General features: G+C 42.7%; 54 protein-coding genes and 1 riboswitch (2 of these 55 cut by a window edge). Of the genes, 17 read left to right on the plus strand and 37 right to left on the minus strand.

All coding sequences use genetic code 11. The features are described from left to right. Both EV207_RS07710 and EV207_RS07715 read right to left on the minus strand, forming a co-directional pair. Positions 1 to 30, minus strand: partial view of a sigma-70 family RNA polymerase sigma factor gene (locus EV207_RS07710; protein WP_132745355.1) — the start only. Its footprint begins 474 nt before the window's first position; 30 of the gene's 504 nt are visible here — the first part of the coding sequence; its start codon is at positions 28 to 30; its stop codon lies off the left edge, out of view. Between the two features lie 275 nt (positions 31 to 305). Beyond that, a complete protein-coding gene (locus EV207_RS07715; RefSeq protein ID WP_132745357.1) occupies positions 306 to 1,448 on the minus strand; it encodes a histidine kinase N-terminal domain-containing protein in 1,143 nt (380 codons plus the stop codon). A 338-nt stretch (positions 1,449 to 1,786) separates the two neighbouring features. On the opposite strand from EV207_RS07715, the gene ku reads away from it, so the two are divergent. Next, complete coding sequence (gene ku, locus EV207_RS07720; RefSeq protein ID WP_132745359.1) at positions 1,787 to 2,641, plus strand: non-homologous end joining protein Ku; 855 nt, start codon at positions 1,787 to 1,789, stop codon at positions 2,639 to 2,641. Between the two features lie 35 nt (positions 2,642 to 2,676). Here ku and EV207_RS07725 read toward each other — a convergent pair whose 3' ends face one another. Then, positions 2,677 to 3,627: an ATP-dependent DNA ligase gene (locus tag EV207_RS07725; protein WP_132745361.1), complete on the minus strand. Its 951-nt coding sequence runs from the start codon at positions 3,625 to 3,627 to the stop codon at positions 2,677 to 2,679. A gap of 86 nt (positions 3,628 to 3,713) precedes the next feature. Between EV207_RS07725 and ligD the strand changes: the two genes are divergently transcribed. Further along, positions 3,714 to 4,640 carry a non-homologous end-joining DNA ligase gene (ligD, locus tag EV207_RS07730; protein WP_424511356.1) on the plus strand — a complete coding sequence of 309 codons (927 nt, stop codon included), beginning with the start codon at positions 3,714 to 3,716 and terminating at the stop codon, positions 4,638 to 4,640. A gap of 6 nt (positions 4,641 to 4,646) precedes the next feature. Beyond that, positions 4,647 to 5,006: a DUF2512 family protein gene (locus EV207_RS07735; protein ID WP_132745365.1), complete on the plus strand. Its 360-nt coding sequence runs from the start codon at positions 4,647 to 4,649 to the stop codon at positions 5,004 to 5,006. 24 nt (positions 5,007 to 5,030) lie between these two features. Here EV207_RS07735 and EV207_RS07740 read toward each other — a convergent pair whose 3' ends face one another. From EV207_RS07740 to EV207_RS07755, 4 genes are all read right to left on the minus strand, one after another. Next, on the minus strand, positions 5,031 to 6,230 hold the full coding sequence (locus tag EV207_RS07740) for an aminotransferase-like domain-containing protein (protein WP_132745367.1): 1,200 nt from the start codon (positions 6,228 to 6,230) through the stop codon (positions 5,031 to 5,033). Between the two features lie 92 nt (positions 6,231 to 6,322). Then, a complete protein-coding gene (asnB, locus tag EV207_RS07745; protein ID WP_132745369.1) occupies positions 6,323 to 8,173 on the minus strand; it encodes an asparagine synthase (glutamine-hydrolyzing) in 1,851 nt (616 codons plus the stop codon). A 92-nt stretch (positions 8,174 to 8,265) separates the two neighbouring features. Continuing rightward, entirely contained in the window at positions 8,266 to 9,072 is an 807-nt protein-coding gene (locus tag EV207_RS07750; RefSeq protein ID WP_132745371.1) for an ABC transporter permease subunit, read from the minus strand. Then, positions 9,069 to 9,956 (minus strand): ABC transporter ATP-binding protein, encoded by an 888-nt coding sequence (locus EV207_RS07755; RefSeq protein ID WP_132745373.1) that lies wholly within the window; start codon positions 9,954 to 9,956, stop codon positions 9,069 to 9,071. Before EV207_RS07755 ends, EV207_RS07750 begins: the two co-directional genes overlap by 4 nt. A gap of 146 nt (positions 9,957 to 10,102) precedes the next feature. Between EV207_RS07755 and EV207_RS07760 the strand changes: the two genes are divergently transcribed. Next, positions 10,103 to 10,696 carry a TetR/AcrR family transcriptional regulator gene (locus EV207_RS07760; RefSeq protein ID WP_132745375.1) on the plus strand — a complete coding sequence of 198 codons (594 nt, stop codon included), beginning with the start codon at positions 10,103 to 10,105 and terminating at the stop codon, positions 10,694 to 10,696. Between the two features lie 256 nt (positions 10,697 to 10,952). Here EV207_RS07760 and EV207_RS07765 read toward each other — a convergent pair whose 3' ends face one another. Then, a complete protein-coding gene (locus tag EV207_RS07765; protein WP_132745377.1) occupies positions 10,953 to 12,023 on the minus strand; it encodes a lactonase family protein in 1,071 nt (356 codons plus the stop codon). A gap of 112 nt (positions 12,024 to 12,135) precedes the next feature. Next, a complete protein-coding gene (locus tag EV207_RS07770; protein WP_132745379.1) occupies positions 12,136 to 12,489 on the minus strand; it encodes a DUF1516 family protein in 354 nt (117 codons plus the stop codon). 211 nt (positions 12,490 to 12,700) lie between these two features. Here EV207_RS07770 and EV207_RS07775 point away from each other — a divergent pair, with 211 nt between their 5' ends. After that, entirely contained in the window at positions 12,701 to 13,897 is a 1,197-nt protein-coding gene (locus tag EV207_RS07775; RefSeq protein ID WP_132745381.1) for an ornithine--oxo-acid transaminase, read from the plus strand. 39 nt (positions 13,898 to 13,936) lie between these two features. On the opposite strand, the gene EV207_RS07780 is transcribed toward EV207_RS07775, so the two are convergent. The 6 genes from EV207_RS07780 to EV207_RS07800 form a co-directional block, all read right to left on the minus strand. Continuing rightward, complete coding sequence (locus tag EV207_RS07780; RefSeq protein ID WP_132745383.1) at positions 13,937 to 14,194, minus strand: hypothetical protein; 258 nt, start codon at positions 14,192 to 14,194, stop codon at positions 13,937 to 13,939. A gap of 135 nt (positions 14,195 to 14,329) precedes the next feature. Beyond that, on the minus strand, positions 14,330 to 17,053 hold the full coding sequence (locus tag EV207_RS07785; protein WP_132745385.1) for an OmpL47-type beta-barrel domain-containing protein: 2,724 nt from the start codon (positions 17,051 to 17,053) through the stop codon (positions 14,330 to 14,332). A 111-nt stretch (positions 17,054 to 17,164) separates the two neighbouring features. Beyond that, positions 17,165 to 17,461, minus strand: coding sequence for an antibiotic biosynthesis monooxygenase family protein (locus EV207_RS07790; protein WP_132745387.1), 297 nt, complete (start codon positions 17,459 to 17,461; stop codon positions 17,165 to 17,167). After that, entirely contained in the window at positions 17,451 to 17,966 is a 516-nt protein-coding gene (locus tag EV207_RS07795) for a GNAT family N-acetyltransferase (RefSeq protein ID WP_132745389.1), read from the minus strand. The genes EV207_RS07790 and EV207_RS07795 overlap by 11 nt, the downstream gene beginning before the upstream one ends. A gap of 228 nt (positions 17,967 to 18,194) precedes the next feature. After that, complete coding sequence (locus tag EV207_RS22980) at positions 18,195 to 18,365, minus strand: hypothetical protein (RefSeq protein WP_165886867.1); 171 nt, start codon at positions 18,363 to 18,365, stop codon at positions 18,195 to 18,197. A gap of 31 nt (positions 18,366 to 18,396) precedes the next feature. Further along, the gene (locus EV207_RS07800; RefSeq protein WP_132745496.1) at positions 18,397 to 18,729 is read right to left on the minus strand and encodes a CHY zinc finger protein; all 333 of its coding nucleotides are present in this window, start codon (positions 18,727 to 18,729) and stop codon (positions 18,397 to 18,399) included. A gap of 251 nt (positions 18,730 to 18,980) precedes the next feature. On the opposite strand from EV207_RS07800, the gene EV207_RS07805 reads away from it, so the two are divergent. Next, entirely contained in the window at positions 18,981 to 19,175 is a 195-nt protein-coding gene (locus tag EV207_RS07805; RefSeq protein WP_132745391.1) for a hypothetical protein, read from the plus strand. Between the two features lie 490 nt (positions 19,176 to 19,665). Then, positions 19,666 to 20,094, plus strand: coding sequence for a cell wall hydrolase (locus tag EV207_RS07810; protein ID WP_132745393.1), 429 nt, complete (start codon positions 19,666 to 19,668; stop codon positions 20,092 to 20,094). 94 nt (positions 20,095 to 20,188) lie between these two features. Here EV207_RS07810 and EV207_RS07815 read toward each other — a convergent pair whose 3' ends face one another. The 17 genes from EV207_RS07815 to EV207_RS07895 form a co-directional block, all read right to left on the minus strand. Then, a complete protein-coding gene (locus tag EV207_RS07815; RefSeq protein ID WP_132745395.1) occupies positions 20,189 to 20,371 on the minus strand; it encodes a hypothetical protein in 183 nt (60 codons plus the stop codon). A gap of 741 nt (positions 20,372 to 21,112) precedes the next feature. Beyond that, on the minus strand, positions 21,113 to 21,304 hold the full coding sequence (locus EV207_RS07825) for a hypothetical protein (protein ID WP_132745397.1): 192 nt from the start codon (positions 21,302 to 21,304) through the stop codon (positions 21,113 to 21,115). A 129-nt stretch (positions 21,305 to 21,433) separates the two neighbouring features. Next, complete coding sequence (locus EV207_RS07830) at positions 21,434 to 22,858, minus strand: NAD-dependent succinate-semialdehyde dehydrogenase (protein ID WP_279389179.1); 1,425 nt, start codon at positions 22,856 to 22,858, stop codon at positions 21,434 to 21,436. 160 nt (positions 22,859 to 23,018) lie between these two features. After that, complete coding sequence (gene abc-f / locus EV207_RS07835) at positions 23,019 to 24,674, minus strand: ribosomal protection-like ABC-F family protein (RefSeq protein ID WP_132745399.1); 1,656 nt, start codon at positions 24,672 to 24,674, stop codon at positions 23,019 to 23,021. Positions 24,675 to 24,874: 200 nt separating this feature from the next. After that, complete coding sequence (locus EV207_RS23700; protein WP_279389178.1) at positions 24,875 to 25,003, minus strand: RAxF-45 family protein; 129 nt, start codon at positions 25,001 to 25,003, stop codon at positions 24,875 to 24,877. Between the two features lie 87 nt (positions 25,004 to 25,090). After that, positions 25,091 to 25,987, minus strand: a complete 897-nt coding sequence (pheA, locus tag EV207_RS07840) for a prephenate dehydratase (protein WP_132745401.1) — start codon at positions 25,985 to 25,987, stop codon at positions 25,091 to 25,093. A gap of 124 nt (positions 25,988 to 26,111) precedes the next feature. Continuing rightward, positions 26,112 to 29,522 carry an AAA family ATPase gene (locus tag EV207_RS07845; RefSeq protein ID WP_132745403.1) on the minus strand — a complete coding sequence of 1,137 codons (3,411 nt, stop codon included), beginning with the start codon at positions 29,520 to 29,522 and terminating at the stop codon, positions 26,112 to 26,114. Beyond that, positions 29,504 to 30,718: an exonuclease SbcCD subunit D gene (locus tag EV207_RS07850; protein ID WP_132745500.1), complete on the minus strand. Its 1,215-nt coding sequence runs from the start codon at positions 30,716 to 30,718 to the stop codon at positions 29,504 to 29,506. The genes EV207_RS07845 and EV207_RS07850 overlap by 19 nt, the downstream gene beginning before the upstream one ends. A gap of 48 nt (positions 30,719 to 30,766) precedes the next feature. Further along, complete coding sequence (addA, locus tag EV207_RS07855) at positions 30,767 to 34,501, minus strand: helicase-exonuclease AddAB subunit AddA (protein WP_132745405.1); 3,735 nt, start codon at positions 34,499 to 34,501, stop codon at positions 30,767 to 30,769. Beyond that, entirely contained in the window at positions 34,482 to 37,994 is a 3,513-nt protein-coding gene (gene addB / locus EV207_RS07860) for a helicase-exonuclease AddAB subunit AddB (RefSeq protein WP_132745407.1), read from the minus strand. The genes addA and addB overlap by 20 nt, the downstream gene beginning before the upstream one ends. Positions 37,995 to 38,156: 162 nt before the next feature. Then, entirely contained in the window at positions 38,157 to 38,276 is a 120-nt protein-coding gene (locus EV207_RS07865; protein WP_132745409.1) for a MetS family NSS transporter small subunit, read from the minus strand. Continuing rightward, positions 38,277 to 39,782: a sodium-dependent transporter gene (locus EV207_RS07870; RefSeq protein ID WP_132745411.1), complete on the minus strand. Its 1,506-nt coding sequence runs from the start codon at positions 39,780 to 39,782 to the stop codon at positions 38,277 to 38,279. A gap of 276 nt (positions 39,783 to 40,058) precedes the next feature. Further along, positions 40,059 to 40,910, minus strand: a complete 852-nt coding sequence (locus EV207_RS07875) for a sulfurtransferase (protein WP_132745413.1) — start codon at positions 40,908 to 40,910, stop codon at positions 40,059 to 40,061. A 131-nt stretch (positions 40,911 to 41,041) separates the two neighbouring features. Continuing rightward, positions 41,042 to 41,476, minus strand: a complete 435-nt coding sequence (locus tag EV207_RS07880; RefSeq protein ID WP_132745414.1) for a peptidylprolyl isomerase — start codon at positions 41,474 to 41,476, stop codon at positions 41,042 to 41,044. Between the two features lie 109 nt (positions 41,477 to 41,585). Next, positions 41,586 to 42,035 (minus strand): Dps family protein, encoded by a 450-nt coding sequence (locus tag EV207_RS07885; protein WP_132745415.1) that lies wholly within the window; start codon positions 42,033 to 42,035, stop codon positions 41,586 to 41,588. 62 nt (positions 42,036 to 42,097) lie between these two features. After that, on the minus strand, positions 42,098 to 42,757 hold the full coding sequence (locus EV207_RS07890) for a phosphatase PAP2 family protein (RefSeq protein WP_132745417.1): 660 nt from the start codon (positions 42,755 to 42,757) through the stop codon (positions 42,098 to 42,100). 21 nt (positions 42,758 to 42,778) lie between these two features. After that, positions 42,779 to 44,194 (minus strand): Na+/H+ antiporter NhaC family protein, encoded by a 1,416-nt coding sequence (locus EV207_RS07895; RefSeq protein ID WP_132745419.1) that lies wholly within the window; start codon positions 44,192 to 44,194, stop codon positions 42,779 to 42,781. A gap of 78 nt (positions 44,195 to 44,272) precedes the next feature. On the opposite strand from EV207_RS07895, the gene EV207_RS07900 reads away from it, so the two are divergent. Then, positions 44,273 to 45,592 (plus strand): TrkH family potassium uptake protein, encoded by a 1,320-nt coding sequence (locus tag EV207_RS07900; RefSeq protein ID WP_132745421.1) that lies wholly within the window; start codon positions 44,273 to 44,275, stop codon positions 45,590 to 45,592. Here the strand turns inward: EV207_RS07900 and EV207_RS07905 are convergent. Next, a complete protein-coding gene (locus EV207_RS07905; RefSeq protein WP_132745423.1) occupies positions 45,585 to 46,232 on the minus strand; it encodes a TVP38/TMEM64 family protein in 648 nt (215 codons plus the stop codon). The genes EV207_RS07900 and EV207_RS07905 overlap by 8 nt on opposite strands. Before the next feature lie 234 nt (positions 46,233 to 46,466). Between EV207_RS07905 and EV207_RS07910 the strand changes: the two genes are divergently transcribed. Next, on the plus strand, positions 46,467 to 46,952 hold the full coding sequence (locus EV207_RS07910) for an OsmC family protein (protein WP_165886868.1): 486 nt from the start codon (positions 46,467 to 46,469) through the stop codon (positions 46,950 to 46,952). A 160-nt stretch (positions 46,953 to 47,112) separates the two neighbouring features. Here EV207_RS07910 and EV207_RS07915 read toward each other — a convergent pair whose 3' ends face one another. The 3 genes from EV207_RS07915 to EV207_RS07925 all read right to left on the minus strand — a co-directional run bounded on the left by EV207_RS07915 (position 47,113) and on the right by EV207_RS07925 (position 49,404). Then, positions 47,113 to 47,427 (minus strand): DUF948 domain-containing protein, encoded by a 315-nt coding sequence (locus EV207_RS07915; protein ID WP_165886869.1) that lies wholly within the window; start codon positions 47,425 to 47,427, stop codon positions 47,113 to 47,115. A gap of 69 nt (positions 47,428 to 47,496) precedes the next feature. Beyond that, positions 47,497 to 48,756 (minus strand): purine/pyrimidine permease, encoded by a 1,260-nt coding sequence (locus tag EV207_RS07920; protein WP_132745429.1) that lies wholly within the window; start codon positions 48,754 to 48,756, stop codon positions 47,497 to 47,499. Between the two features lie 3 nt (positions 48,757 to 48,759). Then, positions 48,760 to 49,404, minus strand: coding sequence for an MOSC domain-containing protein (locus tag EV207_RS07925; protein WP_132745431.1), 645 nt, complete (start codon positions 49,402 to 49,404; stop codon positions 48,760 to 48,762). 257 nt (positions 49,405 to 49,661) lie between these two features. On the opposite strand from EV207_RS07925, the gene EV207_RS07930 reads away from it, so the two are divergent. From EV207_RS07930 to gcvH, 8 genes are all read left to right on the plus strand, one after another. Beyond that, on the plus strand, positions 49,662 to 50,987 hold the full coding sequence (locus EV207_RS07930) for a helix-turn-helix domain-containing protein (RefSeq protein WP_165886870.1): 1,326 nt from the start codon (positions 49,662 to 49,664) through the stop codon (positions 50,985 to 50,987). 235 nt (positions 50,988 to 51,222) lie between these two features. Continuing rightward, entirely contained in the window at positions 51,223 to 51,765 is a 543-nt protein-coding gene (locus EV207_RS07935) for a copper resistance CopC family protein (RefSeq protein ID WP_165886871.1), read from the plus strand. A gap of 19 nt (positions 51,766 to 51,784) precedes the next feature. Further along, the gene (locus EV207_RS07940; RefSeq protein ID WP_132745437.1) at positions 51,785 to 52,909 is read left to right on the plus strand and encodes a copper resistance D family protein; all 1,125 of its coding nucleotides are present in this window, start codon (positions 51,785 to 51,787) and stop codon (positions 52,907 to 52,909) included. Positions 52,910 to 52,956: 47 nt separating this feature from the next. Next, the gene (gene fabL / locus EV207_RS07945; protein WP_132745439.1) at positions 52,957 to 53,712 is read left to right on the plus strand and encodes an enoyl-[acyl-carrier-protein] reductase FabL; all 756 of its coding nucleotides are present in this window, start codon (positions 52,957 to 52,959) and stop codon (positions 53,710 to 53,712) included. A 307-nt stretch (positions 53,713 to 54,019) separates the two neighbouring features. Next, positions 54,020 to 54,127: riboswitch (glycine riboswitch) on the plus strand. Between the two features lie 180 nt (positions 54,128 to 54,307). Continuing rightward, on the plus strand, positions 54,308 to 55,561 hold the full coding sequence (gene glyA, locus EV207_RS07950; protein WP_132745441.1) for a serine hydroxymethyltransferase: 1,254 nt from the start codon (positions 54,308 to 54,310) through the stop codon (positions 55,559 to 55,561). Between the two features lie 12 nt (positions 55,562 to 55,573). After that, positions 55,574 to 56,098: a serine dehydratase beta chain gene (locus EV207_RS07955; RefSeq protein ID WP_132745443.1), complete on the plus strand. Its 525-nt coding sequence runs from the start codon at positions 55,574 to 55,576 to the stop codon at positions 56,096 to 56,098. Continuing rightward, the gene (sdaAA, locus tag EV207_RS07960; protein ID WP_132745445.1) at positions 56,095 to 56,982 is read left to right on the plus strand and encodes an L-serine ammonia-lyase, iron-sulfur-dependent, subunit alpha; all 888 of its coding nucleotides are present in this window, start codon (positions 56,095 to 56,097) and stop codon (positions 56,980 to 56,982) included. Before EV207_RS07955 ends, sdaAA begins: the two co-directional genes overlap by 4 nt. Then, positions 56,979 to 57,374 (plus strand): glycine cleavage system protein GcvH, encoded by a 396-nt coding sequence (gcvH, locus tag EV207_RS07965; RefSeq protein ID WP_132745447.1) that lies wholly within the window; start codon positions 56,979 to 56,981, stop codon positions 57,372 to 57,374. Before sdaAA ends, gcvH begins: the two co-directional genes overlap by 4 nt. Before the next feature lie 95 nt (positions 57,375 to 57,469). Here gcvH and EV207_RS07970 read toward each other — a convergent pair whose 3' ends face one another. Next, positions 57,470 to 57,671, minus strand: partial view of a hypothetical protein gene (locus tag EV207_RS07970; RefSeq protein ID WP_132745449.1) — the 3' portion only. It continues 50 nt past the right edge of the window; 202 of the gene's 252 nt are visible here — the last part of the coding sequence; its start codon lies beyond the right edge, outside the window; it ends in the stop codon at positions 57,470 to 57,472.

Raw genomic sequence — 57,671 nt, forward strand, 5'->3', positions numbered from 1 at the left:
CTCAAACTCATTGTTTTGATACCCAGCCATTTTATATCTTCCCTAGGAAGACGCGCCTTCAATATTCCGCGGTAAAATTATTTTAATGGCTGTTCTGTATGTGTTTCACGTTGACATTTTTGATAAAAAGGGCATCGCAGAACCGGGAAAGCATTAAATCCTTAAGAAATATTTCAAAAATAAAGAGGGGTTCATATTTTATTATCAGAAAAAGTATTCATTTATTCTTTTCCCCTCATGCACATCAAACTTACCCAAAATAAAAAGCATCCAATCTGATGATTAGACGCTTTTTTGGTATATGATTATTTAACATCAGCTATCGGCAAAGTAAATTCAAAGGCCGTCTTATCTTCTCTTGAGAAAACCCTAATCTCGCCATGGTGCTCTTCAATAATATCTTTACAGACGGCTAAGCCTAGTCCCGTCCCTAATTCCTTGGTACTAATAAAGGGATGGAAGATATTTTCCAATATATGTGACGGGATTTTTCTGCCATTATTTATAATCGTAACCCGTGCAGCATTCTCAATACGATGGACATTTACAATAATCTCACGATGACCGCAAATTTCGCTCAATTCCTCAACAGCATTGTTCATAATGTTCAGGATCACTTGCTTGATTTGCTCCACGACACCGCTGACATTGATATCAGATTCAATGCTGTTCTCAACTTTAATTGCTTCTACAACAAACCTTGGATACATGAAGTGGATCATCTCTTTAACCAACGTCGTTAAGTCAAATACTGCAATGTCGTCCCCTAATCCCTTCATTTTCGATAAATAAAGAAATTGGCTGACCTTATCCTCAAGACTATCCATTTCCTTATCGATAATTGAAACATAATATTTTGATTGAGCATCTAGTTCAGGGTTCTTCGCTAGCAATGAAATAAACCCTTTTATCGCCGTTAATGGGTTGCGGAATTCATGGGCAAAACTCGCAGATATTTGACCAAGAATTGACAGACGGTCACTATGCATATCCTGTATGAACTCCGTTTTCTCGCGAATAATCTGATCCTTCATCTTGGTAAAATGGGTTATCGCATAGTATATGTATGAATCGATAAAACGATTTATACTGACAATGCCTATATAAGCGGTCTTTTGATCAAAGTTTTCGTCAACTATGAGGTCTAGGATAATTTTTCTGCCTGCATTGATGTTTCTAATAAAATGGCCTAGATCAGCCTTTGCCTCGATTCTCTCTATTGCAATTTTTTCCGTTAGTGCGCTGACAAGCTCTTTATTTGGCTTGCGAAAAAAGATTTTCATTAAGCGTATACTGTTTTTAACATTGCTGATAATATCCTCATAAAATGGATCAGACTCATTCAGCTTAATCGCTTTCTGCCAACGATCTACGATAAGATCCGAACGTCGGTCAAGCAGGTCCATTATCCTCTCCTTATGTTCAATGCTAAAGTTCGCTCCATCCATAATCTTAGTCCTCTCTCTTTATCCTGTCCCTATTTTAACATGTCCAATTTCATTTTTTTAGTATCCATAGGAAAAAGGTGCCATTATACAGCAATTTTATTAGGTTAAGCTATAAAGAAAAGCGTAAGCGACTTGGTCAGCCACGAAAATCACTGGAGGACCTGCGAGGAGGCTGTCGCCGCCGCAGCGGGGCCGAAGTGATCGAGAGGCTAGGCGCTGGAGCTAGACAGAGAAAAGCGTAAGCGACTTGTTAGCCGCGCAATTTGCCGACTAAACGCCGCTTCCTGCGGCATCGTCGACACTTGGACGTCCATGTCCTTCGAAAGGAGCACAACAATATGCATACGATGTGGAAAGGTTCGATCAGCTTTGGACTGGTCCATATTCCAATTAAGCTTTATGCAGCAACAGAGGAAAAAGATATCAAACTCAGATTTCTCCACGAAGAATGCGGGACACCGATCCGTTATTCAAGAACGTGCCCCACATGCGAAAAGGAAGTGCCTAATGAAGAGATAATTAAGGGTTATGAATATGAACCAGGGCAATTTGTGCCTATCAACAAGGAAGAAATTGAAGAGATTAAGGGACAGGCGACCCGTTCCGTTGAAATTTTAGATTTTGTCAATTTAGAAGATATTGACCCGATTTATTTTAATAAATCCTATTTTGTCGGGCCGAACGATAATGGTGAAAAAGCCTACTCACTCCTTAAGCAAGCACTGCAGGATACGAAAAAAATCGGGTTAGCTAAATTGACACTTCATTCCAAACAACATCTAGCCGTTGTGAGGGTCTACGATAAAGGATTATTGCTTGAAACCATATATTATCCTGATGAAGTTAGAAATGCCGGGAATGTCCCTGGCATTGACAAGATCGGCGATGTTAATGAGAAGGAGCTGCAGACTGCCATCCAGCTGGTCGATCAATTAACAACACCTTTTGAACCTGAACAATATGAAAATGAGTATCGCCGGCAATTGCATGATCTTATCCAAGCTAAAATCGCTGGAGATCAGGTCAAAAAGCCCAAGAAGGCGCCAAAACAGGAAAATGTCGTCGACCTTTTATCTGCTCTGCAGGCAAGCATAGATGAAACAAAGCCGCCAACGAAAAAAGAAGCTGCTAAAAAACCTGCAGCTAAAAAGACCAGTCCTAAGACCAAAAAGACTAAAAAAGCAAGCTCTTAGGGGAATCCGATATTTATGCGGCGGCATCTGTCCCCTTATGTTTCACCATCTTCCGGCATTTTACAGTCTTTTGGGGGCACGTCCACAAAACTTTGAATACTCGGTTGCCTTAATGAATGCCCAGGACGCCATTCAGCATATTGGATTTTAACCGTTAAGGCCGGGCGGACCCAATGGGCGGTGTCATTCCGCTCCGGCTTATTTATAAAAGGACGGTCATCCATTTCCTTTTTCTTCAGAATATCTGTCAGTTGCCGCCATTCCTGATTTGACAGTTTTCCCGTTCCCGTATGGCCAATGTAATAGAGCTCTCCCTTTTGATTATACAAGCCAAGCAGTACAGCATTTACGACCCCGCCACGCAACGTAAAGCCGCCAACAACCGCAATGACATCCAAGTAATTCTTTACCTTTTGCCAATGATCGGTCTTTTGGCCAATCTGGTAAGGTGAATCTTCTTTTTTAAGAACAATCCCTTCCATCCCATTTTCTTTAATAACATGAAATAGGTGATTACCGTCACGATGGGATGAGACGAGTTGGATCTGCTCATTCGGCTCGATTATATCCGAAAGTAACCTGGTTCTTTCATTAAGCGGACGTTTGTTTAGCCATTCTCTATTCAAATAAATCACATCGAAAATCATATAGGCCACTGGGACAATACTAACCATTTGTGCAAGCTTTTCCTTACGTCTTATTCCATCACGCCGCATAACCTCATAGAAGCTTGGTTTGCCATCTTCTCCCATAGCAATAACTTCTCCATCTAAAATAACGGATTCTGCCGAACAATAAGATGATAAGTTAGTCAATTCCGGATAATTCCATGTCCGCTCATTTAATTTTCGATTATAAAGGCGAACTTTAGTACCATCGAAATACGTTAAAATTCGTACACCATCCCATTTAATTTGAGCAAGCCACCCGTTCCCCTCAGGTACAGCCTCACTTTTTTTTGGTTCCATCGGTAAAATCGGTTCCATTTCTTTGTCACTCCATAAATGTCAATTTTACATAGTTTGAACAAGCCTGGCTAAAATAATTATAATCACCGATGGGGGGATTTCCGATGGGATCTAAGGAAGAACAACGGACGGTTTTAATTAACGATAAGAAAGTCAACCTTACCAGCCTTGATAAACCGCTTTGGCCTGATAAGAAAATTAGCAAGGCCAATTACCTTCAATACCTTAATGATGTGGCGCCGAATATGCTGCCATTTCTGAAAGACAGGGCATTGACGGTCATCCGTTTTCCTCATGGCGCAGGCAAAAGCGAGTCTTTTTTTCAAAAAAATTGCCCTGATTATGCACCTGATTTTATTCAGACGGCAACGATCGGTGACATTCATTACATCGTGTGTTCTGATATGGCTACATTTATTTGGCTTGGTAATCAATTGGCCTTTGAATTTCACGTTCCTTTTCAGACAATTAATATCGACGGTCCATCGGAAATTGTCTTTGATCTCGACCCTCCTTCAAGAGATGAGTTTTCACTTGCAATTAAAGCCGCATTATTCATAAAAGAGGTCCTTGATAAGCTTCATCTCGTCTCATTTATCAAAACATCAGGAAATAAAGGCCTGCAGATCTATATCCCGCTTCCGGACAATCAGTTTTCTTTTGAGGAAACAAGAGTGTTTACCTCATTCGTTGCGGAATACCTTATTGAAAAAGAACCAACGCTATTTACTACAGAGCGCTTAAAAAAGAACAGGGGAAACAAACTCTATCTTGATGTTGTTCAGCACGCTGAGGGAAAAACAATCATCGCGCCATATTCTGTTAGAGGAAATGTGGAAGCCTTAGTTGCGACGCCGCTTTTTTGGAATGAGGTTCAGCCCTCGCTTCGGCCAGAGCAGTTCCCGCTTGAGACGATTATCCCGCGGATTGAGTCTAGAGGCTGCCCCTTCTCCACCTTTTTTGAAACCAAAAAGATACAGCCCTTTGTTCCCGTACTAAAAGGACTAATGCAACAAAAGAAAGGAAGTTAATGCTACATGACGAATCTTATTTTGAAAATTGTTGTAACACCTGTGATCATCCTTATTGCCGATATGTTCAGCAACAATCAGATAAATTATGGCGCCATTTATGAAGGGATTGTGATTGGAGTTATTATCGGGATTGTGAATTGTGCTGTTGAAATGCTCATGCTTAGGAAAGGGACAGTTTGGATGACAACCGTTGCCGACTTTGTCATTTCCTTGTGCATTGTCTTCTTTGGTTCAAGGCTGTACAATGATGCCTTTGTCGGCGGTCAAGGGGCACTGGTTCTTGGAGTGGTTATTGCGGCCTTCGAATACACCCTCCATGTCTGGCTGCTCCGTAACAATTATCGAGCAGCTGCAAGGGTCTGACCCCTAGGGGTCAGACCCTCAGTTTTACACCCTCTGCTCTTCATATTTGATGGCATTTTTAAATACATCCACCAAAATCCTCATGCCTTTTTCAAGCTTGTCTGGTGTCGAATGCGTGAAATTTAAGCGGATTGTATTATACTTTGGATCGGTAACATAAAAAGGTGCACCAGGAACATAAGCCGCACCTTTTTCAACAGCTTCAGCCAAAATTCTTGTTGAATCAATGACTTCAGGAAGGCGGACCCAGAAAAACATCCCACCTTTTGGCTCAATATATGACAGACCAGGTAATTGAGCCTGATCTAACAAATATTGCATAATCCTCATTCGTTTATGATAAGCACTTCTAAGATTTTGAATATGTTCATCAAGATCAAAATCACAACAAAGGTGATATAAAGCGTGATGTGAAAGCGAATTGGAATGCAGATCAGCTGCTTGCTTTGCCTGTGCCATCATTCGGATGATTTGATGCGGCCCTTTAATCCATCCCGTTCTTAGTGCCGGAACTACTGTTTTCGAAAACGTACTTGTGTAAAGAACATGTTCCCCGTCATCTAAAGCCGCAATCGGTATATAGGTTTCTTCCTCATTAAATTTGATATCACCATAAGGATCGTCCTCAAAAATGATGACCTTCTTCTTTTTCGTGGCTTCCAATAGGTGCAGGCGCCTATCCAGCGACCACACTTTCCCCGCCGGATTTGAAAAAGTCGGGACAACGTAAACACATTTCGGCATATGCTTTTTGATTTTATAATCAAGATCTTCCGGAACCATCCCATGCTCGTCCGTTTCGACTGGAATAATCTTGACTTCATAGGATTGAAATACTTGAACCGCTGCAAGATAGGTAGGATTTTCAGTCAATATGATATCGCCGGGGTTGAACATGACGCGGGCAAACAAATCGATTGCCTGCTGTGAACCTGTCGTCAACATCACATCATCCGTTTTTGCCGGGATGCCTTTTTGTGTCATCCTGTCCACAAGCACGTCACGCAGAGGGGCAAATCCTTCTGTAACACCGTATTGAAAGGCCTTATTCCCCGATCGAAACGTTTTTGAAAAAGCTTTTTCAACCGCTTCAACAGGAAATAAATCATCATCAGGAAGCCCGCCTGCAAATGAGATCACGCCTCCTTTATCTGTTATTTTCAAAAGATCACGAACCGCTGAAGATTGTAAATGGTGCACTCGTTTAGCAAACGCATACCTCATGATCTATGTTTCACCTCGGTTTCTAAGATTTAAAATATTTTAATTATAGCACAATTAAGGGTCAGACCCCTAGGGGTCTGACCCTTATATTTTTAACTCTCTTCTATTTTCACGTTGTAGTGCTCCATCCAATGGTTGATTTGGGCTAAATGCGCGATCAGTTGCGGGCCGGCCATCAGTTGACCAAACCATGGGACCTTAAAAGCATCACCGCCGGTATCAATGATATCTTGAATTTTTTCTCTATCAAAAAATGCCAGCAGCGGCGATGACGGGTTATCAATAACGGCTTGGAGCCACTCTGTTACCGCTTTTGTATAATGAGGATTGTGTGTTTTTGGATAAGGGCTTTTTTTGCGATAAAGAACCTCATTTGGCAGCTTGCCAACAAGTGCCTTTCTAAGAATTCCTTTTTCCCGGCCGTCATGCATCTTCATTTCCCAAGGGATATTCCATACATATTCAACAAGACGATGGTCTGCAAACGGAACTCTAACTTCGAGACTTGCTCCCATACTCATGCGGTCCTTTCGATCGAGAAGCGATGTCATAAACCATGTCATGTTAAGATAAAATAGCTCCCGCCGTCTAGCATCTTCTCCTGACTCACCATCAAGCCGCGGTGTTTCATTTAATGTTTCTTGGTATCTTTGGATCGAATAGTCCTTTAAATTGAGCCTTCCCCGCCAACTGTCGTTAAGCAGCGCTTGGCGTTCCTCAGTAGAACGCAGCCAAGGAAAGCTTTCCTTCGCTGATGTTTCCGGGCGATGAAACCATGGATAACCGCCAAAAATTTCATCGGCGCATTCACCAGACAAAGCAACAGTTGCACCGAGCTTAACTCCTTTACAGAACCATAACAACGACGCGTCCACATCAGCATGCCCTGGCATTTCCCTCATGACGATTGATTCCTTTAAATAATGGACAAGTTGTTCAGTATCTATTACCAGATTATGATGTGATGTCCCTAAGTATTGCGAAACTTTGCTTATATATGGCGAATCGGCATTCGGCTGAAAGGTGCCCGCTTTAAAATACTTGTCATTACCCTGATAATCCACCGAGAAGGTATGAAATGGCCATTGGTTCTTTTTCTTGAAATGTTCTGCTGCCACAGCCGTGATTGCGCTGGAATCCAGACCCCCAGATAAAAAAGTTGCAACCGGGACATCAGCAAACAATTGCCTCTCGACTGTATCTTGAAATAACGTCCGGATGTGGCCGGCCGTTTCTTCAAGGCTTTCATTATGAACTCGGCTTTTCACGTTCCAATACCGCCATACTTTTAATCCATCATTAGAAAAAGTGAGCGCATGTGCAGGCCTTAGGTCTTCGATACCTTTATATATACCGTTCCCAGGTGTTTTCGAAGGCCCTAGTCCAAATACCTCGGAAAGGCTTTCACGGTCAAGTACCGGTTCAATATCAGGATGGGCAAGCAACGCTTTTAATTCCGAGCCAAAGAAGAACCTGCCATCTTTTTCACTATAAAAGAAAGGCTTTACACCTAAACGGTCGCGTGCTGCAAACAACCTTTGCCGATCATTGTCCCAGATCGCAAAAGCAAAAATGCCATTAAAACGATCAAGGCACGCCTCACCCCATTCAATGTACGCGGTTAAAAGCACCTCAGTATCTGAGTGACCGTTGAAACGGTGCCCTTTTTCCAATAATACCTTCCTGATTTCTTCCGTATTGTAAAGTTCACCGTTATATACAAGCGAGTAGCTCTTTTTGTTCATTTCTATAAGCATTGGCTGACAGCCGCCTTCAGGATCAACAACCACCAATCTTGCGTGGCCAAATGCAGCTCTTGACGATAACCATGTATTTAAATCATCAGGTCCGCGGTGCTCTAATGTTTCTGCCATGCCGCGGATTGCCTCGTATTCGTGTCTCAAATCTTTTTTCCAATCAATCCAGCCTGTTATGCCACACATATACTTCACATCCCTTCTTAACCTGTCGTCTGCTTCACTTTAGCTTATGAAGGAAAAGGGAAGTTGTGATAAAAGCCTAGTTTAAAGCATTTTTAAAGAGGCAAGTCCTTACGGCTAAAGATTGCCATCGCGGCGACAAATAAAATGATAGCCCCGATTCCCAATAGACTTCCAGTCAAGAACAGATTTTCATCTCCTTTTACAATGGCTTGCGGGTCAAATGCAGTAAAAAGTGAAAGCTTTTTTAACCAATTAATGTCTGGACTCAGTTTTCCTGCCAAATTCATAGCAAAAAACAGTATCGTCAGACCCGCGGAAACCCCAAGTGCCCGTTTTTCATCATTAAATAAACAAGAAAATAAAAATGAGTATCCTGAAATGACTGCAAATAACAGGAACAGCATGACATTTAATTGGATGAAAACATCGGTCTTAAGTTTGGCATCCGGCACAATCCAATCTGAAAGAACAAGCCCGGCAAGCGTCGTCACTAGAATAATGGCAACCATCCCACACAGCATAACCATCGTTTGCGTAAAGGCCACTTTAAACCGGGAAACAGGTGTTGACAGCATGTAAGCCATTGCCCCCCTGTCTACTAATCTTGCAATTAACTGTGTTGCAGTAGAAACTGCATAAATCATCAAAATGATCAGGAACAACAGCCCGTAAAACTCGCTGGCAAGATAATCAACCAACGAATTAATCCCGCCCTGCATGCCAAACGCTTGCTGAACGCTCTGCGGCATGGATTGAATCATGTCGTTCAGCCCTTTGGAATCCGCGATAGATGGATAAATCCAAACAACAAGTGCCAGGTAGCAGACCGAACCTCCCAAGAAACCGCTGATCATTCTGCTGTTGGCTTTTAACATGGCATTAAAAAGGGTCAGATTCATTTGACAGGCTCCTTTCGATCATAAAAATTCATAAATAAATCCTCCAACTCTTCTGAACGGATCGCCATATGATCAATGTTGCAGCCTGAGAGCACCTGAAAGACTTGACGGTAATTTCCTTGTACAACGATTTGGATATTTAAATGATCAGTATTTTGGACATCCAAATCGGACTTAATAATTTGATTAATATCAGTTTCTTCCTTAACACGAACATCAAAAATACGGCGCTGCACCCTGCGCAGATGACTGATATCCTTTACTGCTACGAGGACGCCATCCTTGATAATTCCTGCCCTGTCACACGTCCGTTCAATTTCCTGAAAGCTATGTGATGACATCAGAATCGTTTTCCCTTTTTGCTTTTCCTCCAAGACGAGGTCAATGAATAACTTTTGCATAAGGGGATCCAGCCCTGAAGTCGGTTCATCAAGAATCAAAATATCCGGATCGTGCATAAAGGCCGCGACAATCCCAACTTTTTGTTTCATTCCCTTAGACATTTTGCGAATAGGTGTTTTGACATCAAATTGAAATCGATCGATCAGCTCGTCACGAAAAGCCTTATCTTTCATCCCCTGCATGTTGCCGATCAATGCAAGAAATTGCTGACCATTCATCCCTTCCATAAAAGCCATTTCACCTGGAAGATAACCAATTTGGCGCTTAAGCTCCGGCGCATCTGCCCATGCATCACGTCCATTTATGGCTACTGTGCCTCGATTTGCCTTCATAAAACCCATTAAGTGTCTAATTGTTGTCGATTTTCCGGCACCATTTGGCCCGATATAACCGAAAACTTCACCCTTTTGCACATCAAATGTTAAATCAAATAATCCTTTGCCATTAGGGAACTTTTTGGTTAACCCATTAACTGATATCATTTTACCCCTCACTTTTTGAAATATATATTATTCAATATTTCAAAGTAATTATATGGTTTATCCTTCCGTTTGACAACAACTTTTTGAAATAACTCAATTGATATCTTTCAAAAAATAAATTATGATGATGATGAGGTGAACGAAAAGTGAACGGTTATCAGCGAGTAAAGGAAAAGAAAAAAGCTGCGATTAAAAATGGGGCATTCAGTCTCTTTGCCGAACGCGGTGTCAAAGATGTCAAAATTGAAGACATTGCAGCAACTGCCGGCGTATCACAGGTGACTATTTATAATCATTTCGGCAGCAAGGAAAATTTGTTAAGTGAAGTCATTAAAGAATACATTTTGGAGAAATATGAAGAGTTCAAAGCAATGCTCTTAGATAAAAAGACATTTAAAGAAAAAATTGAGGCCATCATTTTCATGAAGATAGAGGCGGCCAGGCTGCATCCCGACACGATTGCTGCTATGCTAAAGGAGTCCAATCTTAATGCTTTTCTTCAACAATTTCAGGAAGAGCGTTTCATCCCCCTGTTGATTGATATGTTCGATGAGGCGCAAAAAAACGGCGAGGTCAATCCAGCAATATCTAATGAAATGTTGCTTTTCTATCTTGATATTTTTAGAAACTTCCCCCAAGAAAAGTTTATGGCATTAATGCGGGGAGATAAAATTCAGCACACAAAGGAAATCATGCAGCTTTTTTTCTATGGTCTTTCAGTGCCGCCGGAAAATAAATAGGAGTTTTTTCATTAAAGAAAACTTGCCGATTGGCAAGCCTTTAATAGGCGTAGCCAGAGGCTTAGTTGCCCTTATGTGCGTCAGAAAGTTATACTTTCTGATTAACTAAAGAAAACTTTGCTTATCGCCAAGCTTTAATGGCAAAAGCCTTAGTTGCCCTTATACTTTATTCCGCTTTTTCGCTTTAGCGAACTTAAACATTCTTAAAGTACAAAAAAAAATCGAGCCAGTTTTCTGTTAGAAAACTGGCTCAAACTTACGCATGCAAAAATTTAACACAAACGGGATCAGGCACGGAAACATTGGATTGCAGCAGTTCAAGTTTCCCTGTTGATTTGTCTCTGGAAAACAAAACAAGATTTCCTGAATTTTGGTTTGATGCAACAAGAAAATTTTCTGTTGGATCAAGAACAAAATCACGCGGCCATTCCCCTTCTGTGGATGTTATAACAACCATTTCGAGATGGCCTGATTCTTGGTTAACTTTAAAAACAGCAATACTGTCATGACCACGATTTCCTGCATACACAAAGCCGCCATCAGAAGATATATGTATAGCACTGCCTTGATTATTCTCGCTAAAATCCTCTGGGATCGTTGAAATGTACTGAAGCTCTGTAAAACTTCCCTCTGCGTTATTATATTTTAATGCGATGACTTCCGAACTCATTTCAGTCATCACGTAGGCATATTTCCCATTGGGATGAAAGGCAATGTGCCTTGGGCCGCTGCCCGGTTTTACAGACAACCGATTCACTTCCGTAAGCTTCCCATCGTGGACCTTATAAGTCATGACGTTGTCGGCACCTAGGTCTATTGCTGCAACGAACTTTTCATCAGGAGTAAATCCGGCAAAATGCAAATGAGATTTTTCCTGCCTTTCTTTATTTGGTCCAGATCCTTCATGTTTAACAATTGAAGCCGTTGGATTAATAAATCCGCTTTCTCCATTTATTAAATAGGATTCAACCGTGCCTTTATGGTAATTGGCTGTCAAAACATTTGAGATTTGACTATTGACACTGACATGGCAAGGCGAAGCCCCATCTTGCAATTGGCTGTTAATTGGGTCAAGCCTGCCGCCTGATTCAGCGTCTATCGAAAAGCCGGCAACACCGCCGTAATCCCCTTTTTTTATGACTGAATAGAGATAGCGATTATCCTTTGAAATCGTTAAATATGTAGGGTTATCAAGCTGTGCGGCAGGCTTTACGTCCCTAATCTCTCCCTTATCTGCATCAAACAAAAATGAATAAATCCCTTCGCTTTCTCCCTTGGTATAAGTTCCAACAAAGCCTATAAATTCATTCTTAACAGTCACTGTCATCTTCTCTCCTTTTCGTGTAGTGTAGTTGTTACAATATATCATAATGGGGATAAAATCGGTAAAAAGCAGGCCGGTGGTCAGATACCATCAGCCTGCTCTTTCTTTATGATCCTTAACCTATTCTGATGACACCGTAACCAATCCAAAAAACGCCTATGAAACCAATAATGAGAAATACCCAATACATTGCGGTCCCGGATTTCTTGGTTTTAACTAAGATCATTTCCATCATCGCTAAGATGAGCAGACCGAACAGCATCTTGATGATCGGCCATCCCCAATAGCTGTATTTAACGCCGTATGTAATGACCAGGTATAGCCCTGTTGCAAAAACGAGAACATATAAAAGCCGGGCAATCATATGTGTCACTTTCTTGCCCTTGGGTTTACCGGCTGCAGCAAGTCCGAAAGAGATGAAAAAGAAAATAATTAACAGCGTCCAAAAACCGACATGTGCATCAACCATGACGTCATCCTCCTTTACTGATATGTATTTTCCTTTATCATACCATTCTTTAAATGGGCATCAAAGCGGAGCGTGTGACAAATGGGGAACTTTTTTCCCTGCCACCTATTTGAATAACGGGCGGGGCGCATGGTGATGAGGGTACTGGGCTGTATCAAAAAGTGTTATAATTGCATGAGTAACGAAATTTTTCAAAAAGGGGTGTTCGAGCTTGAGTCAATCGAACCAAATCATCGAACAAACGGAAAAATACGGAGCGCATAATTACCACCCTCTTCCAATCGTCGTATCAAAAGCTGAAGGTGTATGGGTTGAAGATCCTGAAGGCAATCGCTACATGGATATGCTCAGCGCCTATTCAGCTGTGAACCAAGGTCACCGTCACCCAAAGATAATCAAAGCCCTAAAGGATCAAGCTGACCGTGTAACATTAACTTCACGGGCTTTCCATAATGATCAGCTTGGACCTTTTTACGAAAAAGTAGCCAAATTAACTAACAAAGACATGGTGCTTCCGATGAATACTGGCGCTGAAGCCGTTGAGACAGCATTTAAAGCAGCGCGCCGCTGGGCATATGAAGTCAAAGGTGTTGAAGCAAACAAAGCTGAGATCATCGCCTGCGAAGGTAATTTTCATGGCCGTACTATGACAGCGGTTTCTTTGTCATCAAGCGAGGAATACCAACAAGGCTTTGGACCGCTTTTACCGGGTATTAAAATTATTCCTTACGGCGATCTTGAAGCCCTTAAAGAAGCGATTACACCAAATACCGCAGCTTTCCTGGTGGAACCGATTCAAGGCGAAGGCGGGATCATCGTCCCTCAAACTGGTTTCCTGAAGGACGCTTACGAACTATGTAAAGACGAGAATGTTCTATTCGTAGCCGATGAAATTCAATCGGGGCTCGGCCGCTCTGGAAAGACATTTGCCTGTGATTGGGAAAATGTAATCCCTGACGTTTACATTTTGGGGAAAGCCTTAGGCGGCGGTGTTATGCCAATTTCTTGTGTCGCTGCAAACCATGATGTTCTTGGTGTGTTTGTTCCCGGCTCACATGGTTCAACATTTGGCGGAAACCCGCTGGCTTGTGCCGTATCCGTTGCTTCCCTTGAAGTTCTTGCGGATGAAAAGCTCGCTGATCGGTCACTCGAGCTTGGCGAATATTTCATGGGAAAATTGAGGTCAATTAAAAATCCAGCCATTACAGAAGTGCGCGGCAAAGGCTTGTTTATTGGTGTTGAACTCAGTGAACCAGCCCGAAAATATTGTGAAGCATTGAAGGAAAAAGGCCTGTTATGTAAAGAGACCCATGAGAATGTCATCCGCTTCGCTCCTCCATTAGTGATTGAAAAGGATGATCTTGATTGGGCAATCGGATTAATTGAAGAAGTCCTCTCAGCTAATTAAATATAAAAAACGTCCCGCAATAGGGACGTTTTTTTATATCTAAGTAGAGATTGTGTATCCCATACTTCCCAAAATAAGGACAACGACACCGACAATGATCGATGTCCAACCCCAAGCGTTTTTGGCTCCCCACGTACCGATAACACCTAAAATCGCTCCAATAATTCCCAACCAAACGGGGGCCATAAAGAAGAAGCCAATTAAAGAAATAACAATCCCGGCCCAACTGACCCAATTTCTCCATGTGATCGTTTGACTGTCATCTCTGGTTTCCACATGTTCACTTCTTGTAGCCATTTTTTCACCTCCTAATATTAAGCTAATCATAAAAAAGAGACATCCTTATCTTGTTTCCCGTCCCGAAATTTATACTAAAAGAAAAGCAAATTTTTTTTGCAAAAGGACACCCTAGTAAGGTGTCCCATTGTCATTTTATTGATTTATTAAGTGCTTAAAAATCAGCTGAAGATCATGGCGTGATTCGTTATCAATGTGTCTGTTAGATAATCTCATTACTTTTTGTAAATCATGATGAAGGATTTTATTACGCAATGACCATTCCTTTCGCCCTTTTTTGCTGTTTAAACCGTAAGCTTCAGCACGGGCCTGATGGCGCTCTGCCAAATGTAAATGGGCTTTAAACGCTCTTTTCAAACCCTTAGGCTTAAGGCTCGCGTTGTCAATCCATTGTTCCAATACATTAAAATCGACCGTAGTCACCGTGACATTTAGTGTTTTCGTTTCTTCAACATTGCCTGCTTTATCAGTCGATCCGAATAACAGTGTGCCTGACGCGTTCAGCGTCACTGGCGACTGATAGGTTGTCCACTCGCTGCCATTAAGCTTAAACTCAAGTTTTTCAATACCGGACATATCATCTTTGGCATTTAATGTGACAGACGCATGATCTAGACACGAACCGCCAGAAAGATTGTCACATGTAACTGTTGCTGTTGTTACAGGAGCTTTTCCGTCAGCAAATTCCAGATCATTTTCTCCTCTTGGTTTTAACTGATATGTGCCTTTAAACTGGCTTGACGCCCCTGTAATATTTAGGATATTGCCATTTTGGTATGGGAAATGATCATAATCAAGGCCTATCCGATTATCAATGCGTACAAGAACTGAATAACCGCCTTTCACTGCAGTAAGCTCGACGCTTCCGTAATTGTCCGCCTTTTGGATATCCTGAATCGTCACACCCTTTAGCGTCACGATTTGTCCCTGATTAGCCTCATTGATTTCGTTGACAACTTCCCCATTAGGCACACCCGTTGTTCCTTGTTTTTGAATAACCGGACTCGATAGTTCAAGCTCACCATTAAATTCATCTAATTTCCCTGTAACCGCTACTTTATCTCCAGCGTGAAAACCTGTCTGGCGTTGGAAGACATAAATGCCTCCCGTGTCATCCTGAAGATAGAAGCCTTGGGCGCCAAAGATTCCGGGTTCTGTTGAAATCACACCTTTTACTTTAAAAAGGTCGCCGATATGCCCTGACCTCGCATCCTTAATATCAACTAAATCAATGACACCATCTCCGTCACCAGGAAGGGGTTCAACCGGGACATTACTGACGGTTACACTTTCGGTATAAAGTGTTTTCGACCCTTGTTTTAGCCTCAGATTCGCCCTGCCAAGCTTATCCGCCTTGATTTTTACATAAAGCTCTCTTGCGGCATGGCCGGTCGCGCCGGATACCATGGCAAACGGGGAACTATAGCCATAGTTTGAGGGCCAGTTTTTACCGTCAAGGCTGAATTTGCCTATTTGTTCTCCGCCAGGCAAATAAAGTCCGACTTTAAGATCATCGACGGCCGCCAGGGGCGCCAAATTGTCCGCTGCAACGCGTATTTTAAAAACTTGTTCATTACCGGGTAATTCTGCTTGATGAACAAATGAGTAGACCGGATTTGCAGCCTCTTCATCTGAACCGTAAGACCCCGGTTTAAAAGTTGACGGATCCCACCATTTATAACCTGGTTCCGGTGCAGCCCACGGTTCGGGTTCCGGCTCTGTCGAATTTTCCGGCTGTTCAAAATCGTGAAGTGATGTTGGTTTATCTAAAGTTACCTTACCGTCAAAACTCGTGTAGGACTCCTTTTCTGAGAGCCATTCGACCATATTCACAAGTAACCCTGCGTCATTTTGCTCTTTGAAACCGTCATAGGTTGTTTTTGGCTCTCCGGTATCTTCGCGCAAATATTTCGGCGTGGCATCTTCAACCGGAGATGAATCGCCGATAAATGCAGCCTTCCCTCCACCGACTTTGGAAATAGCGGCAAAAGGCCCTTCAGCCTTGCCGCCGCCGTCATACACACCTTGGTCGACTGCGTGGCTCCATACCTGATCGGTTTGAGGCAAGTATACGATCCCTTTAGCATGATGAGGGTCGAGAATGGCGAGCGTCGAACCGGCATGCATCGCTACCGTATCGACGCCTTCCGTGATTCCCAGACTTTCATCAGGGGAGACGACTTGATTAGCCGTTACATCACCAATGGCGTTATAGCGGAACCGGACACCAAAGTTGTCTGCCAGCCAATCACTTGATTCGACATCTTGCATCGCGGCAGAGGCGCTTTCCTTTTCTCCCATGCCTTTTGCAGGATTGTCGAATGCGCCACGGCGATAGCCGTTAAAGACTTCGGAGGCATCCCAGCGATTTTTGTTGCGGTCGGCATTATAATGGTCGGCGATAAAGAAAATGCTGCCGCCATTCTGAACATACTTCAGCAATGCGGCCTGCTCGGATGCCTTGTATGGAATATTCGCTTCCCCAATGACGAGGACATTATAATCCTTCAAATCATCGTAAATAATCGGTGTCGTTTTTCTTAACTCTTTAACATAATAACCATCATCAGCCAATCCATGGGCAAAATCAGAGAACCCGCCGTTAATGACCCAATCTGCCGCACCTGCCGTTTGACCATGTGTGTTGTCAAACAAAACCTTCTGACCCGCATGCTCGTTAACTACTGTCGGTTCAATAAATGGTGCAGGGTCATCAGCTGTTATTCCCGCACTGCTGCTTTGTACAGTAGCAGATGTGGCTGCTTCCGCCTGTTGCGGCTCGTTCCATACACTTAAACTAAAAATAAGGACAAAAGTATAGCAAATGACAGACCATCTTTTTAAAGCTGACGTTTTCATTCGTCATCTCCTCCTATATATATAAATAAAAGCGCTGTCATCTTAACTATACAATGAAATTTCCCAAAATAAACAAAATACTGTCTAGTCAGGAAAATAGGCCCATGAAATTTATCCTTTGGCAACTTTTTTAAAGTGTTCGACTGTCGGAAATGGGTCATAAAAATGATGTAAGAGCCTCTTCCACTCTTGATATTTTTGAGATTGACGGAATCCCACTGTATGGTCCTCCAGCGTCTCCCATTTTACTAAAAGAAGATATTTCCCTTCTGCCTCTATGCACTTATGACATTCATGGTCTATGTAACCCTTCATAGAGGAAATGATATGCGACGCTTTTCTGAACGCCGCTTCAAATTCCCCCTCCATCCCTTCTTTCACATGCAGCATAGCCGCTTCAAGAATCATGACTGTCACCCTCCTTTTTAATTAACAGCTGATAAAAATGAACATCTTGCCACTCTCCAAATTTAAAACCCACTTCCTTAAAACAGCCCACAAATTCAAAGCCAAATTTTCTATGAAGCTTGACACTGGCTTCATTTCCGCCGGTGATCCCGCCAATGACTGTGCGGTAATCCAGCTCTCGGGCGCGGTGAAGGATTTCCTCCATCAAATAACTGCCTATACCATGCCCCCGACAGTTAGATGCTATATAAACGGATATTTCTGTTGAACGGACATAAGCTGGTTTATCCCTGAAAGAGCTTAGACAGCTGTAGCCCGCGACAACATCGTCAAGTTCAGCAACGATAATTGGGTGGCGGCCGCCGAACTTTTTAAACCATATCATCCGTTCATCCAAGGTTTGTTCTTCTAAATCAAATGTCGATGTAAGATTCCTTATTGCTTCATTGTAAATGTCCAAAATTTGCGGCAAATCACTCGCAGCAGCTTCTCTGATGTTTAACATATCCATTCCCCCAATTGGTCAATTAATATCATTTTATATGGAGGAAAGCTTATTGCATAATGGTTTGTTAAATAATCTGACAAACAATAGCATTTTATTGAAATTCGGATTTGTCGTTAATCTTAGTATTTTGACCTTAATTTTAGCTGCCTGGGCAATCAGGCAGCTTTTTTAGTTAATAAGAAAGTATAAACTTTCTTACGCACATAGGCGCAACTAAGCCTCTGGCTAGTTTTCTTTATAATTCAATCCAAAACCTTTTGACAACATTGCCATCTTCCTCGATGAAATCACCCATGGCACGATATTCTCTCCGCTTTCTTTCCATTCTTGATAAAAAGAAAGATATTCAACTTGCAAGTCAGCAGTTGGCTTAGACAAAAACACACTTCCACCCATTGTTCTTCCCCCTAGGAAATTTCATATTGAATTAGGAAGTCTGAAAATAGAGATCATAATGCCTTTGGCAGGCCGGGTTAAAATGGGATTGGCAGCTTGGGCATGTATAGTCACATCCCATATAATCTTTTATTGAAAGTTCATGTCCACAAGCACCACATAGAATAGCCCTCTCGTTTTGCTGGTCCTTCCCCCAGACCTTTGCCTCGTGCTCCGCTATTTCCTGATGACACTCATAACAGGGATAGTAGGTATTGCAACACTTAAACTTAATCGCAATAATATCTTTGTCAGTATGGTAATGCTTACAGCGCGTCTCCTCATCAACGTTAACGCCAAGAACTTTAGTGCCTTTAATATCCATCACTAAATACCACCTTATATTTCTATTATTGGAGGAAAGCTTATTGCATATTGGTTTGTTAAATAATCTGACAAACAATAGCATTTTATTGAAACGTTTTTAACTTTTGCACCGTCTAATAGTTGTAATGAAATTTTAAACCCACGGTAAAAAATATATAGCTACAAATAAATGTCAGATGCCGAAGGTTATAAATAAGTTAGAAATCAAGAGTAAATAAAAATTTATAACAAACTGAGGTGAATTCATAAGTGAATAAACCGCATGTTGGTGATACCGTAAGATTCGACGGACAAACCACTAAAGTCATCGATCGCCTCGTCATTAGCGAAACAGTCCACCTGGCACTAAAAGGATCGGACGGAATAAACGCAGCTGTTCCCTCTCAATCAGTTGAATGGAACGGCAGGCATTTTATCGTTAATCCCAAAAAGTTAGTATTTTGACCTTAATTTTAACTGCCTGGACAATCAGGCAGCTTTTTTTACCCTTATTTCACGGAATGTGTTCAACAGTTCTTCTGCTCGTTTAGCCAAATATTCACCTTCTGCGGGTGAACCCCTTTTACGCCTCGATTGACAATCTTGCCATCAAATTCCGTCTCAATTTATTTTAACTGCTTTGTTAATGTTGGTTAGGCAATTTGAGACTCCAACGGCTTCTTTAAGGGGCAGCGTCATTGATTCTTCCCTCAAGACTTTTGTCTCGTGATCCGCTATTTCAGTACCTATAATATCCATCACTGAATACCATCTTATATTTCTATTAAGAACATTTTAACATTTATCGGAGTATCATAGACATTAGCCCTCTAATTTTCATAAATCACACTGTCTGATTCCATTAAAATCGTACAGCTTCTATAGTTAATTAATCGTCATTAATCAAAGGGAAATACAATATGATACAGATGAAGGCACATCGGAGGTGAACGGGATGGCAGTTGTAAAAGCTACGAGTGCAGATATTAACCTGTTAGCAAGGCTGCTAAGAGCCGAAGCCGAGGGCGACGGGGTTTTGGCGATGCTGCTCGTCGGTAATGTAGGCATTAACCGGATAAGGGCGGATTGCTCTGATTTTAAAGGCTTGCGAACGATCCGTGAAATGGTTTTTCAGCCGCATGCTTTTGAGGCCACGATACATGGATATTTTTATCAAAGAGCTAGATCAAGCGAGAAACGGTTAGCCCGCAGGGTTGTTGATGGATATCAGCATTGGCCGGCAAAATATAGTTTATGGTACTTTAAACCGCCTGGCGCCTGCCCCCAAACATGGTACGATCAGCCCAAAGTCGGGCGTTACAAGGCGCATTGTTTTTATGAACCATCAGCTGAGACCTGTCAGAATGTGTATAACACTTTCTAGTAATGGTGTGAAAAAAGCTCACCTGCTGGCAAGCCGAGTTCGGAGTCGCAATCTGCGGCTCATATTTTTTTATAATCAGGAATAGGTTCTAATCCTATTTCTGTACTTTAGAATCAGTTTGTTTCTTTACTATTTCTTTTATATCTTCCATTTGCTGAATAAGCTTGTTATTTTGTTCAATCATTCTATTATGGTTGATCAATACTTTTATATATGTGATAATGACCAAACATATAAATGCCACCCAAAAAATGGTGCTGAGCTTTAGTGTTATCACGTGAATTCCCCCATAAGGCTAATTACTCTACTTTTTCTATTCGTTATATTTTGTTTAACACCCTCTTTATTTCATAAAAAAGTTTTCCTAACTGAATGAATTTCATAAATATCATCCCTTGAGCTGCAAGGCTTTCAGGATGCAAAAAAGGAAGTACCTCCCCAAATCTCGAAATAGTTAGTAACGACACAAAACTACAGAGATCGGAGGAATACTCCAAATGTCTATTATACGACAAGAGAGCTTGTTTGACCTGCAAGATTTATATAATATAGAACCTACCCAAAATTATGACGCTATTTTATCTTGCATTGATATGGACTCTATCCTTGTGCGTTTTGTCCTTCATCGCCTTTATGAAAGACATTTTGCCTGATTTTCTCGTGCCTTTTGTCTTTCATCGCCTTTATGAAAGACATTTTGCCTGATTTTCTCGTGCCTTTTGTCTTTCATCGCCTTTATGAAAGACATTTTGCTTGATTTTTTCGTGCGTTTTGTCTTTCATCGCCTTTATGAAAGACATTTTGCCTGATTTTCTCGTGCCTTTTGTCTTTCATCGCCTTTATGAAAGACATTTTGCCTGATTTTCTCGTGCATTTTGTCTTTCATCGCCTTTATGAAAGTCACTTAACTATAATACAAACGATGATTTGGAGGTTTCTACGCTGGATTTTGCGGCTCAGACGAAGGGCCGGTGTCTTCCTGAGCTTATATGCGCGCCCCGGGGGATATATGCGCGCCCTACGCCCCATGCTTGATTATTTTTGTTCCGAGTATGTTCGGCCTTTGAAAGCATCTGACTTCTTTTCTGCTATAACAATAACCTTTAACATAGGTGTCTGTGGCATCAAGAACTTTAATAACCCGCTGCGTCAAATGGTTTGATTTATCAATATAAATCAGTTCAATAATATCGCCTTTATCCATCTCCACACGCCGCATCTCCTTTTACAGGATTATTTCTAATCATTGTATGCGAACGTGCGTTTTTTAAACCCTTCAAATATTTATTTTTATACACAAAACCGGCAGCCCCATCGAGCTGCCGGTTTTAAACTTTGCTTAAACTTTCAATGAAATGTATTTCGTTTCAAGATATTCTTCTATACCTTCTGATCCGCCTTCCCGGCCGAGGCCGCTCTGCTTCATACCGCCAAACGGCGCTTGTGCAGCTGATGGCAATCCATCATTCCAGCCAACGATGCCGTAATCCAGTCCCTCCGAAATTCTTGTGCCGCGGGAAACATCTGAAGTGAAGAAATATGATGCAAGTCCGAATGGCGTGTCATTCGCCAGTCTAATTGCTTCATCATCATTTTCAAACTTTTGAATCGGTGCAACCGGTCCGAATGTCTCGATGTTCATGATTTCCATATCAGATGTCGCATCTTTTAAGACCGTCGGCTGATAAAAATAGCTGCCGTTTCCAGCCTTGCCTTCACCGCCAAGGACACAGGTAGCACCTTTTTCAATGGCATCCTTAACTTGGTGTTCAACCTTTTCATAGCCTGCCTTATCTATAAGGGGACCGATGTCAACACCTTCGTCCATACCATTACCCACTTCAAGCTTTTTGACCCTGTCGACAAACTTTTCGATGAAGGCATCATACACACCTGACTGCACATAAATCCGGTTGACACAGACACATGTTTGACCGCTGTTGCGGAATTTGCTGGCCATCAGCATATCAGCGGCGTGATCGAGGTCTGCATCATCACAGACAATGGCCGGGGCGTGGCCGCCAAGCTCCATTGACATCTTTTTAACCTGCTCTGCACCTTTCTTAAGAAGAAGCCGCCCTACCTCAGTTGAGCCGGTGAACGTAATTTTACGAACTTCCTTATGTGCCATAAAAGCATTGGTCAGTTCTTCAGGATCACCGCAGATGACATTGACAACCCCCTTGGGAATGCCCGCTTGCTCACAGTATTCCGCAAGTCTCAGCGCCGTTAAAGGGGTTTGCTCAGGCGGCTTCACGATAAAGGTACAGCCTGCCGCAAGAGCAGGGGCAAGCTTTCTCGTAATCATCGCAGCCGGAAAGTTCCAGGGTGTGATGGCCGCGACGACGCCAACCGGCTGTTTAATCACCTTAATCCGATGATTTTCAGTTTTCCCCGGAACAGTCCGGCCATAGATTCGCTTCCCTTCCTCAGCGAACCATTGTATAAAGGAGGCGGAATAAGTGACTTCACCTTTGGCTTCCGTCATGGGTTTTCCGTTCTCAAGCGTCATAAGTTTTGCAAGCTCATCGCCATTTTCCATAATAATGTCATTTAATCTCATTAGAAGTTCAGAACGTTCCTCTGCGGTTTTTTTCGACCATTCCGGAAGAGCCTGATGGGCCGCTTTTATCGCCTCTTCTGTTTCTTCTTTTCCCGCTGACGGAACAGTGCCGATTAACTCACCTGTTGCCGGATTGGTAACTTCCATCTTCTTTAGATCTTTACCAGTCCATTGACCATCAACATAATTAAGCATATCCAATCTTTCCACATGAAAACCTCCTCGAAAATCTGCTATTATCTTATTACCTATTTCTAAGGGGGTAAAACATATTCCTGCTTTGAAGCAAGTTTCTTTTACACAAAAATGTAAATACAAACTAACCTATTTCACTTGTTTTTTGACATTTTATACCCATAAATTAGTTTGACTTTGGATTCCCGCTTTTATTCATAACTGCTGCATGCTTCTCTCTGGCATAGTCGTATTCCCCCTCATATCGATAGAGGCTCCCGCCTTCAAGCCAATAGGTTGTTTTAAAACATTGATTCAAGAAAAATCGATCATGGGAGACAGCTAATACAGTGCCGTTAAACCCATCGATCGCCTCCTCCAGCACCTCTCTTGATTCAATATCCAAATGGTTGGTTGGTTCGTCCAAAATTAAGACATTAATGCCCTGATGCATAAGCTGGGCTAATTTTAACCTGACTCGCTCACCGCCGCTTAAGCTTTTTAAAGGCTTAAAGACATCAGGCCCATAGAACAAAAACTTTGCAAGAATGTGCCGTGCCTGCCCTTCAACAATCGAGAGATTCTCTCTAAAGGCTTCAATGACTGTCATGGATGATTCATTATGAAAGGCATCCTGTGCCAAAATACCAAACGTTGCTTGCGATCCACGCTCTACAATGCCGCTGCTTGGCACAAGCTCACCCATCAAACACTTCAGGAAAGTCGATTTTCCTGAGCCATTCGCACCGACTATGGCAACTTTTTCACTATTTCTAAGATGAAATTGAATATCCGTTAAAATTTGAGACCGGCCAAAAGCCATGGACATGTTTTCACTATAAATAACGTCATCACCGCTTCTTTTTTGGCCTTTAAACGATAATCCCATTAGGTCCGCATCCATCTTTGGCCGTTTTAGCTTAACAATCCGGTCCAACGCCTTTTCCATGCTTTTTGCCTGCCTGTGCATGCCCGCATTTGGGGGGCTCGCGCGGTTCGCCCACTCTTTAAGACGCTTGATGGTTTCCTGCATTTTTTTAATCTTTCTTTGCTGATCTTCATAGGCTGCAAAAGCCCGAAGCAGACGTTCCTCCTTCTCATTCACATAGGCTGAATAAGAATAAGGATAAGCAGTCAACTCCCCGTCTTCCAAATCGAAAATTTTGGTGACTGTTTGATCCAAAAACTGGCGGTCGTGGGAAATAACCAGCACAGTGCCTTCATAATGCCGGATAAATTGCTCCAGCCATTCAAGAGCAATAATATCGAGATGATTTGTTGGCTCATCCAGAAGAAGAAGATCCGGTCCTTTTAATAGCTGTACCGCCAGCCAAACTTTCGTACGTTCTCCGCCGCTTAATTGATCAAAGGTCTTATCAAGTAGTGTTGTAATTTTCAAGCCGCTTGCAGTTGCTTGGATTCTTGCATCCATTTCATAGCCGCCCGATTCCTGAAATTTTTCTTGAAGATGACCATATCTTTTCAGCAGCTTTTCCATCTTTGCCGGATCAGCCGCCGTTAATTGCTTCTCAATGTCCCTCATATCTTTCTCAATAACGACACATTGTTCAAATGTCGCTTTTAACACGTCAATCACAGTGACCACTTTCTTAATTACTGGCATTTGCCTTAGATAACCGACTGTAGCCTCCTTCTTTATATGAACAGCACCTTGGTCCGGATTCTCGTAGCCAGCGATTAGATTAAAAAGTGTTGTTTTCCCGCTGCCGTTCACCCCGACAACCGCTGCTTTTTCACCCTCATTAAGAGACAGGCTGACTTCTTTTAAAATTTGCTGGCCGCCAATATTTTTATGGGCCCTCTCAACTTGGCAGATCATCATGGTCCATCCACTCCTTATCTTACAAATTTTGAAATAAAAAAAGACCACAGGTGCATATAACCCGTGGTCATTATCGGTGCATCAAAATGGCAGGCGGAAATCACAAATCATCATCCTGCCGAAAAAAAAGAGGGATAGACGCTATTGTCCCTCCCTCCTTGACACCATATAAATATGTTCTCGATGGGTATGCATCATCTTCACAAAGCTATCCAGTTATTCTTAAAAAAGGGCATACTAATCCCTTTAAAGAATAAGCCGGAAAAAATCGCACGGCAGATATAAAGAAAAGTCTGCAATTGTGCTTGTAACTTCGTGAATGCTGACACTAAAACCCACCTCCAATCGTTAATGTTAGTATTATATTATCAAACAATTCTAAATGCCGCAACTCTCCGATAAACGAAACTTGACCCTTATACCGCAGAACCGCATGATTTTAAAACATCCTTCACAACATAACAAGGGTAGCTGCCAATTATATTGACTTGACAACCGAGAGCTTCCAGCTCAGATTTTACCCCCGGCAAGAGCACATCGTCCATTTTCATATCAACATCAATGATAAAAAAATAGTTGCCAAGTCCTGTTTTTGTTGGGCGCGATTCAATTTTGGACATATTGATTTTGCGCCACATGAATGCGGACAGAACTTGGTGCAGCGCACCCGGATAATCAGAAGGCAGCGTGATCATCAGCGTGGTTTTATAGCGCTCGTGCGGGCCAGCTTGGAAATCAGTTGGCTTCTGACTTAATATAACAAATCGGGTATGATTGTTTTGATAATCGTGGACATCCTGTTCGACAATGCTTAAACCATATTTACAGCCTGCTAGGGTATTACCGACCGCAGCAGCATTTTCTTCAGGATGACTCTTAATCCATTCCGCGGCAGCCGCAGTCGAATTTGTATAAGAAATCTTCGCTTTAGGGAAGTTCTCCTTCAAAAAGTGATGGCTTTGGGCAATGGCTTGGGGATGTGAATAAACAACATCGATGTCTTTCCAGGTATCCTGCCGGTTAGGATGAACCATAAGATGCTGGCTAATCGGAATCGTCACTTCACCAACAATCGTAAGCAGCTCCTTATGATACAGATAATCCATCGTTAGATTAACTGAGCCTTCAATTGCGTTTTCAATCGGCACAACCGCATATTGGGCCTCTTCTTTATTAACTGCCTCCATACAATTTGGTATCGTTGGATAAGGTGTTAGTTCTTCTTTTTTAAAAACGGCTTTGGCTGCCATTTCTGTGAATGTTCCTTGTGGTCCTAAATAGGCAACTTTTTCTGGCAAAGGGTTCCCCTCCATTTTTTATTTTCCATCTTATCTGAAAACATGTCATGTTGCAATCTTGCAAAGCAAATTCGAGGTCGGTAAAAGTAAAATAATGCGGAAAAAGCGGACATTTCTGATGTCCGCCTTTTTCAATCCATTACATCGTTTCTAGCCTCACCGTACTTCCGCTTCCCGCTGGATCTGCAGGACCGACGATAAGTTTCCGCGCGAGCCTCGCCCGAAGGTCTGGCACGTGACTAATCACCCCAATAGAGAGGCGGTTCATATGAAGCTTTTCTAACGCCGTCACGACTGTGTCAAGCAAATCCTGATCAAGTGTTCCAAACCCTTCGTCCAGGAAGAAGAATTGCAGCGGCACGTCGCCGCTGAGCTGAATTTGTTCTGAAAGTGACAAGGCCAAAGAAAGCGACGTCAGGAATGTTTCACCACCCGATAAAGAAGAGACTGGCCGGCGTATACCGCCATTGGCATCATCACGGATAATAAATCCGCCCGATGTATCCACCTCGAGGGCATACCGCTGTCTTGTAAGATCCCCCAAACGTTTGGAGGCAGAATGGCAGACCTGATGAAGCTGTTCTTCCGCGACAAATTCGACAAACCCGTTTCCGCGAAAGACTTGCTGGAGCTTTGAAAGTTTATTGTTCTCTTTTTCATGTTCATTTCTTTCTTTTTCCAATGCCTGATAACGGTCACGCTTCCGTTCCATCGTTTCTAGTTCTTGGCGGAGGCTCGCCCGTTGTTCGATCAGTGATTCGTAATCCGCTTTAATGGATTGATAGTCAGCTTTTACACTATCAAAAATTTCCTTATTAATGCTTCGATTATCAAGCAGCCCATCAAGCCTTTCCAATTCAGCCTGCAACCGTTGGTACCGGCTTTGGTAGTCATTAATTCTCTGTTCAGCGTTCTCAAGCTGTTCTGCTGATAAATAAGCAGCTTGCACCGCAAGCTCATCTGCAAACCCAGATGCCTTTCGCTTTTCCTCCCATTGGACCAAGGCTTTGGTTTTTCTTTCTTCAGCATGCTTGTGAGTGCTGATCGCATTGGAGTGACGTTTGTCCAACTGGAGGCTCTCGGTCTGGGCTTTCTGCCATTTTTCATAACTATCCGCTTCTGTTTTTTTCAGCTGTGTAAGTCTAGTTTCAACTTGATGTAATAAGTCATCAATTGGTGAGGTTAATTCTAAGTTAAACTCGCGAAGCTGGCCATCCTGTTGACTAATGGATTGCTCAAGCTCGGATGCGGCACCCTTCAATTCAGTGAGCTCACCTTCAAAGGTGTTAAGTTCTTTGCGCAGCCTTTCAATTGTCTTATCAATCTCTTCATTCTGTTCAAGCTGAAGGTTGTATCTTTTTTGCAGTTGCTCAACATGTTCATCAGCCTTATGGAGCTTATCCAGTTCCATCTCAATGGTTGCAATGTCGAAAGCTTTAAAGGATACCAACCACTGCGCCATCTTTTGTTCAAATGATTCTTTAACCCTTTTTGCTTTACTCTCTAACTTTTCCTGCTGTTCTGTATAAAAGGCCTCTTGTGTTTCGCTTTTTGATACAGCTTGATGATTTGTTTGAACAGCTGCCGCATGTTTATCAAGAGAGCCGTTCAATCCTAAGATATCCTGCCTGTAACCTTTTACATCATAACCAATCGATGCCACATATTCCGCCAATTCATTCTCATCCATTTTGTCCAAATGAAGGTCTTCCGCCATTTGTTCAATTGGCTCCGGCAACTTTGTTTCTTCAGGCATTAATCCGGATAAGCGTTCACTTTGACTTTCCAGTCTGACCTTTAAGGTTTCGATTTGGTTAATGGATTGCTCAAGCTCGTTAGTCATGTTTTCATACAAGGCCACAATTTCTTCATGTTTGTCTTCACTAATGTGATGACGTGTCTTTATCGGTTCAGGATGGTGAGTAGATCCGCAAACCGGGCAAGCTTCCCCCTCATTTAAGGCGGCTGATAACTCAAGCGACACTTTTTCGCGATAAGCTTCCGCCATCTCTTCCCTTGTTGAAGCAATTCTTTGCGCTAGAACAGATTTGATGATCTTAGCCCGGTTTTCCGCATTTGCTACTTGACCGTAATGTTTTTCATATTTTTTATATAAGTCCTGCGTCTCTTTATTTAAGCGGCTTTCTTCCTTTTGGTGTTCTTCAAGCTTTTCCCTATGCATTAATAAAGCTTGATGATGCCTCTTCCATTCCTGACGATGTTCCGACAGCTGGTCTTCAAGCCCCTTGATGGATTGTTTTTCAGCCAAAGCTAGTCTTACGATCTCGCGGTGAGAACTGCTTACAACAGTTTCTGCAACAGCTTTTTGAAGATCTTTTAATCCAGCAAAAAGTGTTTGCTGCTTCCCTTGCAGATCAATTAGTGCAGTTTCTTTCTTTTTGGCTTCTTTTAGCTTTACTTCTTTAAGATGGTTTTTTTCCTTTAATTTCTGTTGTTGAACCGTTAAATTGGCATAAATCTGCTTGCCATGACGCAGATTACTCAACTCTTTAAGCCATTCTGGTTCCTTCTCTTGCCTGTCTCGCCTTGCTTTGTCAGATATACCCTTCCATTTCTCTTCCTGCTGTTTTGCTGAATCAAAAGCCTGGCAAGCCTCTTCCATAAGCTTCTTACTTGTTGTTTCATTCTCTTTGGCAGCTTGCCATTCTTCTAGATATGGCTTTATATTCGCGGCGCTCTCAGCCAGCTTAAGCTGTTCCTTCAGCTGTTCAATCCCTGCGGAACTTGAAAGTAATTGTTCATACTTTCTTTTCTGGTCATCCCATTCCTGCTGCCACTGCCATAGTTGTTTGATCTCATCGTATTTTTTTTCCTGCTGCTGCAAATCAGCTTTTTTATTGTCTGCTGCATTGTTGATCTCAGCAAATCGGATTTGCAAACCCTTGAAGGCTTCCTCTGATGCTTCACCGAGCCCTTGCTGCTCAGCCAAAATTTCCTTTAGGCGCTGGCCAATCCCTGAGATCCTGAATTTCAGCTTATCGTTCAGCTCATCACCATACTTTTCCAAATGAAACAGCCGCTGCAGCATTTTCCTGCGGTCTGCACCTTTAAGCGTTAAAAACTCGGCAAATTTCCCTTGAGGCAGGACGACGGCTCTCGTAAAATCATCATGTGTCAAACCTAAAATTTTTTGAATGCCTTGAGTGACATCACGTTCCTTATCCGCCAGGACTTCAGAAGCCTCGCCCATTCGGATCAAACGACAGCTGCCGATCTTCAGGCCGCCTTCCTTTGTTCCTTTATAAGTCCGTTCGACTTGATATTGAACAGTGGCTGCCCCACGCAATTCAAAAGTAAAAGAAACGGCCAGCCGATCCGATCCATGGTTTAAAATACCTTGTGTATTTTTGGCCGCCCGCTCAACTTTGCCATAAAGGGCTAAGGTTATCGCATCAAGAAGGGAGGATTTCCCGCTGCCGGTTGGCCCAAAAATACCGAAAACACCGCCTTCACATAAAGCATTAAAATCAACGGTTTGCTCCTCCTTAAAACTATGTAAACCGCTGACGGTCAGTTTGATCGGACGCAATCCGCATCCCTCCCGCTTTCAGCATGGTTTTCCTCGTCTGCCCGCTCATTAATTAATTCCAAAAACAGTTGAATTAGATCGCTTCCGGGCTCGGCGCCGCCTGTTTGCTGTTTGTAAAATTTCGTGAAGAGTTCATCAATTGGCGTTTCCGAGGAACGAAGCGATTCCTCAATAGCCTCTTTCTCGGCGTAGATCGGTTTGATGTGAATAATTCCAGAATGATATTTTCTTAATTGTTGAATGTCGTGAACGGACAGAGCTTCTGTTAACTTGATTTCGAGATCAATCCAAGCGTTGCCATCCCGTCCGGCCTCAATCCATTCATAGACATCCTCGATCCCATTTTTTGCCCGCCATCTGACAAGAGGTTTCCCTGATGATAAATAGATTTCCTGCACCTGCGCTTCTTCCCCAGGTTCAACGTCAATGATCGTAACGGACTTCGGCTGGTTAGCTTCGGAAAAGCTATATGCCAGGGGGGAACCTGAATATCTTGCCGGGGCCGTCCCGTGATGAATCGTCTGGGGCCTGTGCAAATGTCCCAAGGCGGTATATTGAGCCCGCTTAGGCAACGACCCAGTTGAAACGGTATAAGCCCCGCCAATTTGTACGGGGCGCTCTGACTCCGATTCTTTCCCGCCGGCAACAAACAAGTGGCTCATCATCACATTAACTGTATCTTTTCTAAAATCATTCTCATGCTTAGAAAACAAGTATGCTAGTCTTTCATCATAAGCTTCTTGTATTCTTTCCTCCTCATTCATCACACTCAAAACCTCGTTCAACCTCGACTCTGAGGGGTAAGGGACCGCGCTGACCATCATTTCCATACTACACTGCGGCACAGGGACCGTTAACAAATGATCAATCGGCCTGCCCACAAGTGTTATACCCTGATAATCCGCCAAAGGAGCGGATGCCTGAAGCCGATCCGGGTTGTCATGATTTCCTGAAATGATAACAATCGGACGCTTACCATTTTTTGAGAGTCGATGAACAGTGTTAAAAAAAAGCGTTTCCGATGCTGCAGGCGGATTGACGGTATCAAAGACATCTCCCGCCATTAGCACGGCGTCAATTTTTTCATCATCAGCTATTCGGCATATTTCATCCATTACCGCCTCTTGCTCGGGCTGTCTAGAACGGCCTTCCAAGGTTCTTCCTAAGTGCCAATCGGCTGTATGGAGAATTCTCATCACCTGTTCCCCTTTCATTAAAATCATTAAATCACTTCTCAAACCACCTTATTTTATTTGAATAAAGTGTCCGCCGTCAAAGGCATACAAACCAGTGCAGGCTACCGTCCGCTTCCAAATCCGCTCAATTGCCGTTTGATAGAGCTTTAGCTGCTTTTCGTAGCGTTCGATAAGCTTAAATCTAGCCTCATCAGGTGTTGGATATTTATCATGGATGTGATCTGTTTTGTAGTCAATGATCGTCAAACCACCCTCATCCTCGATCAGACAATCGATCACACCTTGTACGAGGACCTGTTCATCCTCGGCACCCGTCCATTGTGGATATGCCTCATGAGCAGGCAGAACCAGGCTGAATGGGCATTCCCTGATCACCCTGCTTGCTCCCAGCATTTTTCTTCCAATTTCTGATTCAAAAAAGCTAAGAATTGCCTCGTAATCTAACGTTTGTTCTTGTTCCGGGGCAAGCAGTTCATGGACAACGAGCTTTGCACCTTGACTTTTGATGGATTCAATCGTGACTTGCTGCGATAGATCAATATGCTGCATTAGCATGTGCATCGCTGTCCCTTTTTCGGCAGCGGATAACTGTCCTTTTTGTAAAAAGCGCGGGCGATCGCCAATAGGCTGTCTGAACACACGAACCATAGCATCATCATAGCCTTCGTTAAAAAACTCTTGCTGCCGCTTGATTTCCGTTACCGTTTGCTTCGCCATGGAAACTGTGGCTTGCTCATAAGGGTAAGTCCAATTTAACCGCCCTTCAACCTGCTCTTTGAAGCGGTCCGACCCTGTGACAGCTTCCCATTCTTTAACTTTTAAAAGTTTGTCTTCCTGGTTAGCCGTTTGACCTTTCGCTGATTGGATGAGTGCCGCGGCGGGTACAACCGCCGTCCTCCATGATGATGAATCAAGGGAGACCTCATGCCGGTCCGGCTTTTCTTCAGCAACATCGTGAAGCGCCTCGGCCCCAAGGTGGCGGATCACCGCAGGTCCAACCCAATCAAGAAATGTTTTCGCCCTGCCCCGGTCATAGGCCGGCAATAGCCAGGACCGTTCGTGAATGAAGGATTGCCAGCTTAAAATGGTTTTCTTTGCATCGCGTACGGTTCCAATTAAGATCAGTTTTTCTTTCGCCCTTGTTAATGCGACATACAATACCCGCATTTCCTCAGCAAGCATCTCTTCAGTCAATTTTTGCTTGATAGCTAAAAAGGGGATGGTCGGCAGACTGATCCGTTTTACAGGATCAATGACTTTCGTTCCTAATCCTAATGTTTTGTGCAGAAGTGCCTTTTCATTTAAGTCCATTTTGTTGAACATTTTATTCATTCCGGCAACAAAGACAACGGGATATTCTAAGCCCTTGCTTTTGTGTATTGTCATGATCCGGACGACATCTTCCTGTTCGCTTAACGCTCTGGCTGCACCCAAGTCACTGCCTCGATCCCGCATCCTTTCAATAAAACGAAGAAACCTGAAGAGACCGCGGAATGAGGTTTGTTCGTATTGACCAGCCCGGTCGTACAGGGCCTTAAGATTTGCTTGTCTTTGCGCGCCGCCAATTTGCCCTGCAACATAATCATAGTAACCTGTCTCACGGTATATCTGCCAAATCAACTCTGCAACTGAACCGGTCCTCGCTGTGCTTCTCCAGGCGTACAGCTGCTGAAAAAAGTGACCAAGCTTGTCAGCCAATCCATCCTTTTTATTTTTCACATATGCTTTGGCAGCGGCATAATAAGCCGATGATTGATCCTGCATCCGGACCTGTGCCAATTCATCTGCATTAAGCCCGACAATCGGTGATCGGAGTACAGCAGCAAGCGGGATATCCTGATATGGATTATCGACCACCTTCAATAAGGACATCATGACCGACACTTCTATAGCATCAAAATAACCGGTAGACAGCTCAGCATAAGCCGGAATCCCCTCTTGTTTTAAAATATCAAGCATCGCCGGAGCCGTTGTAGATGCTGCCCTAAGCAATATCACTATGTCACGAAATGCCATCGGACGATTTCGCCCTAAGTCACGGTCAAATACTTGTTCACCTTCTCCGGTTGCCGTGCCGATCAGTGCTTTAATTTTATCGGCAATTTGGTAAGCTTCAAGCTCTGCAACCTGCAGATCATCGGCAGCATCCTGATCACCCTCATCGGCACCTTCTTGTCCGGCACGATTAATAACAATGAGTTCGGATGGAACATACCTTTTAGGGTACTCAGCCCCCAGTCTAAGTTCAGCATCTGTGTCATAATCAATTTCGCCGACCTCTTCATCCATGATTTGTTTGAATATATAATTGGTTCCCGAAATCACTTCATTGCGGCTCCTGAAGTTTTTGGCCAAATCAATTTTACAACCCTCAGCACCGTTTCCAAAGCGCTTGTATTTAGCTAGAAACAAACCAGGCTCAGCCAAACGGAAGCGATAGATACTTTGTTTTACATCCCCCACCATGAACAAATTACCGCCGTGTTTCGGATCCATTGATACAAGCTGTAATATCGTCTCTTGAACAAAATTGGTGTCCTGGTATTCATCAACTAGAACCTCGGAAAATTGGGCACGGTATTGTTCAGCAACCGTTGAAGGTTTCTCTCCCTCTGGTGACGAATCCCCATGCCGTAAAATCTCAAGGCAATAATGCTCCAAATCGGCAAAATCCACAACACCCTTTTCATGCTTGGCAGTTAGGTATCTTTCATTAAAGTCATTGACTAGCTGAGCAAGGAGGCTAACTGGTCCTGTCATGTCATTTAAATCTTCTAGAAAAGATTCAGGTGAACGTGAGAACCACTCATCTTTCATTTGCTGTACCTGTTTCTTCACCGTCTCTCTTATTGCCTTGACCTGCTCCTTAAGAGTATCCAGGTACTCATTACCTTTACAAGCTTTTAGCCGCGAAAAGGAAAGATCGGAAAAAACCTTATAAAGGGCATCCCAGGAGCCCTCTGAAGCGAGCAGGATATTTTGCAAAATAACTTGATCACTTAAGATATTGTCAGCATAAGGTGTTGGACCGCCAGGCTCATTAATCAACTGCCCGGCTTGATTTAAAATTGCCATCAGGCCCTTTATTTGCTGGCGGCAGATTTTTTTGAGATCAGCAGTCCAGGGCAGATCATCAACAGATGTCATATCATTAACCTGATAGGATGCCGTCATTTCTTTCAGCCACTTGGCAGGCCATGGATGGCTTCGGGAAAAGTCATAAATTTTTTGAACCATATGCTGCAAATATAAGTCATTTCGGTCATTAGAATAACAATCGACAAGCTCGTAAAATTCACCAGAGGAATCAGAGCTGTAATAGTCTTCAAGCAGCTCCTCCATCACTTCTTCCCGCATGAGTGCCATTTCCGTCTCATCAATAACTCGAAAGGATGGGTCAATATCCAACATATAGTAATAGCGTTTGACAACCGACATGCAAAAAGCATGGGATGTCATTATGGATGCCCGGTTCAGTAACGTTAGCTGTCTTCTTAAGAAGAGAGAATTGGGCCGTTCTGCGAGGGCTTTTTCCAAGGCTTTCCCAATCCTCGCTTTCATTTCGGCTGCGGCAGCATTTGTGAAGGTAACGATCAAAAGCCTGTCTACGTCCATCGGGTTCTCAGGATCAGTTATTTTCCCTATAATACGTTCTACCAGTACAGCCGTTTTCCCCGAACCCGCAGCGGCTGCAACTAATATATCCTTCCCCGTTTCTGTAATGGCTTGCCATTGTTCGTCTGTCCACTGACTATCCACAGGTTTAGTCATTTGTGTTGTCATCTGGTGCACCTCCTTCACTTTCTAGAATCCTGCCTAATACAATGTCATCTTTATCCTTTTTTAAATAACGAAAACTGTTATCTTCCTGAGATTGATCAAATTGGCAGAAGGATTTGAATGAACAGAATTGACATGGTGTCTTATTCTTTAATTTATAAGGGGATATATGAACGTCACCTTCCGTGATACGGGTACCCACCTTTTTCATAACCTGCCGCACATATTGTCTCAAGGATTGAAAGGTTTCCGTGTCCGCAACGGATGACGATTTATAAAAACTGCCATCCCTCTTTAACCCGACAGGCAAAATATCCGAATGCCCGCTGTCCAGTGATTGATCCATCGACCTGATGATGTCTTCGTCAGCGAGTATAAGGCCTTTCATTTTAAAATCTTTCATGAGCTTCTGCTCCAGCTCATCCTCTGATAGCCGCTCAGTTGCATTAAGCATCGGATTATGCACATGAAAATATAAGACGCCTGCTGGGGTTGCCTCAACGCCAAGCCAGTCTTTGGCATGGGTAATAACAACATCTAGGTATGTCAGCATTTGCAAGGCCAAACCAAAATAGATATCCGTCAAACTTAGATCCGTAGAACTTGATTTATAATCTATAATTCTTAAAAGAATCCCAGCGCCATTCATCCCTTTATCCACTCTATCAATTCGGCCTATGATTTCCATTTGACAGCCGTTCGGCAATTCAAAGACAAGGGGCGGCAATTGATAATCCGGACCAAACGGCAATTCCAAACCTATCGGGGAAAAGCCGCTGACCCCGGCATGCACTCGCATCACTTTGGCTGCCCTAGCAACGACTTGGCTCAATTTATGCTGCAAATATTGGTGACGATTTGAACTCATCAGGATCTCTCTTTGCAGCTTTGGTGCCAATTCTTTGACCGTGTCTAACGCAAGAGTTTCACATTCCCGCCCCGATAATTCGGCCCATGACCGTTTCTCTTTCTGGAGTTTTTCAGTCATTAACTTCAATGCTGAGTGAAAAAGTTGTCCAATATCAGGGGCCTCAAGCCTGAAGACGTCCCGCTCTTTCAAACGCAATCCATAGGAAGCAAATTGGGCAAAGGGACAAGCATTAAATAATTCCATCCGTGACACGCTTGCCCTAATTTTTTCCCCATATAAGGTTTTTGCTGTCTCAGGCTGCAGCGTTTCTTGATTGCGATAAAATAACCCGCTTAACACCCTTTGTCCTTTATCAGTCCATTCCGGTTTCATAGTATACCAGTTATAAGCATCCCACCATAAGTCTGAAATGGGATATCCCCGCTGAGAGTGGCGGATTTGCGATGTCAGCCGGCCTAGTGTTTTGTTTGGACCTACGATGAAATCCAACTGCTCATCTTCCCGAACATCCTGGGGTTCAGCCGGGGCAAGACGTTCACTCAATTTTGGAAACATCTTCTTGATTCGGCTGATCACAGGCGAAGGCAAAAGCGCCTGCCCCTCTTCGCTGGCTATCGGGTAAGAAAGGTACAACTTTTCACTAGTACCTGTTAAGGAACGATAAATAAGAAATTCCTCATCAAGCAATTGCTCCCGCGTCCCGTCTGCAAGAACCAAACCGCAATCGTCTAAAGCTTCCCGATCATTATCGGAGAATATACCATCCTCTATAGGCTTGGCGGGAACAACGCCTTCATTTATTCCTAGGATAAAAACAGCACGAACCCTCGATAAATGCGATCTGTCCATACTCCCGACAATAACGTGATCCAATGCAGGAGGTACAAGTGCAAAATTAAGCGAGTCGAGGCCAGTATCCAACACTTTACTGAACAAATTTAGAGAAAGGGGTTCTCCGCCGGCAGCCTCCACGAGTTGATCCAAGGTGTCCATGACCGCCTTCCATACTTGATCGTGCTCCCTTGCTTCATCAAGCCGGCCAGTCTGTTCCGCCTCACCTCTTAATCTTTCCATTTTTTCTGGTATAGACAAGTCAATAAGGAAATGATAAAGAACTGTACATTGATCAGTCACTGTCTTAGCTGCTTTTATTTTCCTCTCAAAGTCGGATAATGGCTCCGCTACTTGCATCCGCCATCTATTGATCTGCCTTTGAACATTTAGCTCTTGTTTGGACTGCTCCCCTTTATTACCGTCAAGACCACGGTAGCGGCGGTATAACCATGATTTGCTATCCTTCCAGCGGGCGCCATATACGCCGTGGGCGATAACATAATTCTCAAGAATATCCATTTTTTCACGTTGTTCATGGATGTTGCAATCAAGGGGAAATAAAAGATCAGTTTTAATCGAGCGAAATACTGCTTCATAGCGCCAGTTCTGGTTAATCACATCAAGCGCTGACCTGATGAATTCTATAAGCGGGTGATGGTGCATTGGCCGCTTTTGATCAATAAAAACTGGAATTTCATAATCCTCGAAAATCGTTTCAATCAAGCTATAATAATTTGACAGATCACGTACGAGGACCGCTAATTCTCGATAACGCATGTTTTCATCTCGAGTTAATCGAACGATATCGCGTGCGGTTTGCTCAATTTCCTCGCGCCGATTCACAGCCTCCGTTAAATTAAGGCCATCAGTTGCTTCTGAGACGATAAAGGGTCTCTTTTCATAATGCTCTGCCAAATGTGCGATTGCTTTTGTTTGGAAGCTATCTGTTCCTGCTTTAATAATCGGCTGTTCAATTGGTACATTATGTTCCAAAGCAAGCTGATTCAACTGAAGATAGGTTAGCGCCGTTTGGCGGAACAATGACAGGTCATCAGGGGCATATTCATAAGGTTTATCCAATGTCAAAGCTATGGTGACACTTTTTGCATGGCACATTAGCTTTTCCACTACAGCTCTTTCCTGCGGTGTCATACTTGTAAATCCGTCAATCCATATATCCGCATCTTTAATAAAAGCGGTTTTTTCGATTTGTTCGGCTAAAAGCTTCAAATAATCTTCACTATCAACATATTTGCCAAGCAAAGCCTGCTCAAGCTCAGTGAAAATAAACTGCATATCAAATAGCTTATCCTTTAGCAAAGCTTTATCTTCTGAATCAGCAGACGCTTCAACCGTTTTGAATTTCGCTTGCAAATCATCCGGTGTCAAACAATATCTTTTGAACTCAGTCACTGTTGTATGTAAAAGATCATAAAACCCCTTTTGTTCTGAAGCTTTCTTGAAAATACGCAATTTCTCTTTGTTTTGCTCGACGATTTTTCTTAAAAGCATGGTCATGCCAACATTATTAAGATGATAGCGGGTCACGCCCCCCGTTTGTTGCAATACCCTTAAGGCAAGTCTTGCAAAACTGTAGACATTAAACCTTGTCATACCTTCGAGTCCCGGTGACTTCGCCATCTCATATTCAGTGTCAAAAGTCATATGGTCTGGCACCAAAAAATAAAGCGGCGGTCCCGCGGGATTTTGTCGAAGTGCATCCCGTACGGCATTAAAACAGTGCTCAGTCTTCCCTGTCCCTGAGCGCCCTAGAATAAATCTTACGGACATCGACAACCCTCCATCTTTCTTATTTCTATTGTTTTTATTATCTCACCTTTAGTAAGCAAACGATAGTCCTCTGGCTTTTGAAGTTGATGGAAATTACCTTTTTATATACTTTCTGATTAACTAAGAAAAGGACTGAGCCATTTATAGCTCAGTCCTTTTTATTTATTGCTGCTGTTTTTTCGCTTTTCTGCTTACGCTTACTGCATGTGCTACGCTGGCGCCGAAGCCCCCCCAGAGGATAATCATTCCAATCACCATGATCGTTATTGCGCTGCCAGACATTTAGAGGACCTCCTTTTTCTTTTCTGCGGCATTGCTGCGCCATTTTCCAACGGACAAGATGATCCCGACAATAACGGCTCCCAATGCAACAAGCCATCCGAAAGTGATAATGCCTGCTGGGTAGTCACCATAATTAGATTTAATGTTTTGGCGAATGAGGTCGAACATCATATAACCCAGAACAATCGGTGTAATGACACCCAGGCAAATCTTCCACCAACCGCCAATCCGTATATCTGAAATAGCGTTCGCATGCTTCTTAAGCGGATCAAGCTGCCGCAGAATCCAAGAAATGACAATAACTTCAACCAAACCAGCCAAGGCAACCCCGAACTGGTTTATGAAATAGTCGACAACATCAAGGAAATTCAAGCCGCCTTTTGTTGCAAAAAGCAATGAAATAATCGCCGATAAGCCGCCGCCGAACCATACCGCTTTATTGCGGGAGATTTTAAATTTATCCTGAAGAGCAGAAATGTAAGTTTCACAAATCGAAATCAAGGAACTCAGTCCTGCAAATATTAAAGACAAGAAGAATAGGATGCCAAAGAACTGATTAAAGCCTGGAAATTCGTTAATAATTTTCGGAAATACCATAAAGGCAAGGCCGACACCGCCGACACCTTCCTTTGCCAGTTCAGGTACGGATATACCTTGCTGTACAGCCATGAAGCCTAATACGGCAAAAACACCGATACCAGAAAGCAATTCAAATCCGGAGTTGGCAAAGCCAGTAATAAAAGCATTGTTCGTAATATCCGATTTCTTTGGCAAATAACTTGAATAAGTGATCATAATAGCAAATGCGATGGATAGGCTAAAGAAAATCTGGCCATATGCCGCCACCCAGACTTTTCCATCCAGTATCTTATCCCAATGGGGTTCAAAAAAGGCTGTTAACCCTTGGGCTGCCCCATCAAGTGTTACCGCACGAATGACAATGATTGCAAACATTATAACGAGGATTGGTATAAAAAACTTGTTTGCGATTTCGATCCCCTTTTTGACGCCTTTAAACAAAATCCCTAAGACGACAATCCATACTACAATCAACGGTATAAGAACACCTGGTACCAAAGAACCTATTTCGCCCGGGTTTGCCACTTTAAGATAATCGCTGACAAGGAAGTTTGTTGGATTCTTTCCCCAGTTAAGATTGAATGAAAAAACCGTATAAGAGATTGCCCAAGCCACTATTACTGCATAATAAGTCGATATGACAAAGGCAATGGCGACCTGCCACCAGCCGATCCATTCGGTTTTTTTGCTAAAACGAGCCCATGATAAAGGCGCTGAGCCGCGGTGCTTGTGGCCTATTGTAAACTCTAGAATCAATAGCGGAATACCCGCTGTTAAAAGTGCAAATAAATATGGTACAAAAAAAGCCCCGCCGCCATTTTCATAGGCTGTCGCAGGGAAGCGCCAAATATTCCCAAGGCCGATAGCCGAACCAATCGCAGCCATGATAAACCCTGCCCGCGACCCCCACTGCTCACGATTTTCCATGTTCCATCCCCCTTTTCTACTATAGTCTTATTTCTCTAAAGAAAACTTGGCTTATCGCCAAGCTCTTAAGGCGAAAGCCTTAGCCCGCACTTATGTGCGTCAGAAATTTTAATTTCTGATTAACTAAAATAAGGTAATTTTGTACCTCTTCAGACTATTTATCCTATAGTATATCTACTACGCCTATCCGTGTCAAAATATACTTTAAATTTTTTGTGAAAATAGTCCTATTTTTTACTACAGGCCAAAAATAAGACATCCAACTGGATGTCTTATTTAACCGTTCTTATTCTCTGCGCCTTTCGCTATAGGATACTCCTCATAGGAGATCCAGTCACTCCAGCTGCCTGGATATAGCTTTACATTCGTAAATCCTGCTTTCTGCAACCCTAGAATATTAGGGCATGCCGTCACACCCGAGCCGCAGTATACGGTGATTGACTTTTTATTTTCCAATGATGCAAAGCGATTCTTAAGCTCCGGCTCTGTTTTCCATTTTCCTTCAGGTGTAAGATTTTCTTTCCAAAACCAGTTTTCCGCTCCCGGTATATGCCCTGCCTTGGCATCCATTGGCTCCTCTTCGCCAAGATAACGCGATCTGGCTCTTGAATCAATAAGTGCCACATTATCCTTATTTTCTAAGAGGCTGCACACATCAACATGCGTCACAATCATCTCATTATGAACTTTTGGTACAAATTGTGTCGGATGGGGAGCAGGTCTGTCATTCTCAACCGGGTAGCCCTCTTTATGCCAAGCAGAAAAGCCTTCATCCATTACCAGGACCTTATCATGCCCGAAATAATTTAAAAGCCACCAAAGCCTGGCAGCAAACGCTCCCCCCTGGTCATCATAAGCGATAACTGTCTTTCTATGATCTACACCAGAATTGCCTAATTTAAAGGCCAAATCCTTAACATCCGGCAGCGGATGACGCCCGCCATGACGCGTCGCTTGCCGTGAAAGGTCCTTCTCCAGATCAAAATAGACGGCATGAGGCAAATGTGCTTTATTATATTGTCTGCGTCCCTCCCTGGGATCTTGAAGATTAAATCGACAATCGGCTATCACAATATTTTCATCATCAATATGATCTTTAACCCAATTCATGTCTATGGTTGTTTTCATTTTTCTCACCCCGCTTTTTTTTAATTTCTATTTTCGCATGACAAACTCCTGCAAAACATCACTTAAAGCGCTTTCCATTTCCATAAAAATAAAAACGCTTCTGCATTGTTGAATACAGAAGCGCGACAAAATTAGTCTTCCCAAACTTTAACTTCGGACATGACATCCCCATTTTTCATTTTAAGTGCGGTATCCATGCCATCCGTCACTTGGCCAAAAACGGTATGCACACCATCAAGATGCGGCTGAGGCTCATGGACGACGAAGAATTGACAGCTTCCTGTATCTTTGCCGGCATGGGCCATGGACAAGGCGCCTTGCTTATGCTTATGAGGGTTGCCTTCCGTTTCACAATTGATAGTATAGCCAGCGCTTCCGGTTCCGTTGCCAACCGGACACCCGCCCTGTGAAACAAAACCAGGAATAACTCGGTGGAAAGTCAATCCGTTATAAAAGCCCTCGTTTGCCAGTTTTTCAAAGTTAGCCACTGTATTTGGCGCTTCCTCAGGGAAAAATTCAATCAGAATTTTTTCGCCGTTTTCCATTGTAATAGATCCTTTTTTCATATGTAAGTTCCCCCTAAATCGATGTATGATGAAGTTATTTTATTTTACTATAAAAATGCCGGAAAAGCCATTTTTAGGGGTTTGACCCCGCCGGGTCAGACCCCATTTTTTATTCATATGCAAGGTAAGCCCTTAGCATCCACACATGTTTCTCGAATCTGCCCTGCAGTTCATTTAACAGATCGACCGTTGGCTGGTCATTCTTTTCCTCTGCTAATTTAATGCCTTCGCTTTTTATCTCTTCAATCATCTTATTATAGTCCTCATGAAGCCGCTCCATCACTTCATCCTCTTTGTCGTCTGCCTGCGCTTCCATAAGGGTCGTTTCATCAAGATACTTTTTCATCGTTGCCAAGGGTTTGCCTCCGATGGCAAGAACCCGCTCCGCTACGGCATCCAGGTCCTCAGCCATTTCATTGTATAGATCTTCAAACAATTGATGCAAGCCAAAAAAGTGTCTGCCTTGAATGAACCAATGGTACCGATGAAGCTTGACATACATAATGTTGAAGTTTGACAATTCTTGATTTAAGAAATTGATCAGCTTTTGATTTGACATTGTGCACCTAACCTTTCATTCTGCTTTATCATATTTTTGGTTAGGCACTCAATTTTATACATTTAGTCTCTTGTGTCTGTTCTCCTTCTTCTCCGAAAAACATAACGATCCATTAAAAGAATGGTAAAAGTCAGCCAAATTCCGCCCCCAGAGAGCCCTCCGGCAATATCAGTAAAATAATGAACATCAAGCATGGGCCTGCTAAGGGCAATAAGAACAATTAGCAGAACGAAAACCACGGTAATAAGATAACTTAAGACTTTCCGTTTTATCAACTTATTTAGGATATATATCGTGCAGCCATAAACACTAATAGCGTTCATGGCATGACCGCTTGGAAAGCTGTAGCCGGATACATCAATAAAGTGATGCAAATCTGGGCGCATTCGAACAAACGCTAACTTTAATAACAAATTTAACAGCCTGGCCCCTAAAAAATTGATAACAAACAAAACCGCGCCGATAGGCCGATGAAGATAGATCAGCATGGCCATCCCGATGGCTACAAATATAATCAGCCAATTTGAAGAGCCGAGTTCAGTCATCCATATAAAAAAGTGTACTACCCCCGGTTCCCTTAACGGTTCTAATCCTTTTAGCAAAGCTATATCTACCAGCAAAAACCACGGCTGAACGGTTAACCAGCGTATGACACCAAAAAGGACCAGTAAAAGAATAATGATGCCTAATTGTTTCTTCATTTTAATCGGTTGGAATGACAAAGTAACCAACCCTTCCCCTACTTAAATAAAGAATGATGTAACGCCATAAGCAACGGCTGCAACGACCGCAGCAATGACACCCGCCTTTAATTTAAAACGTGCGTATGGCATCGCTTTAAGGTCAAGGATCCCTGCCATTGTATTGGTATCATCACTCAATGGAGAAGAAAACGCGCCAAACGATCCGCTTGCAAAAACAGCCCCCACAACAATTGGCAAAGATGCCCCAGAGGCGTGGGCAAGGGAGACGCCTAATGGCATCAAAATGCCCCAAGTTCCCCAGGCTGATCCAATAAAATAGGAAATGACGGCACCTAGAATAAATAATACCGGCGGCACAAATGATGTTGGAATCCAATCGACATGTTTTGATACAAAGCCGGCAAAACCAAGTTCATTCGTGACCAATGATAGCCCCCAAACGACCGCTAAGAGAATAATGACATTCATTAATTCATTAGCGCCATTAATAAACTCCCTCATGAGATCCTCAAGTTTAAATTTCTGAAACAGGTAATAAAAAAAAGACAAAAGTGTTGTCACGACAAGAGCTACGAGCATAGCATCCAGAACATTGGCCTGAATGAATGCCTGAACACCCTGATACCCTTTTGTATGGCCGCTGTAATAGGTCAAAATCAATGTCAACCCAATGACCAAAACTAATGGAACGATTAAATTGATTGCTCTTGCAGGTAAATCTTTGGCGACAACAGGATGACAGTCCTCCCACCCTTTGGCTTCTGCCTGTTTTTCATTTTCGGGATCCTTCGTTTTATCAACCTTTTTTTTCGCGTGATGAAAAAAACTTAGATAGATCCCTATTAGTATAATTGAGAAAGCGAAAAAGTTAAACGGAATGCTCTTTAAAAAAACCATATAAGGATCTGAATGAATATTTTCATTGTGCAATGAAATTTCAATGACGGAAGTCATGTAACCGACAAAAGCTGTTGCAACGGGTATCAGGACAATCACTGCTGTACCGGTGGTTTCAATCACAAACCCTAGTTCTTCCGCTGACATCTTAATCTTTTTGAGCAGCGCCCTCATAATCGGTCCGATCGTCACAATTCTAAAACTTGGTGCACTGAATGTACCTAAAGTCGATACCCAAATGAGAATAAGCGCACCCCTCTTTGTTTTCACGTGTTCGCTCGCCCATTTAACAAAACCTTTGATGCCTCCCGAATGTTTCATTATGCCAACAAGTCCGGTAAAAACATATAGAAAGATGATAACTTTAAGATTGTTTTCCTCCGAAAAGGCCTTAATGACGTGGGAAACTGCAGTCTGTATACCGCCGACAAGATCTGGATTTAAGAGATAAGCGCCGACAATTAGACCTATAGTCAAGGCTGGCAGCACCCGTTTTGTAAAAATAGCCAACGGAATAACGACAAGAAAAGGGACAATTGAGAGCCAATGCGCATTCATAAGCCAACCACCTTTAGAAATTATTTCTTATCATAGGTTGCGGCACTTTGGGAAAAATATGCCTTGAGGTGGTTTGTTATGGCGAGAAAAAGAAGCTTTAATTCAGCACAAATTCTTGTTTTGATCTTTATCAGCTTTATAATCCTCGGGACGGTCCTATTGAAATGCCCATTCTCTACGAAAGTTTCCATCAGCTGGCTTGATGCTTTGTTTACCTCGACTTCAGCCATGACGGTGACCGGACTCAATGTCGTTGATCCCATCCACACCTATACCATTTTGGGAACAACAATTATTATGCTGCTTATTCAATTTGGCGGTCTTGGCATCATGACGTTTGCGGTTTTGATTTACTTATTAATGGGCAAAAGAATCAGCATAAAGCAGCGTTTAATCATTCAGGAAGAGCTTAATCAAAGTACACTCGGCGGCTTGATCAAGCTTGTTAAGCGATTATTTATTTTTTCAATTTTCTTCGAGGGATTTCTTGGATTATTGCTGTCTATTCGGTTCATACCAGATTTGGGATTGGAAAAAGGGTTATACTATAGCCTCTTCCATGCCGTTTCGGCGTTCAACAATGCAGGATTTTCCTTATGGACTAATAATTTGACGGGATATGTAGGTGATCCGATTGTTAATGTGGTCATTTCCGCACTTTTTATAATTGGCGGGATTGGTTTTACTGTTATGAACGACATTTGGGAACATAAGCGCTGGAGGCAATTTTCGCTTCATACAAAGCTAATGCTGCTTGGCACTTTAATAATCAATATAATTGCGTTTATTATTATTCTTAGCCTTGAACACGATAATCCGGGCACACTTGGCACATTACATGGAACGGACAAATATTGGGCGGCTTACTTTCAGGCTGCTGCTCCCAGAACCGCCGGCTTTAACTCAGTGGACATTGGTGCTTTAAAACCTCCTACTTTATTTTTTATCATGATCTTAATGTTTATCGGCGCAGGAAGCATCTCCACCGGCGGAGGTATAAAATTAACAACCTTCATATCCTTACTTGTGATCATGTTTGGTTATATCCGGAGAAAAAATGAAGCAGTTATTATGGAACGGACAATTCCCGACTCGGCCATTTTTAAGGGTTTAACTGTGGCGCTTCTCAGTATTGCTATTATTTTTGTTGCTATTTTTTCCCTGCTGATGTCGGAGCGGACTTTCAGTTTTATTCAAATAGCGTTTGAAGTTGTATCCGCTTTTGGTACTGTTGGACTGTCGACCGGCATAACGCCAGACTTGAGCAGCTTTGGTCAATGTGTGATAGCATTCATGATGATTATTGGCAAGCTTGGACCGTTAACCTTAGTCCTTTCACTGACTGATCGTGACAAGCAGCGTGTGAGATATCCGAAAGGAGAAATTTTCATCAGTTAACATCTTTACTCTCATTATCTTCTTTTACTTGTTCAACCGTATTCATTCTTTTTTCCACTACTTTACCTATAATCCATAAAGCAACAATAAAAACGAGAACAATGATCATGCGTGTTGGCTTTGCTATTAGGGTCTGCCAATCTGTTCCAATAAATGTAACTATACCGATCATAACCATTTTTCCTAGCAGGACAGCGAGATAGAATAATCTGGCGTTCATATTTGATAATCCGCAAACCACATTGATAACTGATGATGGTGTAAATGGGATAGATAGGACCAGAAATACTGGTCCGAAACCGCCTCTTTCAACCCACATAAGCATTGATCGCAGCTTTTTCTTCTTATCGATCCATCTTCTGAGCGGTCTCTGAACGACTTTTCTGCAGAAAATGAAAACAATGAACGATCCTGAGCATGTCCCTATCCATGACAGTAAAAAGCCCAATATAAAGCCATATGCAGCGGCATTTGCTACTACAAATAAGATAAGAGGCAGAATAGGAATAAAGGCTTCCAACAATGGAAGGAGGATTCCTAGAAACATGCCCATTCCTCGATAATGATGAAGGATATCCTCAATGTTTTTAAGTGTGACATATGTATGATAGAAATGTTGTAAACTTTCAAAAAAGTCCATCGGCAGCCATTTCCCCTTTTAAATAACTTCCCGTTGCTAAAACAAATAAAGTATATCACACAACCCTTTTGAATGATGATAAAGCCGTGACAAAAAATAAAAGTTTCTTCACATAGCATTGCCGATTTTTTTCTTTCCCAAATGGGAAAAGGCACTTTTTTTTGTAAACAGTAAAATAGTCCTGATTGCAAAAAATTTATGATACACTTATATCAAAAAAGGAGGGTTTTCGTGATGAATTACACATTTCAATTAACCGGAGAATGGTACGGCGGCCGAAATGGTGAAGGCCGGATACAGACAAACGGGCTAAATCAAGACATATCTATCGGTGCTGAAATGGACGGACCCGGCAATGGGACAAATCCCGATGAGCTTTTGGTCAGTGCTGTATCTTCTTGTTATCTTATGACGCTTGGGATAGGATTAGACGCCATCGAATATCCATATAAATCAATTAAGCTAAAGTCCAAAGGAATTGTAAGCAGCGACCCTAGCTTGCATTTTAAAGAAATTGTACACTTTCCGACAATTATCCTAGATTCAGAGGCAGATGATGATCTGAGGGAAAAGGCAATCACTGCCGCTAGGAAGGCAGAACAAAATTGTATGATCGCAAAAGCACTGCGCGGCAATGTCAGCATATCGGTTGAACCGAGCGTGGAAGCAGATAAAGAAAACTCGCCGATTGGCGAGCCTTTGGCGAAGACAGAGGCGTAGTTGCGACGCACAGGACGTGCTAGTACTGGCGTTGTAACAGGATGTTACGTCTTTAGCCAGTGCACTTATGTGCGTCAGAAAGTTATACTTTCTGATTAACTTAAACAAACCACCTGGCGTGACATGCCAGGTGGTTTGTTGGTGTTATCTTATGTTTGCTTTAATTAATTCTCTTGAATTGATCCCTAGCCTCATTCACGACACCTGTAAATGATGTTTTAAGGCCTTTTACTTCAGTTATCGTTGTCTCAACCGCCGCCCTCTTATCTTGAACATCACCCTGAAGGGTTTCGAGATGCTTGCTCAAGGATTCCTTCTCTTTAGCAATTTGTTCGGTTGATTTCCTCAATTTCTCTTCCGTTTTAGAAAATTTAATCAGTGTCTTCTTCAAATCTCTTAGGTTGCCGATGGTTCTGCCAATGATCCATATGATAGCAAGGGCAATTAAAGCTAAGCTACAATAGACGATGACCACAAAGCTTCGCTCCTTTCCGATTCATTGTTATCATTTATATATAGTATAACCCAATAAGGAAACATTTCCTCATTGCTTGTGAGAAATGGTTTGTTCGAGTATGATACCGAATACAACACCAATGACTAAGCCATTGCTAAGAAGTGATGATACAGATTCCGGAAGAGCATCAAGCACCCCCCCTGGAAGCAGCAGCATGCCGGCCCCTGTCATGAATGCCAGACTGATCACTGTCAATTTGCCTTCTTCAAGAATTGATGGCCTTAAGGTTTGCAGTGCCAGGCCAACAATGCTTGAGATTGAAACAAATAATGTGGCATAGCCGACAGATGGCGGAATCGCGGCAAATAATCCTGTTAATCCCGGGAAGAAGCTCATTAATAATATAAGCAATGAACCAATAAGAAATGGCAGTCTTTCCTTTATTCTTGTTGTTTTTATGAACCCAGCCGAACCGGAGATGGCGACCCCGCCGACTGATGAAAAGAGTCCTGCGAGCAACTGGCTGATTCCCATCATTAAGCCCGCTTTATTAAGACTGATTTTTTTCCCCGGATCAACCACCTGCCTGACGACATCCATGCTTGCAATAAGATTGGTGACTAAAAGCAAGGATATCAATACTGATGTTATGAAAATACTTAAATTAAAATGGGGGATTCCCCAAGCTAAGACCCGCGGCAAGGATACAACCTGATCTGAAGCTGTCGGCTGAGGGCTGATTCCCAATAGATAAAATAGCAGCCATCCAAATATAAGACTTATTAATACGGAATAATTTCTTAGAAAGGCAACATTCAAACGTGATAAAATGATGGCTAATAAAAGCGTTGCGATCGCCCCGGCAGCAACCTTTCCATTTAACTGACCGCCTTCTACCCCTAATATACCTTGAATAAACGGCCCGCTTAATTGAACCACTAAAAGAAGCAAATAAAGCCCTGTCATCGTTGGGGTAAACAGCTTCTTGACATATTTAATTAAATTTAGGACGCTTAAAAGAATGACGATGACTCCCGCAGTCAGCAAGCCAAATTCCAGGCTGATTAATATTTCGTGAACGGATGAGGCGGCTTGCCCGGAAATAGTGGCATATGTTAGAAACACAGCCCACCACAAACCCGCTGGCCCCTCCATCAAAGGCAGTTTATGGCCAAAATACCCTTGCAAGAGCGATGTTAAACCCATTATAAATAATGTCCTTTGCAGAAGTTCCGCGGTCTCCTGCTGTGAAAAATGAAAAGCAAAAGCAATTGAGACTGGTGTCACAATTGTCCCCGCTAAAATGAAAACCATCCATTGAAATGATGCTAATATGTTTTTTCCCATCTGTCATACTCCTAACTTTTTCTCGAGCCCTCTCCTCCAGCTTTCCGCCAATTCATCTATGGACAAGGCCGTTTCTAGACCGGTGCAATCCTTTGGATTTGAATAGGTGATCCGATTGAGTTCCGAGATGCTCATTGTAAATTCGGGCCGGGATATGAACTGCAGCGGATTGTCCAGGTTCACAATTCCTGTCTTTAGTACCCTGAAGTAGAATCCAGTATAGCCTGTTTCCTGAAATTGTGCCGCAAGTGTCGGTTCTGCCATTTTGACCCCTAATTTAAAGCAGGGCCTTCTTGGCTGCGAGATCTGAATAATCGCTTCGCCAAATTGGAAAGTGTCCCCTATGTACGCCTCTTCCTCTATTAGGTTGTCAATGGTCAAATTTTCACCAAATGTGCCTAGATCTAGTGTTTTCCCTAAGCGCTCTTCCCAATAAGGATATCTTTTAAAACAATGTGCACAAAGCGCCTTATCAGGCCCGCCATGATTTTTTTGGTCAGCTTGAACATCCCCATCCAAGTTTGTTTTTGATAGATAAACTGGTCTAATCACATTCGTTTTATAAATGGCTGTTTCTACCGAAGTCCGTTGAAAGCTGACCTGTTGTGGTTTGCCAACAGAAATCGCAAGAACAGGATAGTTCCTCATAGCAAAAACCTCCTTTTATGGGCATTTTAGCTCCTTTAATATGGTAACACTTTTTTGCTGCCAGGTCCTTTAAGAATTCTCCTCCTTCTAAATGACCTCTTCAATAGCCCTAGTCTGTAAGCAATAATGAATGAACATGCATTCATTAGTACAAACAGCCTATGCTTTCGAAATATGTCGAATGACTCAATTATGTCGATTAGTCTTGTCAGTTAAGAACAGAATAATTACAATTTTCTTGAATGGGGGGGCTTACTGTGACAATTGGCCAAGAGATTAAAAAGAGGCGAAAGGAGCTTGGCCTTACACTCGAACAAGCTGCCGGTAATTTTATGTCAATCAGCCAACTCAGCAATATTGAAAACAATAAAACCTCACTCAGTCCTCAAACATGGTCCTACTTAAAAAGAACGCTTCAAATAGAATTCGACTTACTGGCAGCGAAAGAAATTGAGGATGAATTAAATTATTTATCAGAAAAAGCTAAAACCCTTTCTACAGCTGGGCTCGTTGATCAAGCGATCGATACCTATCAAATGATTTTAATAAAATCTGCCGAGGGCTTTTTAATTGAACCTCAAGCTGATGCGTATCTCGCACTCGGCGAGCTTTTTTTGATTAAAAAGATGGGTAAGGAAGCTGTTGCGGCCTTTCTTAAAGCGGCAGAATTCTACGAGGCGTTGCAAGATAATGACAACCGGGGTCACTCTGTCATGAAGATCGGCGTTACATATTTTAACCAGGGGAAATACAGACAGGCTATCAACCATTTTGATACCGCATTAAATATTGTTGCCAATTCCCTTCAGCGATCGATCAAAGGCTGTCTATTTTATAATTTAGCATCAACCTATTACAAGATTAAAGATGTTGATCGTGCGGCATCATATTGTGAAAGGGCACTGCTTCATCTTACACAAAATGAGCCCAGATATCTTATTGGAACATACAACTTACAAGCTATTCTTTACGCTAAAATGAACATGCCATTTACTGCCAAAGACAAGTTGACTCAAGCTAAATCCCTTGCTGAGAGTATCCAAGACTCTGCTCTTATTGCTAAAAGTCTCCATAATATCGGGTTTATTGAGTCTCAGTTAAAACACTTCGACAATGCAGCCAAATATTTGTCTTTGTCTCTCGAGATCAAAAAGGCAAACAAAAATGAATTAGGGATTCTTCGGACACAACTCGCCGTAAGTTCCCTTCATTTTCGTAACGGGGACATTAGCCAGGCCGTCGACACCTTGAACCAGGCACTAGCCTCAGCCAGAAAAAAACATTATATCAGTGAAGAAATAGCTTGTCTCAATCTTCTCCGGCATATTTATCTTAAAAGGGGTGAGGAAACCCTTTATCTAGACCACACATTTAAAGCGCTTTCTTTAGCCGAAAGTCTAAATGCTGTTAACTTGCAAATCGATATATTGCATGATTTAGCAGAATTCTATTTATCCAAAAGCAATATTAAAGCTTATTATAATACTCTTGACGAATGTTTTAAATTGCAACGAAAATATGAATCGGACGGAGATGATACAGATGGAGAGCATCCCCTTTACCCTGCAGCTGGTGCCGACTGAAGGACAGGTCTTCACTAATCATACAGATGATGACTTATGGGACGATGTCGGCTGTCTTTAGCTGCTGTTCGTCCCTAAGACTAATAAAGAAAGAAAAACGCTTGGGACATGAACGTCCAAGTGTTTTTCTTTTTTTGTAGGTCATTCACATACCGCCATGTCGTTCTTTAAAAACATGGAACAATAAGATATGATGAAAGTTGGAATGTGTCCAAGCAAAAGAGGAGGATATCATATGATTAAAAAAATAAGTTTTCTTTTTGCAGCCTTATTTCTTGCTGCCGCTTATGGTGCCAGCGCCCATTCAAGCCTTGTCTCATCAAAACCCGCCGCCAATCAAACGGTTAAACAGGGCAGATCGGATATCACATTAACTTTTGATACCAAAGTTGAAAAGGTCATGCATCTTACTGTAACCAATCAAAAAGGAAATACATTCAAAACCGATGAGCCTGCTATTAATAAAGATACCATCACAATACATACTACCAAACCGCTTCAGACCGGTGATTATAAAGTAACCTGGGAAATCATTGGCGGTGACGGACATGAGGTGAAAAGCAGCATGAGTTTTAAAGTCGGCACGGGTAAAACATCTAACGGTCAAATGAAACAGACCGAAAAACCAAAGACACAATCATCCTCAATGACAACAACTGAAAAGAAAACCGAAAAGGATGAAAAACGCGATGAACCGGTTTTTATTGTTCTGATTGCCGGGCTCGCTATAGTGATTTTGACAGCGCTATTTATTATCATAAAAAACAAGCGAAAGTAAATTTAGGGAGAGGGAAAACTTGACAGTTGTTGTCTTAACCGAATTTTTATTATACATCTGTTTTGCTGTTATGACTGGCAGTATGATTATATACACTGTTCCAAAGGGCAGGCTTCCTGATGTCACTGTGCCAAAAAAGGCAATTTTGTACAGTATAATTGGTTCCATTGTGCTGTCCATCGGACCGGTCATTTCAACAATCATAATTTTTGGGAAAGACATCGGATATTGGACAAGCTTTAAATCCGTTTTATTCGGGTTTGATATTGGCAAGGCTTGGATTTTCATGTTGGTTATTGGCCTGTTATTGTTCGGTCTAGTTTATTTTAATGATATTAACCATGACCCCTTCCTGTCAAAAATAGCCTTATTACTTGTTGTATTGTTGATCGGGGGATATGCCAAAGCAAGCCATGCAGCATCGCTTGCTCCATTTGCAGGTTTCACCTACCACTACCTGCATTTAATCGCTGTTGCCATCTGGGGCGGTTTACTTATCACCACAGCATGGTTTTCAAAAAAGGGGTCGAATTGGCTCAATTTTTTAAAATGGTTCACACCGCTTGCTAGCATTTGTCTCGTTATTATCATTCTTTCGGGGATATTAACGATGTCCATCGATATCGCAAAACCCGCTGATCATTCTGTAAGAAGCCTTATCAATCAATATGACCATGGTCTAATGGTTAACTACGGCCAATCATTATTAATTAAACACATTCTGATTGTCCCGCTAGTTATCTACGCGGTAATGAACGCGTTTGTTATCCGGCGCCGATTAAAAAGGAACCGAGGGGCTCACCCGCTGAAATGGGCCAGGGTTGAAACAATTATCATCATGGCTATCTTTTCCGTGACAGCCTTCCTCGGTCAACAATCACCGCCGCATGATATCGTTGCAGCTCTTAAAGTTGACGGGGCCAGCCCTCTGTTCAACGCGCTTTATCCCGGTGTTATTACACCTGAGACAACAGTACACTGGTCATTCAATCTAATGAGCATTAGCTTCCTTATCCTTGGGATATTGATGGCCGTTATGACCACGATGAGTGTCGCAAACCGTTTTACAAAAGGCTTTTCAATTTTTTTGGCCTTTTGTCTTGTCCTCAGCTCATATTTAACTGTCATGTTAAGCATTGACTAAACTTTTGCTATAATGGAGTTTGTTAAAAAAAAGTGGGGTGGATACGAATGAGTGAAAAAGTGGCTTTAATTACCGGAGGATCAAGGGGCATCGGCAAGGCCATCGCTGAAAAGTTCGCACGGCAGGGCTATAACCTCGTGCTAAACTATATGAGAAAAAAGAAAGCCGCTGAAGAAACAAAAGAACAATTTGAAGCCGAATATAATATCAAGGTTCATACCGTTAAGGCAAATGTTGGTGAACTTGATCAAATTAGATCTCTTTTTGCCTCAATTGATGAAACATTTGGCCGCCTTGACGTCTTTATTAATAATGCGGCATCAGGCGTCCAAAGACCTTTAATGGAAATTGAGGAAAAGCATTGGGATTGGACTCAGGATATTAACGCTAAGGCATACCTGTTCGCCGCACAGGAAGCAGCAAAACTAATGGAGAAAAACGGCGGCGGTAAGATCGTTGCCTTATCAAGTCTCGGCTCCATCAGGGCTTTGCCAAACTATGTTGTCGTCGGGGTATCAAAAGCGGCGGTAGAAGCAATAACGAGATATCTCGCCGTCGAACTTGCTCCTAAGGGCATCGTTGTCAATGCCGTATCCGGCGGTGCAGTTGATACAGATGCATTGAAACACTTCCCTAACCGAGATGAACTGTTAGAGAAGGCAAGCAAACGGAATCCCGCAGGAAGAATCGTAAAGCCTAACGATTTGGCTGAAACGGTCTATTATTTATGTACGCCTTCCGCTGAAATGATCTGCGGACAGACGATAATTGTAGACGGCGGCTTATCATTGCTGGCTGATTAATTAAAAATAAATTCAAGTTTAAAGGACTCCAGTTGGAGTTCTTTTTAAGTTAATCAGAAAGTATAACTTTCTGACGCACATAAGTGCATTGGCTAAAGGCGTAACATCCTGTTACAACGCCAGTACTAGCACGTCCTGTGCGTCGCAACTACGCCTCTGTCTTCGCCAAAGGCTCGCCAATCGGCGAGTTTTCTTTAATACCTACATAATGCAATTCCCATAAAAAATTTAAGTTCTCAGAAAGTATTGACACACATTTATCATTCCATTATGATGATAAATAATAATAATAATCTAATAATTGCGAATGACCATTGTGGGAGAGTCCGGCGGGACAAAACCGGCACCGAAGGAGCAAAATTCCCATAAACCCTTGGGAACCAATCTCTCAGGTATAACAGACCACAATGTGACGCATCTCTGGAGAGCGCTTATAGCCACCAACGGGGTATACTCCATTTTTCTGGAGTGGAACTCTCAGGTAAAAAGGACAGAGAAAGGTAGATAACTTACCTTTCCCTGTCCTTTTTTTGTTGTTTGTCCAATACAAAAGCGCAATGACACAAAACTGACTAAAAATATTAGGAGGGATTACATGAGTTTGGAAACGAATGACAACACTATTTTTTCAGCGATTGAAAAGGAAAACGAAAGACAGTTAGGGACATTGGAATTGATTGCATCCGAAAACATTGTCAGCAACGATGTTTTAGAAGCGATGGGCTCCGTGATGACGAACAAATATGCTGAAGGTTACCCGGGAAGAAGATATTACGGTGGATGTGAATTTGTCGATATTGCTGAGAGTACCGCTATCGACCGCTTGAAAAAATTATTTGATGCGGAGTACGCCAATGTTCAGCCGCATTCCGGAGCATCAGCAAACACAACTGTCTACTACGCTCAACTGAATCCCGGCGATAAAATCATGGGAATGAACTTATCCCACGGCGGCCATTTAACCCACGGCAGTCCCGTTTCCATTTCTGGAAAATGGTTTGATGTTGCCGCCTACGGTGTAAATAAAGAAGATCAGCTTATTGATTACGATGAAGTTGAGGCACTCGCAGTAAAAGAAAAGCCGAAAATGATCATCGCCGGTGCCAGCGCTTATCCACGGAAAATTAACTTCTCAAGATTTAAGCAGATCGCGGATAAAATTGGCGCCAAATTAATGGTCGACATGGCCCATATCGCAGGTTTGGTTGCAGCGGGACTCCATCCTTCACCGGTTCCCCATGCGGATTTTGTTACGAGCACAACTCATAAAACATTAAGAGGTCCGCGCGGCGGTTTCATTTTAACGAATGATGAGGGCTATTCGAAAGCAATTAACAAAGCGGTCTTTCCTGGTCTCCAAGGCGGGCCGTTAATGCACATCATCGCGGCCAAAGCCGTAGCCTTTAAGGAAGCATTGCAGCCTGCCTTTAAAGATTATGCTCAGGCTGTTGTGGATAACGCCTCTGTACTTGCACAAACCTTAAAAGAAGAAGGTGCTTCTCTTGTTTCCGGGGGGACTGACAACCACATTGTCCTCGTCGATGTACGGCCATGGAAGCTGACGGGCAAAGAAGCTGAAAAGATTCTTGAAGAGGTCGGCATTACGGTAAACAAAAATACGATACCGTTTGACCCAGAAAGCCCGTTTGTCACAAGCGGGATCCGTACCGGGACCGCTGCCCTTACAACCCGCGGTATGAGGAAGAAAGAAATGATTCTTATCGGCCAGACTATTGCCAATGTGTTAAAAAATAGCAATGATCCGTCTGTAAAGGAACATGCAAAAAAGACAATCCAAGAAATATGCAGTGCCTTTCCACTGTACCAGCGCCAAGCGTTAAATGTTTAAGGGAGGCATAACATGGAATTCCAAAGCTGTTTCGATATTATCGGCCCAATTATGATTGGACCCTCGAGCTCTCATACGGCAGGGGCCGTATCTATCGGAAAATTCGCCTATCACTTGCTCGGCGAAACCTTGCCAAATCAAGCAACGATTACTCTTTATGATTCGTTTTCTCAAACCTATCAAGGCCATGGCACGGATAAAGCGCTGATCGGCGGTTTGCTTGGCATGGGGACCGATGATACCCGAATCAAACAAGCATTGAACCTGGCTGAGAGGTATGGTGTTGAATATACTTTTCAACTTAAGGAAAGCTGCCCTTATTTCGACCATCCGAATGTTGCGGTGATTTCGGCGAAAAACAGCCGACAAAAGGTAAAAGTCGGCGGTGCTTCTCTTGGCGGCGGTTTGGCCAAAATATTCTCCATCAATGATTATGAGGTGGATATTAGAGTCAGCACGGATGATGACTTGGGGGGAAATTTGTCATCGCTTATCCCCCGTCTATCTTTAAAATCACGAATGGAGGTGTTAAAGTGAAAGTTTCGTCGATGGCCGATTTGCTCATAACTTGTGAGAAAGATGGCCATTCTATCGCCGATTGCATGATCGCCATGGAATTGGAAAACTCAGGACTTGGACGGGAACAAGTTTTCAACAAAATGAAAGAACGCCTATTAAAAATGAAAGCTGCCGTGGCAAGCGGCAAAACAGATGGATCAGACGCACCGAGCGGCATTTCCGGCGGTGATGCTGTCAAAATGGGAGACTACATACAACAAGGTAAAGCTCTCACCGGCAACTTAATCAGTACGGCAATGCGGTATGCGATGTCAACGTCTGAGTGCAATGCGCGAATGGGCGTGATTGTTGCTACGCCCACTGCCGGTTCAGCCGGGGTCTTGCCGGGTGTTCTATTTTCCTTTCATGACAATGAAGGATATAACCTAGACCAACTGACAAAGGGATTGTTCACTGCCAGCTTACTAGGCTACATTATCGCCAATAATTCCTTTATTTCAGGTGCAGCCGGTGGCTGTCAGGCTGAAGTCGGTTCCGCGACAGCAATGGCAGCGGGGACAATTGTTGAGCTAAAGGGCGGCTCTCCCCGCCAAGCCGTTCATGCAACCGCAATCGCCATGAAATCCTTGCTTGGTCTTGTATGCGATCCTGTTGCTGGTTTAGTCGAGGTTCCTTGCATCAAGCGGAATGTGATAGGCACAGCGATCGCCTTCTCAGCGGCAGATATGGCATTGGCAGGAATAGAAAGCCGCATTCCTTGCGATGAAGTGATTGAGGCAATGTACAAAATTGGCAAGGAAATGCCGCGGACATTACGTGAAACATCATTGGGAGGACTTGCGGCGACTCCCACTGCCCAAAAGGTGAAAGAAAGACTTTATAAAAGGGGTTCAGAACAATGACAAACATGACGTCAAAATTATTATACAGTAAAGAACATGAATGGGTGGAAATGATCGGGAAGGATCTTGTAAGAATCGGGATCACCGATTTTGCCCAACAAGAGCTGGGAGACATTGTTTACGTCGAAAATCCGGAAGAAGGCGAAGATATAACCGCGGAGGAAAGCATGGGATCCGTTGAATCGGTTAAAGCCGTTTCTGAAATTTTCTCCCCAGTAACAGGTACAGTCGTTAAAATCAATGAAGAATTAGACGACGAACCGGAACTGATTAATACAAACCCATATGACCAAGGATGGTTTGTTGAAGTAAAGATCACAGACTTTGAACAACTTGACAGCCTTATGGATGAAGATGCATACAACAGCCTTATTAATGAGGGCGATGCTTAAAATTTAATAAGACAACTACAGGAACTATGAGAAAAGAACACATTTCCTCGGGGCAGGGATATAGAATCACTTTGTCCCGAGCTTTTTATATTTTTCTAATTTAGACAGACATCTATTTTCCCGTGAAGGTATACCGTTGCCTTATCTAGATAGCTTACCGCAACATCAGGTTCTGTTAATCTCAGATAAGCATTTAATACATTATCCGCTAGCACTGCATCCCCGGCTTCCTGGATTACCTCCAACACAACTCGTCCGGTTTGATCCGGTTCCCGGTCCATTAAAATGGCAGTTTTA

It is taken from the genome of Scopulibacillus darangshiensis, assembly GCF_004341035.1.
GTDB classification, from domain to species: Bacteria; Bacillota; Bacilli; order Bacillales; family Sporolactobacillaceae; genus Scopulibacillus; species Scopulibacillus darangshiensis.

Excerpts from the sequence above, each read along its gene's own strand:
- EV207_RS07715 (WP_132745357.1), bottom strand. The coding sequence starts at position 1,448 with ATGGATGGAGCGAACTTTAGCATTGAACATAAGGAGAGGATAATGGAC.
- ku (WP_132745359.1), top strand. The coding sequence starts at position 1,787 with ATGCATACGATGTGGAAAGGTTCGATCAGCTTTGGACTGGTCCATATT.
- EV207_RS07725 (WP_132745361.1), bottom strand. The coding sequence starts at position 3,627 with ATGGAACCGATTTTACCGATGGAACCAAAAAAAAGTGAGGCTGTACCT.
- ligD (WP_424511356.1), top strand. The coding sequence starts at position 3,714 with ATGGGATCTAAGGAAGAACAACGGACGGTTTTAATTAACGATAAGAAA.
- EV207_RS07735 (WP_132745365.1), top strand. The coding sequence starts at position 4,647 with ATGACGAATCTTATTTTGAAAATTGTTGTAACACCTGTGATCATCCTT.
- EV207_RS07740 (WP_132745367.1), bottom strand. The coding sequence starts at position 6,230 with ATGAGGTATGCGTTTGCTAAACGAGTGCACCATTTACAATCTTCAGCG.
- asnB (WP_132745369.1), bottom strand. The coding sequence starts at position 8,173 with ATGTGTGGCATAACAGGCTGGATTGATTGGAAAAAAGATTTGAGACAC.
- EV207_RS07750 (WP_132745371.1), bottom strand. The coding sequence starts at position 9,072 with ATGAATCTGACCCTTTTTAATGCCATGTTAAAAGCCAACAGCAGAATG.
- EV207_RS07755 (WP_132745373.1), bottom strand. The coding sequence starts at position 9,956 with ATGATATCAGTTAATGGGTTAACCAAAAAGTTCCCTAATGGCAAAGGA.
- EV207_RS07765 (WP_132745377.1), bottom strand. The coding sequence starts at position 12,023 with ATGACAGTGACTGTTAAGAATGAATTTATAGGCTTTGTTGGAACTTAT.
- EV207_RS07770 (WP_132745379.1), bottom strand. The coding sequence starts at position 12,489 with ATGGTTGATGCACATGTCGGTTTTTGGACGCTGTTAATTATTTTCTTT.
- EV207_RS07780 (WP_132745383.1), bottom strand. The coding sequence starts at position 14,194 with ATGGCTACAAGAAGTGAACATGTGGAAACCAGAGATGACAGTCAAACG.
- EV207_RS07785 (WP_132745385.1), bottom strand. The coding sequence starts at position 17,053 with ATGAAAACGTCAGCTTTAAAAAGATGGTCTGTCATTTGCTATACTTTT.
- EV207_RS07790 (WP_132745387.1), bottom strand. The coding sequence starts at position 17,461 with ATGATTCTTGAAGCGGCTATGCTGCATGTGAAAGAAGGGATGGAGGGG.
- EV207_RS07795 (WP_132745389.1), bottom strand. The coding sequence starts at position 17,966 with ATGTTAAACATCAGAGAAGCTGCTGCGAGTGATTTGCCGCAAATTTTG.
- EV207_RS22980 (WP_165886867.1), bottom strand. The coding sequence starts at position 18,365 with ATGGGTGGAAGTGTGTTTTTGTCTAAGCCAACTGCTGACTTGCAAGTT.
- EV207_RS07800 (WP_132745496.1), bottom strand. The coding sequence starts at position 18,729 with ATGGATATTAAAGGCACTAAAGTTCTTGGCGTTAACGTTGATGAGGAG.
- EV207_RS07810 (WP_132745393.1), top strand. The coding sequence starts at position 19,666 with ATGGCAGTTGTAAAAGCTACGAGTGCAGATATTAACCTGTTAGCAAGG.
- abc-f (WP_132745399.1), bottom strand. The coding sequence starts at position 24,674 with ATGATGATCTGCCAAGTTGAGAGGGCCCATAAAAATATTGGCGGCCAG.
- pheA (WP_132745401.1), bottom strand. The coding sequence starts at position 25,987 with ATGGAGGGGAACCCTTTGCCAGAAAAAGTTGCCTATTTAGGACCACAA.
- EV207_RS07850 (WP_132745500.1), bottom strand. The coding sequence starts at position 30,718 with ATGAGAATTCTCCATACAGCCGATTGGCACTTAGGAAGAACCTTGGAA.
- addA (WP_132745405.1), bottom strand. The coding sequence starts at position 34,501 with ATGACAACACAAATGACTAAACCTGTGGATAGTCAGTGGACAGACGAA.
- addB (WP_132745407.1), bottom strand. The coding sequence starts at position 37,994 with ATGTCCGTAAGATTTATTCTAGGGCGCTCAGGGACAGGGAAGACTGAG.
- EV207_RS07865 (WP_132745409.1), bottom strand. The coding sequence starts at position 38,276 with ATGTCTGGCAGCGCAATAACGATCATGGTGATTGGAATGATTATCCTC.
- EV207_RS07870 (WP_132745411.1), bottom strand. The coding sequence starts at position 39,782 with ATGGAAAATCGTGAGCAGTGGGGGTCGCGGGCAGGGTTTATCATGGCT.
- EV207_RS07875 (WP_132745413.1), bottom strand. The coding sequence starts at position 40,910 with ATGAAAACAACCATAGACATGAATTGGGTTAAAGATCATATTGATGAT.
- EV207_RS07880 (WP_132745414.1), bottom strand. The coding sequence starts at position 41,476 with ATGAAAAAAGGATCTATTACAATGGAAAACGGCGAAAAAATTCTGATT.
- EV207_RS07885 (WP_132745415.1), bottom strand. The coding sequence starts at position 42,035 with ATGTCAAATCAAAAGCTGATCAATTTCTTAAATCAAGAATTGTCAAAC.
- EV207_RS07895 (WP_132745419.1), bottom strand. The coding sequence starts at position 44,194 with ATGAATGCGCATTGGCTCTCAATTGTCCCTTTTCTTGTCGTTATTCCG.
- EV207_RS07900 (WP_132745421.1), top strand. The coding sequence starts at position 44,273 with ATGGCGAGAAAAAGAAGCTTTAATTCAGCACAAATTCTTGTTTTGATC.
- EV207_RS07905 (WP_132745423.1), bottom strand. The coding sequence starts at position 46,232 with ATGGACTTTTTTGAAAGTTTACAACATTTCTATCATACATATGTCACA.
- EV207_RS07910 (WP_165886868.1), top strand. The coding sequence starts at position 46,467 with ATGAATTACACATTTCAATTAACCGGAGAATGGTACGGCGGCCGAAAT.
- EV207_RS07920 (WP_132745429.1), bottom strand. The coding sequence starts at position 48,756 with ATGGGAAAAAACATATTAGCATCATTTCAATGGATGGTTTTCATTTTA.
- EV207_RS07925 (WP_132745431.1), bottom strand. The coding sequence starts at position 49,404 with ATGAGGAACTATCCTGTTCTTGCGATTTCTGTTGGCAAACCACAACAG.
- EV207_RS07935 (WP_165886871.1), top strand. The coding sequence starts at position 51,223 with ATGATTAAAAAAATAAGTTTTCTTTTTGCAGCCTTATTTCTTGCTGCC.
- fabL (WP_132745439.1), top strand. The coding sequence starts at position 52,957 with ATGAGTGAAAAAGTGGCTTTAATTACCGGAGGATCAAGGGGCATCGGC.
- glyA (WP_132745441.1), top strand. The coding sequence starts at position 54,308 with ATGAGTTTGGAAACGAATGACAACACTATTTTTTCAGCGATTGAAAAG.
- EV207_RS07955 (WP_132745443.1), top strand. The coding sequence starts at position 55,574 with ATGGAATTCCAAAGCTGTTTCGATATTATCGGCCCAATTATGATTGGA.
- gcvH (WP_132745447.1), top strand. The coding sequence starts at position 56,979 with ATGACAAACATGACGTCAAAATTATTATACAGTAAAGAACATGAATGG.